The organism is Methanobrevibacter sp., assembly GCF_045646205.1.
Lineage (GTDB): Archaea > Methanobacteriota > Methanobacteria > Methanobacteriales > Methanobacteriaceae > Methanocatella.
In genome coordinates this window covers 1-57,671 of sequence record NZ_JAZRKF010000023.1, presented here as the reverse complement: position 1 = coordinate 57,671, position 57,671 = coordinate 1, and the positions used below count along the sequence as shown (strand labels likewise).

63 protein-coding genes, 1 tRNA gene and 1 other RNA gene (1 of these 65 running past the window's edge) are annotated in these 57,671 nt (G+C 32.3%); 42 read left to right on the top strand and 23 right to left on the bottom strand.

Going from position 1 to position 57,671, the window contains the following annotated elements:
* The 3 genes in view from ACKI44_RS04810 to ACKI44_RS04800 are tightly spaced (at most 54 nt apart) and all read left to right on the top strand, a layout consistent with a single transcriptional unit that may run on beyond the window.
* On the top strand, positions 1-710 hold the 3' portion of the coding sequence (locus ACKI44_RS04810; protein WP_407422074.1) for a flavodoxin family protein. It extends 19 nt beyond the left edge of the window; 710 of the gene's 729 nt are visible here — the last part of the coding sequence; its start codon lies beyond the left edge, outside the window; its stop codon occupies positions 708-710.
* Between the two features lie 52 nt (positions 711-762).
* Positions 763-1,395 (top strand): hypothetical protein, encoded by a 633-nt coding sequence (locus ACKI44_RS04805; protein ID WP_407422072.1) that lies wholly within the window; start codon positions 763-765, stop codon positions 1,393-1,395.
* A gap of 54 nt (positions 1,396-1,449) precedes the next feature.
* Positions 1,450-2,019 carry a flavin reductase family protein gene (locus ACKI44_RS04800; RefSeq protein WP_407422070.1) on the top strand — a complete coding sequence of 190 codons (570 nt, stop codon included), beginning with the start codon at positions 1,450-1,452 and terminating at the stop codon, positions 2,017-2,019.
* Positions 2,020-2,025: 6 nt separating this feature from the next.
* On the opposite strand, the gene ACKI44_RS04795 is transcribed toward ACKI44_RS04800, so the two are convergent.
* Positions 2,026-2,676, bottom strand: coding sequence for a hypothetical protein (locus tag ACKI44_RS04795; RefSeq protein ID WP_407422068.1), 651 nt, complete (start codon positions 2,674-2,676; stop codon positions 2,026-2,028).
* Positions 2,677-2,764: 88 nt separating this feature from the next.
* Here ACKI44_RS04795 and xseA point away from each other — a divergent pair, with 88 nt between their 5' ends.
* The 3 genes from xseA to ACKI44_RS04780 all read left to right on the top strand — a co-directional run bounded on the left by xseA (position 2,765) and on the right by ACKI44_RS04780 (position 5,342).
* Positions 2,765-4,018, top strand: coding sequence for an exodeoxyribonuclease VII large subunit (gene xseA / locus ACKI44_RS04790; RefSeq protein WP_407422066.1), 1,254 nt, complete (start codon positions 2,765-2,767; stop codon positions 4,016-4,018).
* Between the two features lies 1 nt (position 4,019).
* The gene (locus ACKI44_RS04785; RefSeq protein WP_407422064.1) at positions 4,020-4,241 is read left to right on the top strand and encodes an exodeoxyribonuclease VII small subunit; all 222 of its coding nucleotides are present in this window, start codon (positions 4,020-4,022) and stop codon (positions 4,239-4,241) included.
* A 111-nt stretch (positions 4,242-4,352) separates the two neighbouring features.
* Positions 4,353-5,342, top strand: a complete 990-nt coding sequence (locus ACKI44_RS04780; protein WP_407422062.1) for a beta-ribofuranosylaminobenzene 5'-phosphate synthase — start codon at positions 4,353-4,355, stop codon at positions 5,340-5,342.
* A 22-nt stretch (positions 5,343-5,364) separates the two neighbouring features.
* Here the strand turns inward: ACKI44_RS04780 and ACKI44_RS04775 are convergent, their stop codons facing one another.
* On the bottom strand, positions 5,365-6,078 hold the full coding sequence (locus ACKI44_RS04775) for a PD-(D/E)XK nuclease family protein (protein ID WP_407422060.1): 714 nt from the start codon (positions 6,076-6,078) through the stop codon (positions 5,365-5,367).
* A gap of 103 nt (positions 6,079-6,181) precedes the next feature.
* Between ACKI44_RS04775 and ACKI44_RS04770 the strand changes: the two genes are divergently transcribed.
* The 3 genes from ACKI44_RS04770 (at position 6,182) to mtnA (ending at position 8,776) form a co-directional block, all read left to right on the top strand.
* Complete coding sequence (locus ACKI44_RS04770; protein WP_407422058.1) at positions 6,182-6,961, top strand: hypothetical protein; 780 nt, start codon at positions 6,182-6,184, stop codon at positions 6,959-6,961.
* Positions 6,961-7,758: a hypothetical protein gene (locus ACKI44_RS04765; protein WP_407422056.1), complete on the top strand. Its 798-nt coding sequence runs from the start codon at positions 6,961-6,963 to the stop codon at positions 7,756-7,758. The genes ACKI44_RS04770 and ACKI44_RS04765 overlap by 1 nt, the downstream gene beginning before the upstream one ends.
* 88 nt (positions 7,759-7,846) lie before the next feature.
* Positions 7,847-8,776 (top strand): S-methyl-5-thioribose-1-phosphate isomerase, encoded by a 930-nt coding sequence (gene mtnA / locus ACKI44_RS04760; protein ID WP_407422054.1) that lies wholly within the window; start codon positions 7,847-7,849, stop codon positions 8,774-8,776.
* On the opposite strand, the gene ACKI44_RS04755 is transcribed toward mtnA, so the two are convergent.
* Positions 8,769-9,770 (bottom strand): class I SAM-dependent methyltransferase, encoded by a 1,002-nt coding sequence (locus ACKI44_RS04755; protein ID WP_407422052.1) that lies wholly within the window; start codon positions 9,768-9,770, stop codon positions 8,769-8,771. The two genes, mtnA and ACKI44_RS04755, sit on opposite strands and share 8 nt — an antisense overlap.
* Before the next feature lie 38 nt (positions 9,771-9,808).
* Between ACKI44_RS04755 and dph5 the strand changes: the two genes are divergently transcribed.
* Positions 9,809-10,600, top strand: coding sequence for a diphthine synthase (gene dph5 / locus ACKI44_RS04750; protein ID WP_407422050.1), 792 nt, complete (start codon positions 9,809-9,811; stop codon positions 10,598-10,600).
* 576 nt (positions 10,601-11,176) lie between these two features.
* Here dph5 and ACKI44_RS04745 read toward each other — a convergent pair.
* Entirely contained in the window at positions 11,177-13,039 is a 1,863-nt protein-coding gene (locus ACKI44_RS04745) for a PP2C family protein-serine/threonine phosphatase (protein ID WP_407422048.1), read from the bottom strand.
* Positions 13,036-14,964, bottom strand: coding sequence for a PP2C family protein-serine/threonine phosphatase (locus ACKI44_RS04740; protein WP_407422046.1), 1,929 nt, complete (start codon positions 14,962-14,964; stop codon positions 13,036-13,038). The genes ACKI44_RS04745 and ACKI44_RS04740 overlap by 4 nt, the downstream gene beginning before the upstream one ends.
* Before the next feature lie 103 nt (positions 14,965-15,067).
* Between ACKI44_RS04740 and ACKI44_RS04735 the strand changes: the two genes are divergently transcribed.
* The 7 genes from ACKI44_RS04735 to ACKI44_RS04705 all read left to right on the top strand — a co-directional run bounded on the left by ACKI44_RS04735 (position 15,068) and on the right by ACKI44_RS04705 (position 23,249).
* The gene (locus ACKI44_RS04735; protein WP_407422044.1) at positions 15,068-16,933 is read left to right on the top strand and encodes a histidine kinase dimerization/phosphoacceptor domain -containing protein; all 1,866 of its coding nucleotides are present in this window, start codon (positions 15,068-15,070) and stop codon (positions 16,931-16,933) included.
* 63 nt (positions 16,934-16,996) lie between these two features.
* Positions 16,997-18,751: an MATE family efflux transporter gene (locus ACKI44_RS04730; protein WP_407422042.1), complete on the top strand. Its 1,755-nt coding sequence runs from the start codon at positions 16,997-16,999 to the stop codon at positions 18,749-18,751.
* 11 nt (positions 18,752-18,762) lie between these two features.
* Positions 18,763-19,059 (top strand): STAS domain-containing protein, encoded by a 297-nt coding sequence (locus ACKI44_RS04725; protein ID WP_407422040.1) that lies wholly within the window; start codon positions 18,763-18,765, stop codon positions 19,057-19,059.
* Positions 19,060-19,074: 15 nt separating this feature from the next.
* Positions 19,075-21,210 carry a GH3 auxin-responsive promoter family protein gene (locus ACKI44_RS04720; protein ID WP_407422038.1) on the top strand — a complete coding sequence of 712 codons (2,136 nt, stop codon included), beginning with the start codon at positions 19,075-19,077 and terminating at the stop codon, positions 21,208-21,210.
* A 117-nt stretch (positions 21,211-21,327) separates the two neighbouring features.
* Entirely contained in the window at positions 21,328-21,498 is a 171-nt protein-coding gene (locus ACKI44_RS04715; protein WP_407422036.1) for a hypothetical protein, read from the top strand.
* Between the two features lie 395 nt (positions 21,499-21,893).
* A complete protein-coding gene (locus ACKI44_RS04710) occupies positions 21,894-22,823 on the top strand; it encodes a hypothetical protein (RefSeq protein ID WP_407422034.1) in 930 nt (309 codons plus the stop codon).
* Positions 22,824-23,249, top strand: coding sequence for a hypothetical protein (locus tag ACKI44_RS04705; protein WP_407422032.1), 426 nt, complete (start codon positions 22,824-22,826; stop codon positions 23,247-23,249).
* Here ACKI44_RS04705 and ACKI44_RS04700 read toward each other — a convergent pair.
* Positions 23,241-23,984, bottom strand: a complete 744-nt coding sequence (locus tag ACKI44_RS04700; protein WP_407422030.1) for an archaeosine tRNA-ribosyltransferase — start codon at positions 23,982-23,984, stop codon at positions 23,241-23,243. The genes ACKI44_RS04705 and ACKI44_RS04700 overlap by 9 nt on opposite strands.
* Positions 23,985-24,193: 209 nt before the next feature.
* Here ACKI44_RS04700 and hdrC point away from each other — a divergent pair, with 209 nt between their 5' ends.
* The 9 genes from hdrC to ACKI44_RS04655 all read left to right on the top strand — a co-directional run bounded on the left by hdrC (position 24,194) and on the right by ACKI44_RS04655 (position 29,955).
* Complete coding sequence (gene hdrC / locus ACKI44_RS04695; protein WP_407422028.1) at positions 24,194-25,204, top strand: CoB--CoM heterodisulfide reductase subunit C; 1,011 nt, start codon at positions 24,194-24,196, stop codon at positions 25,202-25,204.
* Positions 25,205-25,225: 21 nt separating this feature from the next.
* The gene (gene hdrB / locus ACKI44_RS04690; protein WP_407422026.1) at positions 25,226-26,122 is read left to right on the top strand and encodes a CoB--CoM heterodisulfide reductase subunit B; all 897 of its coding nucleotides are present in this window, start codon (positions 25,226-25,228) and stop codon (positions 26,120-26,122) included.
* 197 nt (positions 26,123-26,319) lie between these two features.
* Positions 26,320-26,586: a DUF749 domain-containing protein gene (locus ACKI44_RS04685; protein WP_303736746.1), complete on the top strand. Its 267-nt coding sequence runs from the start codon at positions 26,320-26,322 to the stop codon at positions 26,584-26,586.
* Entirely contained in the window at positions 26,583-27,110 is a 528-nt protein-coding gene (locus tag ACKI44_RS04680) for a DUF2096 domain-containing protein (RefSeq protein ID WP_407422024.1), read from the top strand. The genes ACKI44_RS04685 and ACKI44_RS04680 overlap by 4 nt, the downstream gene beginning before the upstream one ends.
* 16 nt (positions 27,111-27,126) lie before the next feature.
* The gene (locus ACKI44_RS04675; protein WP_407422022.1) at positions 27,127-27,816 is read left to right on the top strand and encodes a metallophosphoesterase; all 690 of its coding nucleotides are present in this window, start codon (positions 27,127-27,129) and stop codon (positions 27,814-27,816) included.
* Between the two features lie 96 nt (positions 27,817-27,912).
* Positions 27,913-28,839 carry a 2-phosphoglycerate kinase gene (locus tag ACKI44_RS04670; protein WP_407422020.1) on the top strand — a complete coding sequence of 309 codons (927 nt, stop codon included), beginning with the start codon at positions 27,913-27,915 and terminating at the stop codon, positions 28,837-28,839.
* The gene (locus ACKI44_RS04665) at positions 28,802-29,194 is read left to right on the top strand and encodes a CBS domain-containing protein (protein WP_407422018.1); all 393 of its coding nucleotides are present in this window, start codon (positions 28,802-28,804) and stop codon (positions 29,192-29,194) included. The genes ACKI44_RS04670 and ACKI44_RS04665 overlap by 38 nt, the downstream gene beginning before the upstream one ends.
* A gap of 300 nt (positions 29,195-29,494) precedes the next feature.
* An RNA gene (ffs, locus tag ACKI44_RS04660) (signal recognition particle sRNA) lies at positions 29,495-29,808 on the top strand.
* A 63-nt stretch (positions 29,809-29,871) separates the two neighbouring features.
* Positions 29,872-29,955: transfer RNA gene (locus tag ACKI44_RS04655), tRNA-Ser, on the top strand.
* A 1-nt stretch (position 29,956) separates the two neighbouring features.
* Here the strand turns inward: ACKI44_RS04655 and ACKI44_RS04650 are convergent.
* Genes ACKI44_RS04650 through ACKI44_RS04640 form a run of 3 tightly spaced genes read right to left on the bottom strand, consistent with a single transcriptional unit; the run spans position 29,957 to position 33,550 of the window.
* Complete coding sequence (locus tag ACKI44_RS04650) at positions 29,957-30,859, bottom strand: cation diffusion facilitator family transporter (protein WP_407422016.1); 903 nt, start codon at positions 30,857-30,859, stop codon at positions 29,957-29,959.
* Complete coding sequence (locus ACKI44_RS04645) at positions 30,860-31,969, bottom strand: pyridoxal phosphate-dependent aminotransferase (protein ID WP_407422014.1); 1,110 nt, start codon at positions 31,967-31,969, stop codon at positions 30,860-30,862.
* 33 nt (positions 31,970-32,002) lie between these two features.
* Positions 32,003-33,550: a radical SAM protein gene (locus ACKI44_RS04640; protein ID WP_407422012.1), complete on the bottom strand. Its 1,548-nt coding sequence runs from the start codon at positions 33,548-33,550 to the stop codon at positions 32,003-32,005.
* A 470-nt stretch (positions 33,551-34,020) separates the two neighbouring features.
* Between ACKI44_RS04640 and ACKI44_RS04635 the strand changes: the two genes are divergently transcribed.
* The 4 genes from ACKI44_RS04635 (at position 34,021) to fwdF (ending at position 39,165) form a co-directional block, all read left to right on the top strand.
* Positions 34,021-37,302: a transglutaminase domain-containing protein gene (locus ACKI44_RS04635; RefSeq protein ID WP_407422010.1), complete on the top strand. Its 3,282-nt coding sequence runs from the start codon at positions 34,021-34,023 to the stop codon at positions 37,300-37,302.
* Between the two features lie 91 nt (positions 37,303-37,393).
* Positions 37,394-37,858 carry a phosphopantetheine adenylyltransferase gene (locus ACKI44_RS04630; protein WP_407422008.1) on the top strand — a complete coding sequence of 155 codons (465 nt, stop codon included), beginning with the start codon at positions 37,394-37,396 and terminating at the stop codon, positions 37,856-37,858.
* 95 nt (positions 37,859-37,953) lie between these two features.
* Entirely contained in the window at positions 37,954-38,145 is a 192-nt protein-coding gene (locus tag ACKI44_RS04625) for a 4Fe-4S binding protein (protein WP_058739703.1), read from the top strand.
* A gap of 12 nt (positions 38,146-38,157) precedes the next feature.
* Complete coding sequence (gene fwdF / locus ACKI44_RS04620) at positions 38,158-39,165, top strand: tungsten-dependent formylmethanofuran dehydrogenase subunit FwdF (RefSeq protein ID WP_407422006.1); 1,008 nt, start codon at positions 38,158-38,160, stop codon at positions 39,163-39,165.
* A 16-nt stretch (positions 39,166-39,181) separates the two neighbouring features.
* Here the strand turns inward: fwdF and ACKI44_RS04615 are convergent, their stop codons facing one another.
* On the bottom strand, positions 39,182-39,358 hold the full coding sequence (locus ACKI44_RS04615) for a class III signal peptide-containing protein (RefSeq protein WP_407422004.1): 177 nt from the start codon (positions 39,356-39,358) through the stop codon (positions 39,182-39,184).
* A complete protein-coding gene (locus ACKI44_RS04610) occupies positions 39,351-39,557 on the bottom strand; it encodes a Flp family type IVb pilin (protein ID WP_407422002.1) in 207 nt (68 codons plus the stop codon). Before ACKI44_RS04610 ends, ACKI44_RS04615 begins: the two co-directional genes overlap by 8 nt.
* 198 nt (positions 39,558-39,755) lie before the next feature.
* On the opposite strand from ACKI44_RS04610, the gene ACKI44_RS04605 reads away from it, so the two are divergent.
* Positions 39,756-40,943 (top strand): hypothetical protein, encoded by a 1,188-nt coding sequence (locus ACKI44_RS04605; protein ID WP_407422000.1) that lies wholly within the window; start codon positions 39,756-39,758, stop codon positions 40,941-40,943.
* On the top strand, positions 40,943-41,662 hold the full coding sequence (locus tag ACKI44_RS04600) for a metal-dependent hydrolase (RefSeq protein WP_407421998.1): 720 nt from the start codon (positions 40,943-40,945) through the stop codon (positions 41,660-41,662). The genes ACKI44_RS04605 and ACKI44_RS04600 overlap by 1 nt, the downstream gene beginning before the upstream one ends.
* On the opposite strand, the gene rqcH is transcribed toward ACKI44_RS04600, so the two are convergent.
* A complete protein-coding gene (gene rqcH / locus ACKI44_RS04595; protein ID WP_407421996.1) occupies positions 41,659-43,665 on the bottom strand; it encodes a ribosome rescue protein RqcH in 2,007 nt (668 codons plus the stop codon). The two genes, ACKI44_RS04600 and rqcH, sit on opposite strands and share 4 nt — an antisense overlap.
* A 90-nt stretch (positions 43,666-43,755) precedes the next feature.
* On the opposite strand from rqcH, the gene ACKI44_RS04590 reads away from it, so the two are divergent.
* Entirely contained in the window at positions 43,756-44,025 is a 270-nt protein-coding gene (locus ACKI44_RS04590) for a hypothetical protein (RefSeq protein WP_407421994.1), read from the top strand.
* Here ACKI44_RS04590 and ACKI44_RS04585 read toward each other — a convergent pair.
* Together ACKI44_RS04585 and ACKI44_RS04580 are read right to left on the bottom strand one after the other, a co-directional pair.
* Positions 44,008-45,840, bottom strand: a complete 1,833-nt coding sequence (locus ACKI44_RS04585) for a DUF2070 family protein (RefSeq protein ID WP_407421992.1) — start codon at positions 45,838-45,840, stop codon at positions 44,008-44,010. The genes ACKI44_RS04590 and ACKI44_RS04585 overlap by 18 nt on opposite strands.
* Before the next feature lie 312 nt (positions 45,841-46,152).
* The gene (locus ACKI44_RS04580) at positions 46,153-47,373 is read right to left on the bottom strand and encodes a hypothetical protein (RefSeq protein WP_407421990.1); all 1,221 of its coding nucleotides are present in this window, start codon (positions 47,371-47,373) and stop codon (positions 46,153-46,155) included.
* A gap of 119 nt (positions 47,374-47,492) precedes the next feature.
* Between ACKI44_RS04580 and ACKI44_RS04575 the strand changes: the two genes are divergently transcribed.
* The 7 genes from ACKI44_RS04575 to ACKI44_RS04545 are packed head-to-tail and all read left to right on the top strand — an operon-like array spanning position 47,493 to position 51,963.
* Positions 47,493-47,741 (top strand): hypothetical protein, encoded by a 249-nt coding sequence (locus tag ACKI44_RS04575; protein WP_405309050.1) that lies wholly within the window; start codon positions 47,493-47,495, stop codon positions 47,739-47,741.
* A 9-nt stretch (positions 47,742-47,750) separates the two neighbouring features.
* Complete coding sequence (locus ACKI44_RS04570; RefSeq protein WP_407421988.1) at positions 47,751-48,563, top strand: hypothetical protein; 813 nt, start codon at positions 47,751-47,753, stop codon at positions 48,561-48,563.
* The gene (locus tag ACKI44_RS04565) at positions 48,553-49,962 is read left to right on the top strand and encodes a phage terminase large subunit (protein WP_407421986.1); all 1,410 of its coding nucleotides are present in this window, start codon (positions 48,553-48,555) and stop codon (positions 49,960-49,962) included. The genes ACKI44_RS04570 and ACKI44_RS04565 overlap by 11 nt, the downstream gene beginning before the upstream one ends.
* A gap of 60 nt (positions 49,963-50,022) precedes the next feature.
* Positions 50,023-50,364 (top strand): ArsR/SmtB family transcription factor, encoded by a 342-nt coding sequence (locus ACKI44_RS04560; RefSeq protein WP_407421984.1) that lies wholly within the window; start codon positions 50,023-50,025, stop codon positions 50,362-50,364.
* Positions 50,365-50,375: 11 nt separating this feature from the next.
* A complete protein-coding gene (locus ACKI44_RS04555) occupies positions 50,376-50,753 on the top strand; it encodes a putative zinc-binding protein (RefSeq protein WP_407381825.1) in 378 nt (125 codons plus the stop codon).
* 5 nt (positions 50,754-50,758) lie between these two features.
* Positions 50,759-51,154 carry a hypothetical protein gene (locus tag ACKI44_RS04550; RefSeq protein ID WP_407381827.1) on the top strand — a complete coding sequence of 132 codons (396 nt, stop codon included), beginning with the start codon at positions 50,759-50,761 and terminating at the stop codon, positions 51,152-51,154.
* A complete protein-coding gene (locus tag ACKI44_RS04545; RefSeq protein WP_407381829.1) occupies positions 51,154-51,963 on the top strand; it encodes a 4Fe-4S binding protein in 810 nt (269 codons plus the stop codon). The genes ACKI44_RS04550 and ACKI44_RS04545 overlap by 1 nt, the downstream gene beginning before the upstream one ends.
* Here the strand turns inward: ACKI44_RS04545 and ACKI44_RS04540 are convergent, their stop codons facing one another.
* The 8 genes from ACKI44_RS04540 to ACKI44_RS04505 all read right to left on the bottom strand — a co-directional run bounded on the left by ACKI44_RS04540 (position 51,964) and on the right by ACKI44_RS04505 (position 56,360).
* Positions 51,964-52,281 (bottom strand): hypothetical protein, encoded by a 318-nt coding sequence (locus ACKI44_RS04540; protein ID WP_407421982.1) that lies wholly within the window; start codon positions 52,279-52,281, stop codon positions 51,964-51,966.
* Positions 52,282-52,641: 360 nt separating this feature from the next.
* Positions 52,642-54,336 (bottom strand): hypothetical protein, encoded by a 1,695-nt coding sequence (locus ACKI44_RS04535; protein WP_407421980.1) that lies wholly within the window; start codon positions 54,334-54,336, stop codon positions 52,642-52,644.
* A gap of 12 nt (positions 54,337-54,348) precedes the next feature.
* Positions 54,349-54,846 (bottom strand): hypothetical protein, encoded by a 498-nt coding sequence (locus tag ACKI44_RS04530; protein WP_407421978.1) that lies wholly within the window; start codon positions 54,844-54,846, stop codon positions 54,349-54,351.
* Between the two features lie 24 nt (positions 54,847-54,870).
* Positions 54,871-55,437: a hypothetical protein gene (locus ACKI44_RS04525; protein WP_407421976.1), complete on the bottom strand. Its 567-nt coding sequence runs from the start codon at positions 55,435-55,437 to the stop codon at positions 54,871-54,873.
* A gap of 11 nt (positions 55,438-55,448) precedes the next feature.
* On the bottom strand, positions 55,449-55,586 hold the full coding sequence (locus tag ACKI44_RS04520) for a hypothetical protein (protein ID WP_407421974.1): 138 nt from the start codon (positions 55,584-55,586) through the stop codon (positions 55,449-55,451).
* The gene (locus ACKI44_RS04515; RefSeq protein ID WP_407421972.1) at positions 55,579-55,812 is read right to left on the bottom strand and encodes a hypothetical protein; all 234 of its coding nucleotides are present in this window, start codon (positions 55,810-55,812) and stop codon (positions 55,579-55,581) included. Before ACKI44_RS04515 ends, ACKI44_RS04520 begins: the two co-directional genes overlap by 8 nt.
* The gene (locus ACKI44_RS04510; protein WP_407421970.1) at positions 55,805-55,999 is read right to left on the bottom strand and encodes a hypothetical protein; all 195 of its coding nucleotides are present in this window, start codon (positions 55,997-55,999) and stop codon (positions 55,805-55,807) included. Before ACKI44_RS04510 ends, ACKI44_RS04515 begins: the two co-directional genes overlap by 8 nt.
* 202 nt (positions 56,000-56,201) lie before the next feature.
* Positions 56,202-56,360, bottom strand: a complete 159-nt coding sequence (locus ACKI44_RS04505; protein ID WP_407421968.1) for a hypothetical protein — start codon at positions 56,358-56,360, stop codon at positions 56,202-56,204.
* Between the two features lie 455 nt (positions 56,361-56,815).
* Between ACKI44_RS04505 and ACKI44_RS04500 the strand changes: the two genes are divergently transcribed.
* The gene (locus ACKI44_RS04500; protein WP_407421966.1) at positions 56,816-56,983 is read left to right on the top strand and encodes a hypothetical protein; all 168 of its coding nucleotides are present in this window, start codon (positions 56,816-56,818) and stop codon (positions 56,981-56,983) included.
* A 34-nt stretch (positions 56,984-57,017) separates the two neighbouring features.
* On the opposite strand, the gene ACKI44_RS04495 is transcribed toward ACKI44_RS04500, so the two are convergent.
* A complete protein-coding gene (locus ACKI44_RS04495; RefSeq protein WP_407421964.1) occupies positions 57,018-57,164 on the bottom strand; it encodes a hypothetical protein in 147 nt (48 codons plus the stop codon).
* Positions 57,165-57,260: 96 nt separating this feature from the next.
* Between ACKI44_RS04495 and ACKI44_RS04490 the strand changes: the two genes are divergently transcribed.
* Entirely contained in the window at positions 57,261-57,521 is a 261-nt protein-coding gene (locus ACKI44_RS04490) for a TfoX/Sxy family protein (RefSeq protein WP_407421962.1), read from the top strand.
* Positions 57,522-57,671 lie beyond the last annotated feature (150 nt).

Genomic DNA, 57,671 nt, shown 5'->3' with positions numbered 1-57,671 from the left:
ACGGATCTCCAAGAAAGAAAAACACGTGGGCTATTGTTGATCGGATAAAATATAATCTGGAAGGGAATTTTGAAGAGATAAATTTGTCAGAATGCAATATTCCAATTTGCAAGGGCTGTTTTTCCTGCTTTATGAAAGGTGAAGGGTACTGTCCGCATAATGGTTATATTGGGCCGATTGTAGAAAAGTTAAAAGATTGTGATGCAATAATATTGGCTTCACCGGTCTATGCGTTGAATGTTTCTGCTCTTTTGAAAAATTTCATTGACCATACTGCTTATTTTTATCACAGGCCGGAATTTTTCACTAAAAAAGCTATTGTTGTTGTTTCTACGGCAGGTGCGGGGCAGAAAAAAGTGGCAAATTATTTGGATGAAACATTAAGGCATTGGGGTGTAAATAAAGTTTATAAATTGCCTGTGGCCTGCGGGGCTAAAGAATCACTAGAAACCGATAAAATCGATAAAGTCGCTAAAAAGTTTAGAAGTGATGTTGAGTCCGGAAAAATGCATTCTCCAAAATGGGGAGATATCATATTTTTTGATGTTTGGAAAGCAATGGCTTTAGTTGATGATCCTATACCTGCTGATAAGGAATTCTGGTTTGATACGGGTCTGGTTAATCATGATTTTTCACCGGACGTTAATTTGGGATTTGTTAAAAAGATATTTTCAAAAGTGATGTTTACTTTTTTAAGAAGAGTCATATAATTTTTTTAATAATAAGTTACATATACTATTATAACAAAATTATGGTGATATAATGAGTAAAACTTGTCCCAATTGTGGAGTGAACTCTCCGGATAATGCAAAGTTTTGCATTGAGTGTGCTGAGAGTCTTGAAGGTGTGCCTATTAATAAGGAGGAAAAAGTTAAAAAAGCCCCATCCAATTCTTCTTCTGATGATGGAGGGTCACTTATTCCTTGCATAATTGGTATAATAATTGTTGTTATTATTGTTGTTGCGGCAGCTGCATTCATTTTTAATTCAGGTGGCAATCAAGATACACAAAAAAATGTCACATTAACCTTAACTGAAGCTTATGTTTACAGCAGTACTTATGATGGAGAAACAACCTTTTATTATTCCGTAAGTGGATATATAAATAACTTCCCTGATGATATGGATGGATATACTATAAAAACGATTTATTGTGATAAAGATGATAAGGAACTTGTTTCAACTACAGAAAAAATGTCTTACTATAAAAGTTATAAAGATAGTGACTATGCAATAGTGCTTTCATCATATTACACACCTAATTATTTGGATGTTGATCATGTTACTGTTCAGTTAATCAAGGATGGTGTCGTTTTAAATGAGTATAAATCTAATATGAATACAAATAAATTGACTCAAAGTCCAACTACTCCTACCAATAATTCTTCGAAGTAGCATTCTAAATTAAATTTAAATAGTTTTAATTAATATAATAATGAATGTGATATTATGAGTAAAAATATTGATAAAGCAATTGTACAGCCTTTACCTGTTTTCATGGTAGGCAGTTATGATGAAAATGGTGTTGTTGATGTAATGAATGCTGCATGGGCAGGCCAGTGTGGTCCTGAAAATGTAGCAATCACTTTTGCACTTTCCCGCCAAACCTTAAAAAATATTCAAAACAATAAGGAATTCACAGTAGCTTACGCAACAAAAGATACTCTTGATGTTGCTGATTTCTTCGGTTTGGTTTCCGCTTCAAAAGATACTGATAAGGTTAAAAGAACTGGTGTTACAGTTAAAAAATCAGAAAACATTAATGCGCCTATTGTAGAAGAGTTTCCAATTACTTTGGAATGTGAACTCATGGATATTCATGAAATAGTTCCGGACAGGTGCCTTGTTGTCGGTAAAGTCATCAATACCGTTGTCAGTGATGATTTGGTTGATGATGAAGGTAATGTTGATACTGAAAGTATCGAATTCATTTCATATGATGGAAATAATAGAACCTACAGGGTTCTTGGTGATGTTGTTGGAAAAGCATTCAATCCTGAAGTATTAAAGAAGTTTTAAAACTTCTTAATACAATTTTTCACCACTATACTCATTTTCTTCAGTGTATATTCTAATTAAGGTATCTAAAGTATCATCATACATTAATCTGTAGCCGATAGCCCCGCCATCTTTTGTAACCACATTATTCAGACTTAAATCACTGTATTCTCCACAATTGTTGATAATATACCACATTCCGTGGGGAGTGTAAATAAAGAGACTTCCTTCACCATTTTCAGCACCCTTTTTAAAGCTGTCTTCAGGATCATATATTTTTGTGGAATGGATTGCTAAACGGCTTAAATCTTGCTTTGGTCTTGTTCCGCCATTTTTAAAAAGAGTATTCAGCCATTCATATGATTTATCCTTGAGATTTACCTTTTGAATCGGATCTGCAAATGCCTTTTTGATTTTTTCCTGTCTTTTTTCCAGGGTATTTTCGATTCCTAAAATCTCCTCGACTTTAGGCACATCTTCTTCAAGGCATCTGTAACCTTCAGGCCTTCCGGTTACTTTAATTATCCCATCTAAAAAGTCTTTTCTTCTAAAGTTTCTCATATAAGGCTTTACCTTTTCAAATTCTTCATCAGGGATTCTTTTGTTGAGGCCGTATAGGTATCCATATTCGTTAGCGTCATAACATTTGGTTTCAAGTTTCAGGTCTTTGTCTGCCATGATATTATTTAATTTAGGCAAAATATTTAAAGTTTTCATGAAAAATTATTTACTTAATAGTAACAGATTATATCTAAGGAGATATTTTATGGAAGAGACGTATATCACTGTATCTGAAGTTACTGATTATATTGGTAATCTCATAGCAAGTGATTTGAATTTAAGACATATTTTCATTAAGGGTGAAATGTCCAATGTTAACCTGTATCGAAGCGGACATTTGTATTTCACTTTAAAGGATGATGAAAGCCAGATTAAGGGCGTCATGTTCGGAGCCCGTTATAAACTTAAGGAATTAAGGCCAAAAGATGGTATGAAAGTACTTATTGAAGGCAAAATCGATGTTTATAAAAAGAATGGTGTCTATCAGTTATATGTGGATAAAATCTCTAAAGACGGTGTCGGAGATTTGCATCAGCGTTACCTGGAGCTAAAAGAAAAGCTCAATAAGGAAGGATTGTTTGATGAGTCCCACAAAAAGAAAATCCCTAATTTTCCAAAAAGAATCGGTGTTGTAACTGCACAAAACGGTGCGGCCATCCGTGATATCATAACGACAATCAAAAGGCGCTGGCCATTGTGTGAAGTAATTTTATTCCCTTCACTGGTACAGGGAGATAAGGCCGCTGAAAATATCGTTTATCAGATTAAACGATCTGAAAATTTTGATTTGGACACGTTAATTGTTGGAAGAGGTGGGGGAAGCATTGAAGATTTGTGGTCATTTAATGAAGAGATTGTTGCAAGAGCCATTTATGACTGTAAAACTCCAGTAATCAGTGCTGTTGGCCACGAAATAGATTTCACTATAGCGGATTTTGTAGCTGATTTAAGAGCGGCAACCCCAACAGCTGCAGCAGAAATTGCAGTTCCTCCATACGGAGAAATTAAAAATGGTGTCGACCAGCTTAAGTTAAGGGCTAATATGGCCATCAATAAGCAATTTGGTGAAAACAAATCAAAATTCGATGCTATTGTTTCTAAAAAACTCTTTACCAATCCTTCAGAAATCTATGCGCCTAAGGAAATGATGCTAGATAATTTGGTAAATAAATTAGAACATTCTTCACAATCATTGATAATGAAAAATAAGTCTAGACTGGATTTGGTAAAACATTCCAGTATTTTTAAAAATCCGGATGAGATTATTAAGGATAAATGGGAAAATTATTTATTGCAAATTTCAAAATTGGAAATTTTAAACCCTCTAAATACTTTAAAAAGAGGTTATACTTTAGCGAAAAGTGAAGGTAAAGTCATTTCAAGTTCCAAGGACTTAAAATCTGGAGATGAGCTTGAAATAGAATTTGATGACGGTAATGTTAATACAAAGGTGATTTAATATGGTAGATGAAAATGCAAGTTTTGAAGATAATTTAAAAGAATTGGAAGAAATCGTTGCAAAATTGGAAAAAGGTGATGTTCCACTTGATAATGCAATAGAAGAGTTTAAAAAAGCTATGGATTTGGTTAAAGCTTGTGATGAAAAACTTAATAATGCGCAGGATACTATTGCAAAGATAGTTGAAGATAATGGTGAAATAGTTGACTTTAATGTGGAATAATATGGACAAAGGTGTTTTACAAAAATTTTTCAATAAAGTTAACAACTGTTTATTTATATATGAAGTTTAACAAAATATATTGTATAAATTAATAATAATGGGCGATATAAAATGATAATTAGAACACCTGCTAGAATCCATATAACATTACTAGATTTAAACGGTTCATATGGAAGAATTGATGGGGGAATCGGATTTTCTATTCAGAACCCGCAATTCATTTTAGAAAGTACTCAAACAGAAAGTGGAGTAAGCATAGAATTTGATGAAAGCATTACTGATGAAGAAGCAATTGAAGAATGTAATTTAAAAATAAAACAGGCTTATGAAGATATCTGCAATCATTTCGATTTGGATATCGGTTTTAATTTTAAAGTTCACAATGCATTTTCAGCACATTCCGGTTTTGGATCCGGAACACAGATTGCTCTTGCAACTGCAAAATTAATTTGTGAAACTGTTGGGATTGAAAAATCCTCTGTAGAGTTATCTACCATTGTTGGAAGAGGTGGAACTTCCGGTATTGGAACTTATGGTTTTGAAGACGGAGGATTCATTGCTGATGGGGGACACAGTCTAAAAGAAAAGGCAACATTTTTACCTTCTTCAGCTTCAAGTGCATGTCCACCGCCACTTATTGGAAGATATGAATTTCCTGAAGAATGGGATGTATTGATAGCAATACCTCCATATGGATTATCCATTCATGATGGTGAAGAAATTAATTTATTCCAAAGGTTCTGTCCGCTTCCACAAAGGGAAGTAGAACAATTATCCCACATTGTATTTATGAATATGATTCCGGCAATGCTTGAAAAGGATATTGAAGAGTTTGGAAAATGCATCGATGAAATCCATAAAAGAGGTTTCCAAAAAGCTGAATTGACATTGTATGATGAAAGAATGCATAATTTGATGCAGCATTTACGTGATAATGGGGCATATGGTGTCGGTATGAGTTCATTTGGACCTACAATTTATTCTGTAGTTGATGATAACAACAGAGAAAGCGTCTTAAATGCAACTCGTGAGTTTTTAGGTGAAGATGCACCTATATTTATAACTAAAGGTCAAAACAGTGGTTATGTAATTGAAAAATAATCACTTTTTTACTTTCTTTTTTTTAATCTGCATCTTTGTAGCAGATTTCTTCATAAGTGCAGAATCTGCAGACGTACTGTCTATTTTTAGGAAATTTTCCTGCATTAACTTTTTTTCTGACTTCGTATAACGTATCAAGGCCTTCTTCAATTTCATCAGGACACATATATTTTCTTTTATTGTCTTCATCTTCAAATTTTAAAAGCCTTAATTTATTGTTTTTGGTAAAAAATATTCCTGCACCAATAACATCTTTATCATAGGTATTTTCAACAAGCATTTTGTAATATCCCAATTCCAATCTGTATCTGCTGAAATTGGAAGATGATCCTGTTTTATAGTCAATAACGATTAAATCTCCATTTGGATTTTCAAGAATAATGTCTGTAATTCCAGTAAAATTATGGGTTTCATTAGTCAAATATTCTTCCTGGCTGAAGAGTTTATAGTCCTTTTCATTAAATATCTCTTCAAAAAAAGATGCCAAGCTATCCAGATGAATGTCTATCTCTTCAATATCAATATCGGATTCCCTAGCGATTAAATCAAGATAATATCTTGGATTTTCCTGAGGATTATCACCGTAAATCTTTGCATAATTTTCAGCTATTAGGTGAACGTCACTTCCAAGAGCCATATATTCGTTAGGTGGAACTTCAATTTCATCAATATATCGGTATTTGAATTCACGGGGGCATTTAAGATAGCTGTTAATCTTTGATTTTGATAATCGCATAGATTATTATTTGAATAATTTGCCTATTAAATAATTCTATTATTATCCAATTCCTAAAATGTTAATAATGATTAACTATAAAAACATGATATAGGTGGACATTGTGGATATATTGAACAATACATTATTTCAATTGGCTGTCGTAATTGTTACTTTTTTAATTTTAACCCTTTTGAGTGGGTTCATATATAAAAAATTAAAAAATAAGTTCGGAAAGACTGTTAATATCACTGAATTACTTCCTGAAGATGAAGTTCATTCTTTAAGACAGGCTTTTTATTTAATTATGATGGCATTGTGTATTGTAAATATTTTTTATTCTCTCACAAGTTTTGAAATGAATTTAATTTATTTTGTAATATTTGATCTTGCACTTTCGCTGTATTTTGCAATCACGTTGGATATGAGTTCCACAAAAAATAAGATTTTATGGCTGTTATTGGTTCCATATGGAGCATTATTCTACTCCTTATTCAATGTTAATGTTTTAGCATTTATTTTAGATCTAATACATGTTTTAATCTTTATTTACTTTGCAAAATTAAATTTCGACAAATTTATGGAATATACTCGGTCAAATGCTTTGGGTTTATCCATAGTGCTGCTCTTTGTAATAATTTTCGTTAGTTTTTTTATAACTCAATATGCAGAAAATGTAAATGCATTGGATTCGCTTGTAATGGTTTCTAACGAATTTACAGGTAATGGATTTGCTGTTTTCGGTAATTCAATTCCGGGCAAACTCAACAGTCTATTGCTGGTTTGGGGAGGATATGTCATTTCAGGAGTAGGTGCTGCAACGCTAACTGCAGCTATTTTGACAAAGCATTTCAATAAAAGATTTGAGGAATTGGAAAGATTGATTGAAGGGGATGATGAATAATGGATAATTGGGTCTTGTTGTTAATTATTCAATTATTAATTGCAGTTGGAATTTTTGCCGTTTTAGTATATGTTAGCAAATTTATTGTAAATAAGATTAAATCATCTTCAAGTCTTAAAAATTCAAGATTTTATAATCTTTTGGAGTATTTCCCTATTGAAAAGATATATTCATTAAAACAAATCTTTTACCTAGTGATGGTATGTGTCTTTATCGTGATTGTTTTATATTTATTTTTCGGATGGGATGATGGTGTAATTTTCATCTCTGTTCTTGATATTCTAATTTCAATATATCTTGCTTTTAAAACGAGTACGGACTCTTTAAAAGGGAAAGTTATGTTGTTTTTATTAATTCCATTTGCATCTATTGCAAGATTGACATTTGGGGAGGGTATGATTGTTTTCTTGGATATTTTCCATATATTCGCATATCTATACTTTATTCAGGTTTACTACCGCAAATTTGTCAACTTCACTCAAAATTATGGTTTGGGAATAACTATATTGCTTTTATTTGCAATCGTATTGGTCAGTTTCTTATTTACTATTCTGGTTGAAGGAGTTTCTCCTTTGGATTCAATGGTAATGGTTTCAAATGCATTTACAAGTAACAGTTTTGATGCTTCAGGAAATTCAATTGTCGGAAAACTTGATTCATTGGTCTTGGCATGGGGTGGATTTCTTTTATCTGCTGTTGGTACTGCTACTTTAGCCGTTTCAATTATACGAAGCCGTGTTGACCACAAATTTGATGAAATGGAAGATTTAATCAAAGCTAAGAAAAATGAGGAATGATTATGGTTAATTGAAACTATTTTCTTTTTAAATATTTTTAAAAATCCTTTGCTAAATTTTATATAATTTTTTAAATAAATTCTATTTTATGAGAACTATAGAATGGGAAGATAACAAATTAAAATTAATAGACCAAACAAAATTACCTGATGAATTAACTTACGTTTATTGTGAAAATTACCAAGAAGTCATTGTGGCAATTAAGGACATGATTGTTCGTGGAGCTCCGGCTATTGGAGTTGCAGCAGCATTCGGTATGGCACTTGCCTATTTGGCAGATGAAGATTTGGAAAAAGCTGCAGACGAAATAAAAGCTGCAAGACCGACTGCAATTAACCTGTTTTGGGCAGTGGACAGGGTCTTGAATAGTGACAATCCGTTGGAAGAAGCATTAAAGATGTATCAGGAAGATATCGATACCAATATGGCCATCGGTAAATACGGATCTGAAGTAATTGATGATGGAGATACTGTTTTAACGCACTGTAATGCTGGTGCATTGGCATGTGTTGATTATGGAACTGCCCTTGGAGTCTTTAGAGCAGCCCGTGATGCGGGAAAAAACATTAATGTAATCTGTGATGAAACAAGGCCTAGAGGTCAGGGAGCCAGTTTAAGCGTTTGGGAAATGCAGCAGGAAAAAATTCCGGTTAAATTAATCCCCGATGTTGCTTCAGGTTTTTTAATGTCACAGGGCAAAATTGACAAGGTTGTCATCGGTGCTGACAGGATTGCCAAAGGTGGTGTTGTAAATAAAATAGGTTCATTCATGGTTGCAATGGCTGCTAAACAGCATGATGTTCCATTTTATGTGGCCGCTCCATTGTCTACTTTTGATTTTGATGCATCCATCTTTGATACTGTTATTGAAGAGCGTGATGGTGATGAAGTCAGATATTATGGTGGGGCCAGAATTTGTCCTGAAGGTACCGAAGTAATAAATCCTGCTTTTGACATTACTCCTAGTGAGTTTATTACAGGAATTATTACTGAAAAAGGTATAATTGATCCTATTTAGATGTAATTTTAGCATCAATGGCTACATGCCATTCTCCAGGGGATGTGGATTTAACTTTTCGAGTATTGATTATTTCCACATTTTTATTTTCTTTTGAAGCGGCTTCAACTAATCTTTTTTTTCCCTGTTCATATCCATCAGAGAATTCATAATAATTAATTGTTCCACCATCTTCAATTAAATGCATTGCAACATCAAGGAAATCATAGGCAAGACCTGGAAGGTTCATAATTATTCTATCGAATTTTGTTTTAAATGATTTTGAAACTTCACCCACATCTCCACATATTGCATCCACATTTTTAAGTTTGTTCAGTCTGATGTTTTCCTCAAAATATTTGATTGCATTTTCGTTAATGTCTACACCCGTGATATTAACATCATTGTTTCTAGCTATTACAATAGGAAAAGGTCCAATTCCACAGAACATGTCTAAAATATTTTCACCGTCAGAAACACTGTCACTTACACGTTTTCTTTCGGTTGCAAGTCTCGGTGAAAAGTAGACTTCCTTCACATTCAACTTTAATCTGGCGCCATGTTCCTTATGGATGGTTACCGGATCATCTTTACCTGCAATCAGTTCCAAATCCCTGATTCTTATTGTTCCGTGAACGGCACTTTTTTTCATGTAAATTGCTTTTCTTTTAGTAAAGTCAAGGGTTGCCTTTCCGATAATGTTTTTCTTAGACTCCAGATTATCCGGAATTTCTAATATAATGATGTCTCCGATTGTATCAAATGATGTCTTTAAATCCTCAATTTCTTCATCTGTAAGTTCGCCTTCAAGCAATTCTGAGAAATTGTGCGGATGGGTATTCAGCTCTTCTAATTCAATATCGACTATTTCGTATCCCTCAACATCATCTTTTACTGGAATATAACCATAATCGGCTTCAGCTTTAATTCTATAATCCATTCTCATTAATTTTTTTTTCATTAGTTCTATTCTAACATCATTAAGCTTTTTTAATGGAACCTTGACTGATTTCATAATAACTTTTTTATGTTTTATTTCATATATAGTATATCATGTTTTATTTAGTAGGTTTAGGATTATTTGATGAAAAGGACATTTCCCTTAAAGGTTTGGAATGTCTTAAAAATGTTGATAAGATTTATGCTGAATTTTTCACTTCCCGTTTATTCGGCTCAAGTTTTGATAAAATTGAAGAGCTGATAGGTAAAGAAATTGAGGTCTTGGTCCGAGGAGAAGTTGAAGAGGAACATAAATTCATCGATGAGGCTAAAGATGCCGATGTTGCTTTAATCACCGGCGGAGACCCGTTAATTGCAACTACACATAGTGACTTTTTAGTTCAATGCGCTAAAAAAGGAATTGAATATGAAGTTATTCACGGATCTTCAATTTTATCTTCAGCACCTGCCATTTCAGGACTTCAGGGCTATAAATTTGGTAAGGTAACCACCATCCCATTTCCGGATTATAATTTTTATCCTAAATCTCCCTATGTTGCAATTGAAGAAAATTTAAAATCAAACATGCATACTCTTGTTCTGCTTGATATTCAGGCTCATAAAGACCGTTACATGACTGTCAATCAGGGTTTGGAATACCTGATGAATATTAAGGATTCAATTGATTATGATGGATTGATAACCGAAGACACTCTGGCCATAGGCATTGCCCGTGTCGGTTCAAAGGACGTTGTTGTTAAAGCAGGTGAAATTTCTGATTTAATTGACTATGATTTTGGTGAGCCGCTTCACTGCATCGTTATCCCTGCTGACCTACATATCGTTGAAGCCGAATACCTTGTAGAGATTGCCGGTGCAGATTCAAAGATATTGGATGATGTTTAATTTAAAAACAAGGGGGGTTGCGAAAGTAGGTGTGTTGACCTACTTTCTACGTAGTTGAAATAATTTTTTGGAGATTATAATAAATTATCAACATTTATTTTGAAATGAAGTTTTCTTCACATCGTTTATTATTATGTTTTTATAGTATATAAATGTTTTTAAAAATTCGGTCCTAAACTGTATTATATTGGATTATCTTTTGGTTAAAATATTATTTCTTTGCATTGTCAACTGAATTCAGATTATTTATTAAATTAATGCTATTTAATATATTTTTTATAATTTAAAATTAGGAAACTTTTTAGTTTTTTAATTTGAATGATTATAATAATTATTTATTAAATTTAGTAATGGATTTCGTGATGTTTAATATTTAGGGGAGGGGGTGAAGTAGAAATTTATGATCTACTTCGTGTTTTTTGTGCAATGAACTAATTTGGAGATTATAAAATGGTTGACTGATGTTCATTGTAGACATGAATTTTTTTTCATATCGTATAATACTTATGTTTTATTAATATATAAATCTTTTCATATTTTTTTCGTCAATCTAAAATATATTAAACAAAAAAATAACTAGTTCATTTTGATAATGAGCATTCCTATATCGTCAGGCAATTCTTTATTGTTACAGAACTTGTTGATATCATCTTCAACGGATTTTATGATAGTGCTTAGTTCATTATCCTTATTTTGATTTAATATTTTCTGTAGATTTCTTTCTCCATAGAATCTATCATTTCCAGTGTTTGCATATGTAACTCCATCTGTATATAAGAATAATGTATCATTAGGTTTTAAATGAATTGTATGCTTTTTATAGTGCATATTTTCCATCCCTGCTAAAAGTAATCCAGGTTTTTCATTTAAAAATTCAAAATCGCCACCATTTTTTCTAATTAGTGGTTTTCTGTGACCTGCATTAACATAACTTAATTCTCCAGTTTTTGTATTAAGTTTTCCAAGCAAACAACCAACAAACAATTCTTTAACGTTATCTTTACAAAGTTCGTTATTAACTTCATATAATACATCGGATAAATCTGAATAATATGTAGCATAATCTCTAATTAATGTCATAGCTTTTATTAGGATTAATGTGGTTGACACCCCTTTTCCGCTAACGTCACCTATTACAAATCCGACATGTTCCTCATCGATTTTGAAATAATCATAAAAGTCCCCACCAACAGTATGTGTAGCTTTCATAAAGCCCCAAAGGCTTAAATTATTATTCTCGTTGAATTCTTCAAAATCTGTCGGAATCATTGCATTTTGGATTTCATGAGCTAATTTAAGTTCTGTTTCATATTTTTCTTTTTCTTTAGTTACATCCAGTAAATTTGCACGGTAATCTACAAATTCTTTTTCCATATTAAGCATGGATTCGGATAATGATCTTATTTCATTATTTACGGTAATGCAATTTAAATTATTAACTAAATTATCTAAATCAACATCATCCTCTATTTCTTCATACAGGTATGCGGATAATTGGTTTATTGGGTTTATAACTTCTTTTTCCAAAAAGTACATGTAAATAGTTAATGGTATTAGAATTGCTAAAAAGAAACTTGATAAAAGAATCAAATAATTTAAGAATTCAGAGGTCATTCCATGTTCATATATTCCAAGTTCTGTTAATGAGAATAACAGAAATGTAGGAATCATTATTAAAATAATGAATATTGGAATAAATGTCTTATAGAATATTGTAATTTTTTGAGTATTTTTTATTTTTAAACTATCTTTATCAAGAGGTTTAATTAAAAATATTGCATAGAATATTAAAATAAAAAACAAACAAAGATTATCTGGATTATTTAATGTGACTAGGGAAAGAATTATTGCAATTACTAAAAAGATATCATATAATCTATCCGGCATGAATCTTTTGATTTCTTTTGGTGTATATACTGCAATATTTAATCTTCCAAATAGTCCCATACCTAACAATAGCAGGATTAATCCTAATATAAAAATCATATAAAAAGTTTCAAGGCTTAAGTGGAAAGATTGATTAAATATCAGATGAGAGAATATGTATGTTTGCAAAATCATAAATAATACAATAATTATTATTTTAGCAAAGTTGTAAAAACTGTTCATATTAGGCAATTCAAAACCGCTCTTAGGCTTTATTAGGTACCATAATTTCCAAGGCATTATCCCCAAAACAACTATGGATGATAAACTTAGTATGATTAGTACTGCATTACTCATGTCTAAGACTAAAATCCAATATAGAACTTCAACTATGGCAAATCCTAATATAGCATAGGGACCTAATAATAAACTTAATAAAAGTAAAGCGGATAATTCTAAATGAATATAATTATTATCAAACCAGAGGTATCCAATTAAAATAAGTATTATATTCATTGCCATGGAGAATAATACGATAAATTTTGGTGATTTGAAAAGTTCTTTAGTAATCATTCTACCCACCCGTTATATTTTATGATTAACATTGTTGTATCGTCGAATTGTTCGAGGGTATTGGAAAATTTATCAATGTCTTTGGTAACTTCATTTAGTATATCGTTTAATTTTTTAGTTTTATTTTTATTGATTGTTTCTTTTAAACGATTTTTACCATAAAATTCGTTATAATTATCATTTGCTTCAGTAACCCCGTCAGTATATAAAAATATCATATCTCCGGCATTTAAATTAATTTCATGTTCGTTATATTGAATTCCTTCAATTCCACCAATGACCAGATTTGCACGGGTTTTTAAATATTCAAAATCATCGGAATCATGTTTAATCAATGGTTGATTGTGCCCAGCATTTACATAGGATAATTTTCCAGTTTTTAAGTTTAATTTTCCAAGCCAGATTGTTACAAATAATTCTTTGTCATTTCTTTCATAAGCTAAATTATTTACTTTTTCAATCACTTGTGATAAATCCTCATTGAATTTCGCATGATCCTTAATTAAATACATGGTTTTAACCATGAATAATGTTGAGGGAATTCCTTTACCACTAACATCGCCGATGACAAAATATAAATTGTCTTCATCGATTTTGAAATAATCATAAAAGTCTCCTCCAACTTCTTTTGCAGGTTTCATATAGCCATAGATTTCAAAGGATTCATTTTCTGATATTTCATCAAAATTTTTTGGCAGCATATTTGATTGAATATTGCTTGCCACATCAAATTCTGTTTCAAATTTTTCTTTTTCAGAAGTTGTTATTTGAAGCTGATTTAAATTGCTTCTAATTTTATCATATAATGTTACAAAAGAGTTAACTAACAATCCAATACTATCATCATTTGTTATGTATTTCTTTAATTTATGGACTGATTCAACTTTATTTTTAGTTTTAAAGTAATTATCTGCAGTATTTATCATATCATAAAGTGGATTAGTTATTGTTTTTTCAACGAATCGGATATAAATTAATGAAACCACCAATATAAATATACTTGTGAATGAAAGAATGATTAAAAACTGATATGATGGATCTATTTTAGGAACATATGATAAAATTAACATATTGAAATAGTTAAAGTTTAATACTATCGTCAAAGTTATAATAATTAGGAAAATCACTATCATTGCTTCAATAATTGAATAATTGTGCTTTTTTGGTTTAACCGTTACATCGAAAGTATTAAGATATAACAGTATTGAAGTAACTATCATAACAGCGTAGAAAAAAAACCGCACCGACTTAATATTCATAATAAATTCCTTAAACAGGAAATAACCTACACATATTAAAAGCAAGGCTAAAAGATAATTTTGATTAATATTAATTTTTGTAATCTTCTTTTTTGGGGTTTGTAAAGGTATCTTTAGGATATTAAAAGAACTAATCAGTAATAATCCAAATATTATGGTAAATGTGATAATATTTAACATGTAAGGCACATTAAAGTCTACATCTGAAATAGAATATGAATAATTTAAATTATGGAAAAGTCCAAAAGACAGGACTAAAAATGAAAAGTATACGATTGAAATTAGTATTGTAATAGATAAAAATTTAATAATATTATAAGTTGAATTAAATCTAGGAGTATCTATTTCTTTTTTATTGAATGTAGTATACCATAATCTATATGTCAATATTGAAATAAAAAATGTGATTGTAAAATCGATTAAAGGAGCAGGTAGACCTATTCCTTCAACTACTTCTCCGGCCAATGTTCCAAATGCAAAACCTAAAGCACCTGCTGGACCAAACATTAAACCAAATATTGGACCAAGAGCAATATCTGCATATATGTAATAGCCACCAATATGTTGAACTTCAAAAAGATAATTGAATAGCAATTCCACAACAAATGTGAAAATGAAAATAAACAATTTATTATTAAATAATTTTCTAACTCTAGTGGCAACCATTAATAATATTTTTAATAAATCATTATATATATAGATAGTTATATATTATTTCATAGAAAAAGTTACAAGATATTGAAGTTATGAAATTGGAAGGCGGATTTGGATGAATATTGAAAAGGAATATCTGAATTTAGAAGATGTTTATGAAATTCGAATTTTTAATGCTACTGTAATGGATTTTTATAATCCAACACCACAAGAATTTGACATTGAAGACGATCCAATTCAGGAATTCATAAAGAATATTTCTGATGAGATCCATATATTGATTCCACATGATGATGGAAAAGATTTCATTATCCAGAGTTTAAGTGGTTATATTCTTAAGACATACAATAGGCCACAAGAAGATGCAAAAGGAAGACTATTAAGTAAGATTTCACCATTATTTTTTGATATTTTACACGATTATTTATTTGAGGTTTATACAAACCACATTACAAAAAAAGTGAGATTTGTATATTATGATGAAAATGAATTCATGAAGAAAAGTACTGCAAAAATAGTATTTTACATGGAAAAAGTATTTATAATAGTCGAAAATGATGACAGAACAGCAAGTAAACCTGAAGGCATGGTCGATAAAACTTTGGATGAAACCCAAAATAGCATAATGGAAAATCTTTCCCAAACGGGAAGTTATTATATAATAGATGGAAAATATACTTGGTCTCAAGGAATATATAATATCATCAATCGTCATAGTGAAGAATCTGATGAGCACCACAATATTGTTTTAGATTTGGCGATTCCTGAGGATAAATATAAAGTTGATAAGATTTTGAATATTTCAGACAAAGAAACTTCACAATCCGATGAAGTTATTAGGATTGTAGATGAAAAAGGTATTTTAAAACTTATTGAAGTTACTGCTTATTCTTATTTTGATGATAACGGAGTCTTTATTCGTCAAGGTTGGATTAATGTCCTTACACAGAAACATAATGAAAGTAGTAAGCCTATCGATTTTTTATTGGATGGTTCTAAAAGCAGCATGAAGTTAGCTTGGTTAATCGAACCTTTGAATAAAAAACTATATAGTTTCTCCAAAGGGTTTTATAATTTGATTGAAAAGGATCCTGGGGAATATATTCATTCCCGTGAAATTTTAAATAATATTGCCGAGAAAGAAGTTGTTGAACTAATTAAAAAACTGGCTGATGGTGACATAACTAAGGTTGATGAAACACTGACATATAAGGTTGATGGAAACCCTCAGAATGTAAAGATTGTTAATATGTATATTGAAAGATTTGAATATAATAATAATGTGCATAGTCTTGGATTTTTAACTGACGTTACTGAAGAGATGCAGAAAAAAGAACAATTGATTGAATCTAATGAACGTCAGCTAGTATTAATTAAGGAATTGCACCACAGAGTAAAGAATAATCTGCAAATTATTAATAGTTTTTTAAATCTTGAAAAAAGGGCTTATAAAAATAACCCTAATTTAATTATTGACCATATGCAAACACGTTTAACATCCCTTGCATTGCTCCATGAAAAAACATACAATTCTACAGATTTTAAAAATATTAATTTAAATGAATGTCTAAGAGATCAAGATATTAACACAAAAAAACTAATTAATTCACCAATGGGAATTGAATTTAAAACAGATGTGGATGAGAATATAAACTTATCAATTGAAGTCATAACTCCATTACTCTTAATCATTGATGAATTAACAATGATTGCTATAAGAAATTCAATTCCTGATGAAACAACACTAAACAAAAAGATAACTAAAAAAGTTGTAAAATTAGATGATGATACTGCTGTTTTGACAATTGAAGAAAGCGGTATGATACTTAGTGATACAATCAATGCTAATGATAGCATTGGATGTGAAATAGTTAAAAGCTTAGCAAAGCAGTTAGATGCTACTCTCAGTTCAGTTAAAGAGAAAAATGAAATTACATATAAATTAGTTTTCCCTATTGAAATTGAACATACAATAAACTAATCAAAATCAAAATATTAAATTTATTTAAAAATAATGTTTAATATTTTTTAAGTTGGTAAAAATATGAATTTATTAAGCAGTGATAATAAATTGTTAAATTCCTTTTTTAAAGAATATATCTTCGGAGCCGTAATTGCTGTTGTATGCACTATTTTAGTTGTTCTTCTAAATGGAATAATTGTTGGTAACTTTTTTGGTGAAATTGGTCTTGCAGCATTTTGTTTGGCATTGCCTATCATTTATGCTAATTTGGCAATAGGTTACATATTCGCATACGGAGGGTCTATTGTTGCGTCCAATAATATGGCGGATAAAAAAAGAATAAATAACAATTTCACAGTAGTATGCATTGTCGCAGCAATTGTTGGAATAGTTTTAACTATTCTATTATTAATCTTTACATCAGATGTTGCGCAAATATTGGGAGCTTCTGGTGAATCACTTAATGCAACAGTATCATTGATGAAGGGATTGTTTTTAGTAATTTTACCATTGATGTTTCTATATATTTTTATAAATTATTCAAGAATCGATGGATATCCATTGTTAGGTCTTTATGCGGGGTTATTATTATTTTTATCAAATCTGATTTTAAATTTAGTATTTATAATGATATTTAAAACAGATATTTTTGGTGTGGGACTGGCAACTGCATTAAGTACCATTATTACTGTACTATTCTTACTGACTCATTTTCTTTCAAGAAGAAGCACATTTAAATTCCAAAAAAATTTAGAATTTAAAATGGAATTGTCTCAAATTATCAAATCAGGACTTCCAAATGCTTTAAATCAAATTTATAATATGCTTCGTACTATAATTACAAATAATGTAGGGTTGATGGTTGGTGGATTAATATTATTGGGTGCTCTTTCTATACAGTCAAATGTTTATTTATTGCTGTGCAGTGTAGGTGTTGGATTTGGGTCAACTACTCTGGCATTAGGAGGATTATTTTATGGTGAAAAAGATAAAACCCAATTGGAACAATTATTGGAGATATCAATTAAATCTTCATTAGTTATCATTTCCATAATTGCTTTATTTTTGTTTATTTTCGCTCCTTATTTTGTTTATATGTTTGGAAAAAATCCTGAGGTATTTGATGCTGCAGTAAGAGGTCTTAGAATATTTTCGTGGTCCCTGCCGTTTTCGGGATTATGTTTCATTTTATTAAACTTTTACAATGCAACACAGCAGTTAAAAATAGCAAATTATATAAGTTTTGCCCATAGTTTCTTATTTTTATCAGCATTTGCAATCATATTTTCATTTCTAATGGGAAGTGATGGAATTTGGATAAGCTTTGTATTGTGTGAAATTGTTACTTTGCTTAGTTTACCTTTCTTAATTAAATTAAAAACTAAAAAATTCCCTAAATCCTTAAGTGATTTTGTAATAATGGATGAGAATCTATTTCCTTGTGAGGATACCTATGTGGCATATGTCGAATCTGAAGAGGAGTTGCTTGATGTTGTTGAAAATATTAATCAAAATTTGAGTGACAGTGATTTGGATGATGATACCATATTAAAAATACAGTTAATTCTTGAGGAAATGGGTACATCTATCTTTAACCATGCATATAAATCTAAAAAAGATAAATATATAAATATTAGGATTCTTTATAAGAATACTGAAGAGATTATTATTTATTTCCAAGATAACGGTATTCCTTTTGATATTGAAAAAGATTTTCAGAATAGAAAAGAAAATTTTGAGATTAAAATTATCAAAAACTTTTCAAAGGATATAGAACATAATTATAATTATAATGTTAAACTAAATAATAATAAGATTGTTATCCCAAAAAATTAACAGGTGAATTTATGGATATAGAAAAACAAAAAGACGGAAAGAAATTATACATTAAATTAACGGGTAGATTAGATACAAAATCTGCTCCTAAACTCAAAGAATCACTTGAAAATAGTTTAGATGGTGTTGAAGAGTTAACTTTTGATTTATCTGAATTAATTTATGTTTCAAGTGCAGGACTTCGAATAATTCTATCTACTCAAAAAACAATGAACAAACAGGGATCTATGAAATTAACTAATGTTCAGGATATTGTGATGGAGGTATTTGAATCAACCGGATTTGTAGATATATTGACTATTGAATAGTTATGAGGTTGAATTATGGATTTGGATGATATCGATATTTCTGAATTGTCCTTTTCAGAACAATTTTATTTAAAATGTATTTCACGGGGAAATAATGTTCGTAAATCATTAGAGGTCATGACACAGAATCCTATGGAGTATAATACCTCTTTGTTAATGAAAATTATAAATGATAACAAAGATACTGAGTATGGTCAAAAATATGATTTTGCAAACATTAAAAGCATTGAAGACTATCAAAGTAAGGTTCCTATAACTGACTATGATAGTTATGAGAATTACATTTATAGAATGTCTGAAAATGGAGAAAAGAATTTATTAACCTCCTATGAAGTAATTCATTATGCAAAATCTTCCGGCACAATGGGAAGCTCTAAAAGGATTCCTATTACAGATCTTAATCAAGAAATCAATCTGAAATATAATTATTATTATCTATTTAATTTGTTTGCTGAAAAGGTTGGTTTGGACTGGATTAAATATCCATTTTTAAATTTAACTGAACTTTCTATATCCAAATTGCCTTCTGGAGATACTTATGGTTCTATTTCCGGTAAATTGATGGAAGGTTTCGGGGATAATATATCTGAGTTCACAACATCACCCACTGAAACTTTAATTCCTAAGGTTGGAACTAATATCCGTTATATTCATGTACGTTTCGCATTAATCAATCCGGATATTTCATTTACAGTAACTAGTTTTGTCAGTTTGTTTTTAGAATCTCTACGTTACATTAAACGTAATTGGAAACTATTAGTCAATGATATTGAAAAGGGCACGATTGATGAATCCATAAAAATGCCCCGTGAAGTTCGTGAAAGTTTGCTTGGAAAAATCGAACCGATGCCGGAAAGGGCAGAGGAACTTAGAAAAATATTTGAAGAAGGTTTTGACGAACCTATTGTTCCAAAAATTTGGCCAAAAATGTTGCTTCTTATAGGATGTGGATCCGGAGGATTTAAGAATTATCTTAAGAAAATTAAAGAGTTCACAGGTCCGGACTTTAATTTTGCATTAATCGGATTAACTGCCTCTGAAGGTATATTTTCACTTTTCACAGAATTAAACAATCTTGATGCTGTTCTCATACCTGACAGCATGTTTTATGAATTTTTACCCTTGGATGCTGGGGGTGACTTCGGTAAAACAGTAACTCTGGATAAATTAGAAGAAGGAAAAGAATATGAGGTTATCACAACTAATCTGTCCGGATTTTATCGTTACAGGATGAAAGATGTTGTTCGTTGTATCGGAAGATATAATAACACTCCAATGATTGAATTTTTATACAGGCTGGATCAATGTTTATGTCTGGCTGGTGAGAAAGTTAACGAAGAAAACCTAAGGGCGGCAGCATATAAAACCGAAAAAGATTTTGGATTCGATTTAATAGATTTTTCAGTTTATGCTGATTCTAACTCATCGCCTATGAAATACGTTTATTTGATGGAAGTTGAGGATTTGCCTGAAGGTGTAACAAAAGAAAGCATTCAGGAAAAATTGAATGAGAATTTCTGTGCAACAGATTCTGTTTTACGTAATAAGATTGAAAAAAGTATAATTGGAAAAACAGAACTTCATTTCTTGCAACCGGAAACTTATTTGTTCTATAAAGAATTAATGGTTGCTAAAGGAAATTCTCCTGCTCAGGTTAAACCTCCTAGAATCTTAACTGATGAACAGGATATAAGTTTCTTTAATGTTTTAATAGAGGATGAATTAAATCAGACTGGGGGATTAGATATGGAAGAGATTATTTTAAATTCCAATATCGATAATTTAGACACACTTTTATTAAAAATTGAAGAATTCACCGAGGATAAAGGGATTACAACAAAATCTCAATTACAATTGGAGTTAATAATTGAGGAACTCTTTGTAAATATTTGTAATTATGCATATGAAATAGATGGTGAAATAAAAATACAATATGGACTTCTAGAAGATCCTTTAAGGATAATTATCAATTTTATAGATGAAGGAGTAGAGTTTAATCCATTAAATATGGAGGCTCCTGATTTAACCCTTAAATCAGATCAAAGGGAAATTGGAGGATTGGGTTTAACGATAGTTCGAAAAAATGCAGATAATATGAGTTATAAATACGTAAATAATCATAATTGTCTAACTATTGAAAAGATATTTTAGTTCCTCCATTAATTCATTTGTTTGGTTAAAAGGATTTTTTCTTATATGTATAATTCTTCTAAAAATACTTTTAAATAATTAATATTGTTTTATCCAATGTTTTGATGTGGTGTAATCATGACGAGAATATTATTTACATGTCCTCGATGCGGATCTGTCTGCGGAGCTAATCAGCTATGGTGTGAAGGGTGCGGATTCCAGCTGGACATTGAAGGGTATGACAGCTGGGAAGAGGCTGAAAAAGCAGGCAAAGATGACGATTTTGATGATTTTGATGATGATTGGTAATTATTATTTGATGTAAATATTATAATCAAAAGGTTCTAATTAATCTTAATTTTACCGTTTGAAGTCATTATTCTAATCAAAGTGTGAAATTAAGCTCAAAAAATACTGTATAATTTATTTACTAGAAGCATACTAATAATTATGTATGAGAAAAAATAAAAGAGTTACCATTAATGTCAATAATGACTTGGATATGTATTTTCGTAAATTGGCCTCTTCTAAGTTGTTGTTTACTACGGGATGGTATTCAAAAGCTATTGAGGAAGCTATGATGTTGTGGATTGAAAATGAGGAGAAGTGAATATATCTCCTCAATAATTATTTTTTTTAAAGCATTTTTAGATAAACTATTTAAATTAAAACGAATCTAGATATAATTAAGTAGGTGTTTGGAAATGGAAAATGAAGAATTCAGAACAGTACGGGTGTATACTAAAAAATACACCAGTAAAGATAAAGACGGTAACTCTATTGAAAAGGAATCTAAACAAAAACAGGTCAGTCTTAAAAAAGAAGACCCTTTTGAAGATAATGATTTGGTAAAGGTTATTCCTAAAGAGGAATACGAAAAATTAATGTTCGGCAATTCCACAGTGGATGAGGATGTTTTAGCCGAAAAAGATGCCCAAATCGTTGAATTGCAGGAACAGCTGGATACTTTAAAGGGTTCATTTTTTGATGATGTCGGTTCCCTTAAAGACCAATTGTCAGATAAGGAAGAATTAATTAAGGCAAAAGACGAAATTTATGAGTTAAACAAAAAACTTGTCAGCGTTGATGAGGAAAGAGTTGCTATTTTTAAAGAGCTGGATTATAAAAACAAGATGATTCTTGCATATAATGTTGAGTTAAACAAATCTATTTTGAATGCCATTAATGTTGTCATTGATGAAGCCAGAGACAATATCAATAGAAGAAATGCTGAGTTGGTTTCAGGCCTTGAAAAGTCCATCTCAAAAGCCAAACAAGAGGTAAATGAGAAGAATAAAGCTATAGCATATGATATAAATAGTACTATTGATGATATGAATGAGCAGATTAGAAACACAAGCACCATTAAAATGATTCTTAACAAACACAAGATTAATTTAAGAGTACCTACTGATGATTTGCTTAAACCTTTCGACTTTGACTTTGATGTTGAGCAGTTGCTTTCAGGCCAGGCATTGGAGTTGGATGCAGGAGAAATATTAAAAGAGGTCATGCCTAAACTTCCAGAACCATTTTCCAAATATATTGACACTTTAGAAGAGGCTCCAGAAACTATTGATATCAACTCATCAAAAGATGATGATGAGGATACTAACCCGGATGAGGCTGAATAAATGCAAAATAGACTATTTCAATCAGGAAATATATGTTTTGAGTATTTGGATACCTGGGAAGTTGAAAAGGCAGATACTTTTTCAAACCCTGATTGTATAGCTACATTGTCAAAAGGAGAAAACAATCTTTTAAATGTTGTCGCATTTCCAACACAGACTGATTTGGATAACTACAAAGAATTCATGGAAAAATGCATAGCCGATGATGGTGGAGTAATCTTAAATTCTGAGTTTACACAAGTCGCTTCAATGGATGCAATTAAACTTCACGCAAACATCAAAACTCCTGATATTACTTTCGATATTCATACCTATGTATTCATAGAGGATGGAAACATCTATATTTTTGAACTGCGAACGGCAGATTTTTCATCTAAAACAATAAATGAATATGATGAGTTGATTTCTTCTTTTAAATTAGAATAACTGATTGTATTCCAAAATGAAATCCATATATTTTTTATCCAATATTTTTAATGTGGAAATGTTTTGAGGAGATGTTGTTGAACGCTCTTCAACCAGATTTCTTAAAGAGCCGTTGTCCATATGTGTTTGAATTTCACTGATAACGAATTCCAGGCATTCAACATTCTTTTTTTCCAGTTCTTCTGGTGAAATCTCATCATATATTTTATATATGTTTAAGTCATAGGCCTTGGTTGGTGTTTGGAGTACATTCAAATGACTATAATAATTGCTTGCGTCTGTTAAAAATCCGTCAATTCCCATATAGGTTAATATTGGCATGAATGAACTTTCTGCAAAGGTAAAGATTAACATGCTTGATGGGTGAGCATTTTTTCTTAAATTAACAACGATATCAACTAGTTCTCGGGGGTTGGTTAAAAGTTCATCACCATTTGCAATTATAAATATATTATAGCCCATTTCTTCAAGCTGCTTTAAGCATTCGATTCTTAAATCGAGGTATTTGGATCCCTGAATAACTGCGGCATCACATTCATCGACATTTTCTAAAGCAAGTTTAAGTGTTTCTTTTAAGTTAAATCTGGCTATTTCTTTATCTATATTATATGCAGAACCTTGTGATGGAGCAATTTTTAAATCACCTTTATAAAATAATCTTGGGGTCTTTTCACCATCTAATTTTCCGATTCTTCCTGGCCCATCATGGGATTTAATTTCGAATTTTTTTATCATTTAATTCTTCCTTTTTTCTATTGTTAATCTATTTTGTATATTATTGTTTATTAATTTTTAAAAATTTAGGGTATCCTAAAAAAATAATTAAGTGTAACCTTTTTGATTACACCTTTCAAAAATTTAGTAAGCTTTATATATGATTTTTAGAAAAATTATAATTAAGGATTCGAGGAAATATTCCTATGAAAATCCGAGGTGTGTTTTCAATGTCTATTATAAATCGTCTTAAATCCTTATTCAAAGAAGAAAAGGAAATGATAGAAAAAGACATCGAAGAAAAAATTTCTAAAGATGTCGCTGATGGATCTTCTGATTTGAATGATACTATAGTTTCTGGTACTAAAACATCAGTACCAATTTCTGATGTTCTTAAAAAAGATGAAAAAAGTACTGACTCTATAGAATTGAAATTCAAAAAAGAAGTAACCATTACAAAGGAAGAACGTGTTGAAGAAACTCTTCCTATAATAGAAGAAGATGAACCTTCTAATAATGAAGAAATCCCTGATGAAGCAGAAGAAGTTTCTGCAGAAGAATCTTTAGATGTTGAAGAAAGTACTTCTTCAGAAGAGGAAGATGTTAACACTGATGATGAAGTCGAGTCAGCTGAGAAAGTTGATGACGATGAAGAAGAAAAAGAAGATAAAAAGAGAGATAATATGACTTTATTGACTGATAAAGAATTATTAACAGACGCAAATCGTGACCCAGAATTTACTGCTGAGTTTATTGATGCTGGAATTGAAACTGTTAAACATTGTTTCCAATGTGGTACTTGTGGTGGAGGATGTCCTTCAGGAAGAAGAACTCCTTATAAAGTAAGACAAATTGTCAGAAAATGTTTACTCGGATTAAAAGAAGAAGTAATCACTGATGACGCATTATGGATGTGTACTACCTGTTACACTTGCCAAGAAAGATGTCCTAGAAGCGTAAAAATTGTGGAAATTATTAAAAAAGCACGTAATGTTGCTGCTCACGCTGGATACATGGCAAAACCACACAAAATGACTGGTGTATTTGTAATTAACACAGGTCACGCTGTACCAATTAACGATGCTGCAAAAGCATTAAGAACCAAAATTGGTCTTTCCGAAGTACCTGCAACCACTCACGCAGATGCTGGTGCATTAGAAGAAGTTAAAAAATTATGTAAAATTACCGCATTCGATGAATTAATCGGTTACGATGAAGCAACCGGCGGATTAAAAGAATAATTTAATTAGGAGAGTTTTAGTATGGAAATCGCATATTTCTTAGGTTGTATCATGCCTAACCGTTATCCTGGTATTGAAAAAGCAACCCGTATATTATTTGACGCATTAGATATTGAATTAAAAGATATGGATGGAGCTTCCTGTTGTCCTGCTCCTGGTGTATTCGGATCTTTTGATGAAGAAACCTGGGCTACCATTGCTGCACGTAACTTAACTCTTGCAGAAGATATGGGTGCTGACATCATGACCGAATGTAACGGATGTTTTGGTTCATTATTTGAAGCTAACCACATGTTAAAAGAAGACGAAGATAAAAGAGCTAAAATTAACGCAAACTTAGCTGAAATCGGAAAAGAATTCAAAGGAACTACAAACGTTAAACACTTAGCACAAATCTTAAGAGACGACGTAGGATACGAAAAAATTTCATCCCTCATCGAAAAACCTTTAGATTTAAACGTTGCAGTTCACTACGGATGCCACTTCTTAAAACCTACTGAAGAAATCGGTATCGAAGATCAAGCTGAAAACCCATCTATCTTAGATGACCTCGTAGAACTCACCGGTGCTAAATCCATTGACTACAAAGACAAAATGATGTGCTGTGGTGCAGGTGGAGGTTTAAGAGCTAGAGATTTAGATGTTACTGCAAGTTACACTAAAGAAAAACTCGACCACATGTCTGAAGCTGGTGTAGACGCTATTGTTGACGTATGTCCTTTCTGTCACATGCAATTTGACCAAGGACAAACTGAAGTTAATGAAAAATACGGAACTGACTTCGCAATTCCTGTATTCCACTTAGCTCAATTATACGGATTAGCTATGGGATTATCTGCTGAAGAATTAACTTTAGACGCACAAAAAATTGATGCTGCCCCTGCTTTAGCTAAAGCTTTAGGTGAAAACGCTAAATAAGTTTAAGGATTAATTTCCTTATTCTTTTTTTTATTTTTAGGCATTGAAAACACATTTCGGATTTTATTGTTACTCGACTGTAACAATTTTTTTTTAAAAATTATTTTTGTTTGATTGAATACGAATAATTTTTAATTAATTTTATATATTATAAATTTAAAAAATTTAAATGTTATATAGATAAAGAGGTAATGAATATGTTTGTAGCAACCTTAGATGGTATATTTAAATATGAAGACCTTCCAGATGAATATGAACCTTATGTTCAATTCAAAGCGACTATTGATAAAAGAGAACTCAAAGCAGATGATGAAATAGCTATTTTAAATATTGCTGGAACCTCAACTCATCATGTTTTATTCTTGGATTCATATAAAAATACTAGAGAAATCGAAAAAGAATTGAAAGAAGCTGATGCTAAAATCAACCATACTACTTTAAAAATTATAGGTGGACACTTATGAGTTTACCTGCTGAACAGAATTGGTTAGTTCTTTTCAATCTAATCTCAGATTTAACTAAAAAAGGATATGATATTCCTAATGGAATTAACCCTGAGATGGGACTAATTAGATCATCTATCAGTTCATATAAAAGAGATCCTTCCCATCCAGATTTAATTAATGGTTTGGCAAAAGCAGAAATGTCTTTAAGTAATGTTCAAGGAACAATGTTAACAATTGCGGAACAAGAAGGAGAAGAATACGTCGATTTTTGGCTTGATTTATTTAAAAAAGCTATGATGGGTGAAGAAATCTTTGAATTTCCAGATTCCCGTTCCAAATTTTTAGTTAATGCTCCTCCGGGATTGACTACCGGAAGGATAAATTTAAAAGTTCCTTTGGCAGAAGAAAGAGTTCAGGAAATCGCTGAATGGTGTGGACTTATCATAGAATTTGATGATGATGTTACTGTATCATTGCACGGTGATAAACCGGATTTACAAAATGGTTTAAAAGAAATGGGTTCTTTCTTTTTAGAAGAATAAATTGAGGAGGGATAAAATGAAAATTTTAGCTATTAGTGATATTCATGGCGAAGAAAATGAAAATTTATATAAATATTTAGATAATAATGATATTGATTTAGTTATAATACTTGGTGATATTACTAATTTCGGGCCTTTGGAATTCGTTGGAGAATTCATAGGTAAAATATTTGATTATGACTGCGATGTAATTGCAATTCCGGGTAACTGTGACCCTACAGGAATTTGCAAAGCAATCGGTGAATCCGGTGCATTCTGTTTACACAATGAAATTATCGGTTATGGTGATGCTATTTTATTCGGATATGGTGGATCCAATCCAACCCCATTTGATACTCCTGGAGAAATTGATGACCTTAAAATCTACGGGGATGTCTTTGAATTAATGGCTAATTATGATTACGTTTACAATAAGGATGTTCCTAAAGTTAGGATTCTTGTAACTCATGCGCCACCATTCAATACCGATGCTGACTTAACCTCAGGCGGAGACCATGTGGGCAGTTCAGGAATTTTAAAATCAATACATGAATTTGAACCTGAAATAAACATTTGCGGCCACATTCATGAAGCAAAATCCATCAGTAAAATTGGTATAACTACTGACGTTGCAAATCCTGGTATGTTGAAGGATAACGGTGCAGTTTTAATCGACATTACTGACGGTTCAACTTATGATATTAGTATTATTCAATTAGATGAATAATATTCCTTTTTTCTCTTTTTTTGTAAAAATTAAATAACAAATTTTATTTATTATTATTTTAAAATATTTTTTTAGCGAATAATTTTTTGTGATATTATGATTTGGGTTGTTGGAAATGTAGATGGCAATGCTTATAAAGAACCCTTTTCAAAAGGGGTTTTGGCTCGTTCACTAAGAGTTTCAAATTTAGGTTTGGATGAAGCACATGAAATTGCAAATGAAATCGAAGAAAAACTTATTGATGATGATATCACTGAAATAACTGTCAATGATTTGGCTAATTATATTTCAAGATATTTAAACAAAATTGACCCGAGTATTTCCAGCAAATATATTAGGTGGAGAAGTGTTAGAAAATCAGATGAACCCTTAATCATATTGATTGGCGGTGCTTCAGGTGTCGGAACATCTTCCATGGCTTTTGAACTTGCAAACCGTTTAGGTTTAAAGAACATTATCGGTACGGACATGATTCGTGAGGTAATGCGTAAAATCGTTTCCAAAGAGTTAAATCCGGTTATTCATAAATCAAGTTTCGATGCATATGAAAGCATAAGAACTCCTGCAATTCGTGTAGATGCAGTAATTGAAGGTTTTATCAGTCATGTTGATGTTGTTAATGTTGGTGTTGAAGCTATTATTGAAAGGTCTATAAAGGAAGGAATCAGTACTATTATAGAAGGAGTTCATATAGTTCCGGGTTTTATTCGTGAAGATTTGCTCGAAAAAGGAAATGTTATAATGTTTACACTGACGGTTGATGATGAAGAAACCCATAAACAAAGATTTTACACCCGTTGTAGACAGCCTTGGGTAAAAAGGTCTCTTGAACATTATATGGAGAATTTTGGAACTATCAGAAAAACACAAAATTTCTTAGTAGACCAGGCGAATATACATAATGTTCATGTTATAAATAATGCAGATTTTAGAAATACGATAGATTTAATGGTTAATGATATTATTGAAAAGTTTGGAGGTGAGAATGATGATAACCAAAAAGGTGTCCGAAATAATGACTAGTGATGTTATTACAACCACTCCGGAAATTGATGTTGTATATGCATTTGAAAAATTAATGGAGTTTAAAATCAGTTCTCTTCCAGTTGTAGATGGGGATAAGTTAATCGGTATTATTACTGCAACTGATGTTGGTCATAATTTAATATTGGATAAATATGAATTAGGAACAAAAGTTGAAGAAATTATGATTAAAGACGTTGTTACAATATCTCCTGATGACACAATAGAAACTGCTATTAAAGTCATGAAAGATTCTAATCCTGGTTCTGGAATCTTAAATCAGTTACCTATTGTTGAAGATGGAAAATTGGTAGGTATTGTTTCTGACGGAGATATTATTCAAGAGGTATTTTAAACTACCTCTATCAATTTATTTTTTTTAAATTTAAAGTATTATTTTTGAGTTACTGTAATAATTATTTTTTTCCAGTAATGGATTTGATGCTATTTTTTCATTTTAATCCAATGTTTTCATTCTTTAGTTTTCATTAAATTTTTAAATTTTTTCTATCTTTGTTTCATCGAATTCATTTTTTTTAATTTTTCAATATAGTTCATGCTTCAATTTATATTTTTAAGGAGTTTAACTTAGTTACTCGAATAATTTTTTTTCTTGAAATTGTTAACATTTATATAATATTAATGATATAAAATAATAGTGGCTAGACTGGAGGGTTAGGGGTCCTCTGTAAGCACACACCCCCTTTGGTGCAGTCGAAGTTCAAGAGGCGGCTTTTTAAGGAAGTGTAAGCCTGGAAAAACAACATAGAAACTTCGTCCTACAGGATTAATGGTGATGGAGTCTTTACTGGAGGGTAAAGAAGAACTATCTTTAATATAGGAACGTGTCAGGCCCGGAAGGGAGCAGCTCTACTATTAACAATTGATGCTTGTAGTATCCCGGGGTGGAGTTGGGTTTTCAGATCACTTATATTTTTGAGATTAGTCCACTTTTGAACATGCCATTTATATAAAATGAATAACTTTATAAATAACTTTTAACAATATAATGATATATCTTGTTTTCTTTATGTCGGGATGGCCCAGCCTGGTACGGCGTCGGACTGCTAATCCGATGGTCATATGACCACCCGGGTTCAAATCCCGGTCCCGGCGTTTAATTTTTATCTATTTTTTGTTCATGTTCATACTCCAGTCCTAAAGGACATGCGTGTATAGAAACAGATTTAATTTCTGGAATTTTATTCATTATGTTTTCTTCGGTGATATGGACAATTTTGTGAGCTTCATCAACTGTAGTATTGCCATCAACTTTTATATGTAAACTTACAATGTAATATGGGCCATAATTATCAATTTTGATGTTATGTGCAACATATGCATCGGGGGTTCTGTCAACAACTCTTTTAATTTTTCTGACTAAATCTTTGTCCGGAACTTTTCCCATGATGTTGTCGATATTTTCCTTTCCGATTGAATATGCTGTTTTTAATATCAAAAGACCTATTGCCAATCCTACAATAGGGTCTAGAATTGGAAATCCCATATTTGATACAACAATACCTATCAAAATAGCTATTGATGAATAAACATCAGTCCTTTGGTGTTGTCCATCCGCTACAATTACTGGGCTTTTAATTTCTTTACCTGTTTTTATGAGGTATGAGCTTATTGAAAGGTTTATAATTATCCCAAAAACTGCCATAATTGCAGCATAAATTGTTGGTGTCTGTATTAGGCTTGGATTGAGGAGATGATCTATTGCCGTATCAATAATTTCATAACCTACTATGGCTAAAAATAATACAATGACAAGTCCGCTTATTGCTTCAGCACGACCATGTCCTCTTGGATGTTCATCATCAGCAGGCTTTTGGCCTATTTTAAATCCAACATATGCAATAACGGAAGTCATCACATCAGAAAATGTATGAATTCCTTCTGCAATTAATGCATAACTTCCGCACAAGAATCCAACTATAATGTTGAACACTGTTAAAAAGCAATTTGAAAATATTGCAACGCTAGTTGCTTTTGTACCTTTTTGTTTCCTATCCATTTATAGTTTCTCCTCTAAAATATCCATCGCTTTTTTGATATTTTCATAAGAGTTTGCATAAGACATTCTGACATGTCCTTTACCGTTTGATCCGAATGCTTCGCCCGGAACGGTTATGACACCAGCTTCAGCTGCTTTTGGAACGAATTCTTCATCTTCAATTTTTGGAAATACGTAAAATGCACCTTCGGCATTAACTGTTTCGTAACCCATCTCATTTAATCTTTTTACAATTAAATCTCTTCTTCTTTTAAATTCTGCAATCATCTTATTTGCTTCTTCCTGTGGGCCTCTCAATGCTTCAAGTGCGCCTCTTTGGGATGTGTTTGTGCTGCATGCAACATTGTTCTGGTGTATTTTAAAGAGTTCTTCGCAAATTTCATCATTTGCTGTGAGATAACCTATTCTCAAACCGGTCATTGCATAGGTTTTTGAAAATCCGTTTAGCGTAACGACATTATCACTCCATTTACCTGGAGAGTAGTGTTTTTTATCATAAATAATTTTTTCATAAATCTCATCAGAAATAATGAGGAAATTTTTATCCATTGACAAATCGGCAATTGCTTTAATGTCTTCTTTTTCCATAACTGCGCCGGTTGGATTTGATGGGGAATTCAATATGATGGCTTTTGTATTTTCATTGATTTTTTCTTCCACATCCTCAGCCTTCAGTTTGAATTCGTTTTCCATTTTGCAGTCAACGGGAGTAATTGTTCCTCCGGCCAATTTAATACATGCTTCATATAAAAGAAAACTTGGATTCGGCAACAGCACTTCATCGCCTTTTTCCACAAATGCCTGTGTACTTGCATAAAGCCCTTCACTGGCACCTATTGTTACTATAATATTTTCAGGGTCTGTTTCAATCCCATTATCGATTTTGAATTTTTTAGCAATTTCTTCTCTCAATTCTAAAATACCCTTATTTGGTGTGTAGTGGGTATCATCTTCTTTTATTGATTCTATCATTGCGTTTTTTATGTTTTCCGGGACATTGAAATCAGGTTCTCCGATTCCTAAGTTTATTGCATCGGGATTTGTCACTTCAAACATTTTTCTAATCAAGGACAGTTCAATTTCTTCAGTTCTTTTTGCAGGTTTAATCATATTAATTCCTCTATATAATATTATATATAATACTTAATTTTTGCATGCACCGCAATTGTAGCATGGTGATTTTTCACACCAAGGTGTTTGCTTTTTTGACTCGAGTCTTTTGTATTCTATTTTTAAAAATTCCTTTTTTACACCGATGTCGATATTGTCCCAGGGAAGTTCATCATCAATGTCATATTCAGGCAGGTATTCCATCCATTCATGAAGAGTTACATTTTTTGTCAGTGATTTTTCAATAATTGTAGAAATATCCCTATTTCCACAGGACAATATATATTGGATTAGTGCTTTTTTAGGACTTTCTATCTTGACATTATATTTTCTTAAATTCTTTTTAATATATTTGCTTTTACGTTTCATGTCTTTGAAATTATAGCCCACCCATTGCAGTGGAGTATGGGGTTTTGGAACAACCGGATTTATGCTGAATTTTATCTTGTATGTTGATGTATGCATCTTTGCAATTTTTTCAATATATTCACACAGACTTCTGATGTCATCCATTGTCTCATGTGGAAGTCCTATCAGGAAATATAATTTTATATTGAAGTCAAGTCCTACTGCATCTTCAATCACTTGGAATATTTTTTCATCAGGAATATCCTTATTAATTCTTTTTCTAAGTGTATCAATTGACTCCGGCGCCAGCGTAATTGTTTTAAGACCGCTTTCTTTTAGAAGCTTTAAACTTTCATGAGTAATTGATTCTATTCTAAGTGATGGTGTGGAAATTTGGAAGTTTTCCTCTTCCAGTCTTTTGATTAATGATTCGATTTGTGAATAGTCACTGACTGCAGCACCGATTAATGTGATTTTATTCAATCCGGTATTTTTCCTGGTTTCAATAGCTATTTCAACCAGTTTATCGATGTTTGTTTCACGTATTGGCCTATAAAGATAACTGGACATGCAAAATCTGCAGCCTCTTGTACAGCCTCTTGACACATTAAGCATTATGGAGTCGCTGAAAACTGTCCTGTACTCATCATTGTCTGTTCTGGTAATAATCGGATCAGTAATGTGATATGCATCATCCATATTTTCAACTAAGGCTATTTTAACGTTATTGTCAAATTCAGGGATATAAATTCCGTCAATATCTAAAAAATTATTCAAATCCCTATTTTCCCTAAATTTGTCCAGAAATTCATTCAGGATGACCTCTCCTTCTCCTACGATAAATACGTCAATATAATCGGATAATGGCATGGGATTGGCAGTAGCGCAGGGGCCTCCAGCTATAATTAAGGGATCATTTTCAGACCTTTCGCCACGTTTCAATGGAATATCTGCTTTTTTAAGTATTTCCAAGACATTGAAGTAGTCCTCTTCAAATTGTAGGGAAAAACTGATAATATCAAAGTTTTTCAGAGGAGTATTGGATTCGATTGAATGAACGTTTGGATATGTTACCCTTTCACACCATGTGTCATCTCTTTCATTGATGAAATTGTACAAAATGTTATAACCTAGTGATGACATTGCTGTTTTGTATATGTTGGGGTAAGTTAAAGCAAATCGAATGTTAATTTTTTTATAATCTTTCTTGAAAATATTGTCTTCAAATATCATTTTTTCTATTTTTTTTAATTTTTTAAAATTTTATTTATATTCCATATTTTTCTAATTTCTAATTTATATTTTTATTATTTTTTGATTAATAAGTACAATCTTAGTGCTTTTAGGTTTGATGAATTCATATATTATTATTTTTTATTTAAGTAATCGATTAATAGCATTCTTATCTTTTATAAGGTCGCTTAATCATGAATTTAAATTCAAGATATATAATCTTGTAATAGCCTATTTCAATATAAATGTTATTTTAAAAGTTATTTATGGTTATTTTTAAGTTATTTTTATTAATTTACCTTATTTTAAGCAGTTTTTTTAATAATAAAGTTGTAAAAACATTTATATATTATTAAATTATAATCTTTATTTACTCATTATGAATACTAATCTTAGTATATATCATATTTTTATTAAAATTTTCGTAATGAGAACCAAGAGGTGGAAAAATTTCTAATAAAAATTATGTAATGTTTTTTTCTATTGTCTGTGCAATCTTTTTAATGATTGGTTCAGTTTCAGCAATGGATACAAACGTTACTGCAGATGATTCAAATTTATTAAACGCAAATAATAAAATTGATGTTTCTTCAAATTTAGAAGTTTCTAGTAATGATTCTATCTCAGAGACAATTTCTCATGATGATAATGGTTTATTAACATCTCAATATATCTCTGATGATGTCATTCAAGCTAATGATGTGATTTCAACTTCATTAACTGGAAATGATACGGAATTATACTTTAAAAATGGAACTGCATATAAAGTCGTTTTATCCGATAGTGAAGGTAAATTGCTGGCAGATCAAAAGGTAATATTAAATGTCAATGGTAATAATTACACTAGAACCACAAATGCTGATGGTGTTGCTTCAATTACAATCAATCTAAATCCTGGAAATTATGATATAACTTCTTATTATGTAGGTACAGGTAGCTATGGATCTTCTTCTACTACAAATCTTGTTAAAGTATTGTCTACAATTTCTGGAGAAGATATTGAGAAATATTACAGAAATGCTACTCAGTATTATGCTACATTTGTTGATGGTCAAGGAAATCTTTTAAATAATACTACAGTTATTTTCAATATTAACGGTGTATTTTATGAAAGAAAAACAAATGCAAATGGAACTGCAAAGTTAAATATCAATCTTCATGCAGGTGAATACATAATAACTGCAATCAATCCTGTCAACGGTGAAATGGAGGCTAATAATATTACTGTACTGACTTCCGTTTTCGGGTCTGATATAGTAAAATATTATAAGAATGATACTCAGTATTATGCTACATTTGTTAATGAAGTAGGTAGTCCATTAGCTAATACCAATGTAACATTCAATATTAATGGTGTTCTTTATACCCGTAGTACTAACGATAAGGGTACTGCTAAATTAAATATTAACCTTAATCCGGATAATTATATTATTACTGCCATCAATCCTATTAATGATGAAATGCATGCTAATAATATAGAGGTGCTTCCTACCATAACTGCTGATGATTTGGCAATGATTTATAGAAGTGATAAATTCACTGCTCATGTTGTTGACGGTCAGGGTAATGCACTTGCGGGTAGTAATGTAACATTCAATATCAATGGTGTTTTTTATACCCGTACTAGTAATAGTGATGGTGATGCAAGGTTAAATATTAATCTTGATGTCGGTAATTATACTATTACTTCTACTGATGAAAAAGGATTGTCCATAGCAAACACTATTACCATTAATAAAGCCAATACTACCATCACTGGTGAAAATACGTACATGATTGTTGATACCGAAAGGAATTATACAGTATCATTAAAATCTGAAAATAATCAGACAATGGAAAATGTTGTAGTATACTTCAGATACGGAGATATTTATCAGACAGCACTTACAAATGGAACTGGTCAAGCAACCATTACTCTTTCAAACGTTTCCATAGGCACATATTCAATGGAATATGGATTTGAAGGTAACGGTAATTATATGGGTTGTAATGGACACAGCAAATTGGTTGTAGCTAATTCCACTGTAATTTTAATTGCTGAAGATTTAGTTATGGATTACAAAGACGGTTCAAAATTCAATGTTACCGTAACTGATTTGGAATTAAACCCATTGGCTAATGAAACAATTACTTTCACTATAAATGGTGTGCAGTATAACCGTACAACCAATAGTGAAGGAGTTGCAGGCTTAGCCATTAACTTGCTTCCGGACACATATGTGATTTCATACACTCACTCTACACCTGGTTCTCCGGATTATAATGAAGGTTCAGACACCATTGTGGTAAATAAATTGCCTGCTAAACTGGTGGCAGAAGATCTTTTCATTGAACCTGGTGAGGACGGTTATTTCACAGTTACTTTATTGGATTCAAATAATAAAGCTCTCAATAACAGTATTGTTAATTTAACTATTAATGGTGTTTCATATATCAGAACTACAAATGAGTCAGGTGTTGTCAGGTTACATATTGCTCTTAATGTCGGTTATTATGAAATAACTACTTCATTGAACGATTTCATATATTCTGCAGATAATATTACTAATCATGTTTTAGTTAACGGTTCCATATTGGAGGCACATGATTTGGATATGGTTGCAGGCACTACTGCTTACTTCTTGGCAGGATTGTATAATGCTTATCATGATCCTATTTCAAATGCTACCATAGGATTTGAGTATGAAGGCATAACAACTTCTGCTGTTACAAATTCAGAAGGTATTGCATCCATCCCTATCAGCGGTTTAGCTAAAGGTGTTTATCCTATTGTCTACAGTTATGAGCCGGCTTCCCTTAGATGCATGGCTTACATTAATGTGATTGGAACCATACCTATCGCTGATTTGGTTAAAGTTGCAAATAGTGTCAATACTTATATTGAAGCTAATGCAGCATTACCTGCAAGCGTTGTAATTGATGGTGAAACATACACCACTGCCCAATATTTATATCTGCTCGCAGAAGCCATAGTTGATATTAGCAATGGTGACTATTCAGATTTAGTTGTATTGTCTGTAAATGATCCTACAAATCCTGGTGCAGCAGCAAATATGGGTAGCTTACAACAGTATATTCCTGTTGCAAGCGCATTATTGGCCAGTATGGATGCTGGTGTAACACCTAACACTGTTGATACCAGTATCGGTACAGTTGGGTATGATGCTATCGTTTATGCATTTACTCGTGTAATTGTCTATTACGGTTTAACCAGTCAGTTACCTGCTTCAGTCAGCATCAAATCTCTTAAGGTATATGAACCAAAAAGTGTATTGGATACCAAGAATACAATTACCGATTTAGGCCCATATTTATCCAGTTCAACAAACTGTCAGGTTACTAATGCGGCTATTGTTGCTCTGGCAAATAAATTGACTTATGGATTAACAACTTCCTATGACAAAGCTCTAGCTATCTATAATTACGTTAGGGATGAAATATCCTATACTTTCTATTATGATACTAGATATGGTGCTGTAGGTACATTGAATGCCGGAACAGGTAATTGTGTAGACCAGGCTCACTTATCAATTGCTTTATACAGAGCAGCTGGTCTTCCTGCCAGATATGCTCACGGAACTTGTGTATTCAGTAGCGGTAGTACATACGGTCACGTATGGGCTCAAGTTTTAATTGGTGATACTTGGATTGTCAGTGATACAACAAGTACTAGAAACTCATTTGATAATGTTGTTAATTGGAATAACTATAATTATTCTTTAAAAGGATATTATTCTAGCATTTCATTCTAATTAACTTCATATTTTTTCTTTTTTTTAAATAGCTAATAATTTATAATAGTTCTAATAAAAATATAATCACTAAACTAATTAGGACAATATTATGAAAAAATATAATAAGGTGGCTGTCGGAGGTACTTTTGATAAGTTCCATGACGGGCATAAAAAATTATTATCCACTGCTTTTGAATTGGGCAACCAAATTGAAATTGGAGTTACTTCTGATGAATTTGGTGGTTTAAAAGGAGATATTGATTCATGTAAAGAAAGAATGGACAATTTAAAGTTGTTTTTTAAAGATAAATCTAATTTTAATGTTGTGCCATTGGAAGATCCTTTTGGAACAACAATATATGAAGCTGATTTTGATGCAATAGTTGTCAGTGAAGAGACAGAACCTAATGCAGTTAAAATCAATGAAATTAGAGCATCTAAAGACATGAATCCTCTTGATATTGTTATTGTTAGTTTTGTGTTGGCAGAAGATGGAAATCCTATTTCGTCTACAAGAATTAGGCGTGGCGAAATCAATAAAAATGGATTAATCATCAAAAATATGAAAATCTAATCGATATGTTTATATGTACATTTCGACAAATTATTAAATGTCATACTATATTAATTAATATTAATTATTATATGTATGTGATAAGAGGTGGTTATATGGCAGTTAAAATCGATTCTGATGTTTGCGGACATATTGAAAATTGTCCAGTTCAAGGTTTATGCATTAAACTTTGTGAACAAGGAGCAATCATTGAAGAAGACGGTGACGTAAAAATTGTCCCTGAAAATTGTGATGATTGTGATTTATGCATCCAGAATTGTCCTAACCAAGCTATATCAAAAGCATGAGAGGGATAATGTATGTTTAATGTAGAAAGAACTGGATCTGAAGTTCGTAAATTAAAATACAATGACACTAAATGTTTAGGTTGTGGAATTTGTAGTGAAGTTTGTCCTACAACTTCTTTAAGATTAGGACCAACAGTTCCTATAGCACGTGGTTTAATAGAAATGGATTTATTGTCTGTTAATGCTGATTCATGTGTATTATGTGGTTTATGTTCTGTTGCTTGTCCTTTCGACGCATTATCATTAACTATAGATGGAACTCCAATTAAAGAAATGGATAATTATCCAACCTGGGAAGTCGAATCTGAAGTATGTGAGGATGACTGTGTTTATTGTGGAAGATGTTCCATTGCATGTCCTAGAGATGCAATATTGTTTGAAAGAAAACTTCCTGCTAGAGAAGAGTTAGTTAGAGGAGAAATCAGCATAGATGATGAAAAATGTATTTTCTGTGGTTTCTGTGCAGACTTATGTCCTCCTGGAGCCATTACAATAGGCAATGTTCCTTCATCTAGTGTGGATTTACTTAACAACAGTATTGAAGTGGACGCATCACAATGTGTTTACTGTGGTATCTGTAAAAGGGTATGTCCTCAGGATGCAATTACGGAAATCTGTTCAACATGTATGTTGCAAGACCAAATTGAAGTTCCTGAAATTTCTGGAACAACGGCAATTATTAAAGATTCATGTGTAAACTGTTCTTGGTGTGCCGAAATTTGTCCTGTGGATGCTATAAATGTTACAAAGCCATTTGACGGCAAATTAGAAGTAGTTGAAACAGAAGAAAAAATCTGTAAAGGCGATTCTTGCCATGCATGTCAGGATGTCTGTCCATGTAATGCAGTTGAAATCGTTGACGGAAAAGCTAATACCAATTTAACGTTCTGTAATTTATGTGGTGCATGTGTTAGTGCATGTCCTCAAAACATTCGTGAATTAACAAGAACTTCAATGAAATTAACCAATATTAATTCTGAATCTTGGGACGAATGTCTAAACAAAATTTTAGATGAATAAGGAGAGTTTACTCCCCTTATATCTTATTTATTAAAAAATCTCTTTCTTGTGTAATTAATGTTTTAAAAGACTTTTGTGTAGTGTTTGTTATATCTGTGATGTATGATGCTACAAATAATATTATAACCAATAGCCCACCAACTATTAAGATCATTTCCGCACTACCCTGTCCTTTATTGTCTATTCTAAACATGTGTTCTGTTGTGCAAAATCGTGTTTCGCACGTCAATTATATCGTCTTTTGCTTTTAAACTTCTATCACTAGTTTCCATATATGATCGGTATATGGTTAATGCTAAAAGAGCAATTACAATAACTCCTCCGAATAATAATATGTATTCGGCTGCGCCTTGACCTGATTCTTCATTGATAAATTTTCTTATAGTGTTCATTTTCATCACCATATTAATGTAGTATTTTGATTAATATTAATATTACTTAAAATAAAAAAAGTATTACATTTATATATTATGGTTTTTTCAAAGCAATTTTTTGTTAACATGTAAATTGTTTAACCATTAGGTTTATAAAGGGTGTAATTAATAAATATTAGTATTAGAGTGAATATTAATTGATGAAGGGTGAACAAATTGGGAAATACATTAAAATTTGTATCAGGAATTATTTTATTTGTAATTGGTGTGGTTATATCCTATGAAGTGGTAGCATATAACCTTATAGACATTTTATTGATGGTCGGTTTTTTAATAGCTATTGTTGGTATAATATTGATTATTAGCTATTTCGTCGATGCTAATGCTGAAAAAACAAGCGGGCTCATTAAAGAATTCTTAAATTCAAAAGATTTCGATACATCATCTATTAATTTACCAAAAAGGAATTCTAAATCAAAAAATAATTTTGATAATAATGGTCCATTAATCATGAGACCTGAAAATGATGATTATGATTATGGTGAAAATATAGATGACAGCGGATTATGGGAATACTATGAATCTGAAGATAATGCTGCTCAAACTCCAAGAGAGTACTTCGCTGAGCCAGATATTGACGAATCTAAAGCAGTTTTACGTGTTGTAAATAGGGAAGAAAGAGATTTGGATTTGGATAAAGAATTGGAATTCACTCCTTCCTATGAAAAACCAATTAAGGTTACTAGAAAACCTAAAAGACGTTCAGCAAATCATATTTATGAAGATGTTCCTGTTGTTAAAGAAAGTGTTGATAAAACAGAAGAAATTAAAAAAGCTTTATCTCAAGATTTAGAACCGGAAATCCCATTAACTGACGTTTCTAATGCAAGAGATATTGAAATTGATATTAATCATCCTGAAAGATTGCCTGTTCCGGATTCCCTAAAAGGCAATGTTTTATTGGGCAATGGCTTAGTTTCTTCCAATGATGCTTTTGAACAGTTGGCAGTTGGCGTAAATAAGGAAATAATGTTGGAAATTCCTTCTTTGAATAAGTTATCTGACAGATTCCTGTCACAGGTGCCTACAATTTACTCAAGAGTTATCATTGACGAATTTGACTTATCAGATATTTCATATACTGTATTAATTGCTTCTCTTTTAAAACAAGGAGTTCATATTAAAACTGTACCTAAAGTACATACCGTTAATTTAATCACTGACGATTCTCATGCTATGATTATTTCAGACGGTTATACTACAGGCAGTTCTGAATATGGTGCAATTTACGACGATAGAGCATCTATTTCAAACATCAGATCTGATTTCGAGAGAACTTGGAATATTGCTTCCAATTTAGATGAAAATGTAATTTTAAACAGTATTGCCGGGGGAGCTGCTTAATGGAAATTAGATGGTTAGGACATTCCGCTTTTGAAATCATAAGCGATGATGATGTCCATATTCTAATTGATCCATTTATTAGCAATAATCCTTCATGTCCGGTTCCTGTTGAAGAATTAAACCCTGATATCATTTTAGTTACTCATGGACATTCTGATCATTTGGGCGATGCATTGGACATTTCCAATTCAACAAATGCCCCTATTGCAGCTATTCATGAAGTATATTTATTTTTATCCAAACAGGGAATCGAAACTATTGGTGTAAATATTGGTGGTTCATTCATATTCAGAGGAATTAAGTTCACCATGCTTGATGCTAAACATTCCTCAGATATTGATATGGTTGAAGAAACCGTTCCTGGCGGTGTTGCTGCCAGCTTTTTAATTACTTTTGAAGATGGTACTTCAATATTCCATGCAGGAGATACTGGTTTATTTGGTGATATGAAAACCATTATTGGTGATATTTACAAGCCGGATATTGCGATGGTACCTATCGGTGATAAATTTACTATGGGTCCTTTCGAAGCGGCTCTTGCTTCTATGTGGTTAAATCCTAAAGTCACTATTCCTATGCATTATAATACTTTCCCGCCAATAGAACAAGACCCTACAATATTTGCAAACTTTGTTATGCAGTTCAATCCGAAAATCAGTACTGTTATTTTAAATCCTAACGAATATTTTGAATATAATCCTGAAGATTATCAGGATTAATTCTTTTCATATTTTTTTCTCTGATGATATTCTTCATCAATGTCGCATTTTCCTGAAGGCAATACTCTAATAATATCATCTAGAGTGATTAATTCATCTTCATCAATTTTATGTAGAATTTTTTTAGCTATTGCTTCTTTTTTGGTGTATCCAGGTTTCAATACCACATAGTTTTCACAGTGTGCTTCAAGGGCTTCCACCGGTCCGGCCATTATTCTTTTTCCTTCGTAATCAACAATTCCGATAGCTATTTTTACTCTTGCACTTCTTATAAAGTTACGGTTTCCTCTGATTACAAAAGATCCTTTTGCTAAAAATTCCCCTGCTTCGGGAGTTTTTGAAACCTGGTCCGGATGAACCCAAAATACATCCTGCGTATTGAAACCCTTTGTCCAGGCAGATGAAAATGAAGCGGCAAACTCTCCTGATTCTTTAAGGATTGTGTCATTTAATGACTTGCCTTCCAACTTTATGACAGTTGATGAAGCACCATGTATATCCGCATGCAAATAAATGTCATTGTTTTCCAGATATTTTTTAACGACAGCTTCGTTTGTTCCCGCATCACGTCCTGCAACCACTAAAGTGTTGTCTGATGTGATAAACCATCTTAATTTCTCATACCACTTGAGATTTTTCTTTTCCCGTTTTTTAGGAATGGAAATGTTTTCCATTGCAAGCTCTTTTTTGGATTTAATATCTTCAAGTTGCTTTTTGGTGTTTTCAATAGCTATGATTGCACCTTTTGTTTTCTTTTTGGCTTTTTTAGATTTCTCATAATAGCTTTCGGCATTTTCAGGTATTGATAACTTTGGATCTATGGTTATTGATGTGTCCTCGATTTTAAGTGTTAAAACACCCATCTTGTCAATTGATTCAAAGATTTCGGCCTCTTTCATGCCGTCTTCTTTGGCTTTTTTAAGAATTTTGCCAATTTCTTTAAAAGAATAATCTTTACTTATAGCTGAGTTGACAACATTAATTAAATTTTCAATGGTGGTGTAATTAGAATAAATTAACTCCCCTTTATATTGACTTGTCTCAATAGTTTTGTTAAAATTATCGAGTGTCTCTTCTTGTAAACGTAATCTTTTTTCGAACTTATTTACTTTCTTATTCCAGGCTTTTTCCTTGACGTCTTTGATGTCGGTGTTGACCTTTTTTGAGTAGAACTCATCACAGGCCTCATTGAAGTTTTCATAATATGTTTTTTCAAAACCGTCATATTTTACTAAATCCAGTGGAAGAACGTCTTCCCTTCTGCCGTCCTTTACAATTTGCGGTTTGTATTCTTCGTTTTTAAGAATGTCAAACAAATCATTAAGTGATTTGTATAGTGCAGATAACTGTTCGGATGTTAAATCCTTATTTGAAGTATGTTTATCTACCGGTGTAATTTCATTTGCCCTTTCAATAATCTCTTCTGCATACAGACTTCCAAAACCGTTAATGGCAAGAGTTCTTACAACATCGCTGTCATTTTCTGTGAAAACCTTTTTAAATTCATCTTCACTAACGCTTATTGGATTAATTCCTCTCTCTTCCGGAAAAATATATTCTTTTTTGGAACTGATATCTCTTGTTGACCAATGTTTTCTTTTAAGCGGTAATATGATATTGTTTTCTTCATCTAAAAGGATTATATTTCCTTTATCGAATAATTCAACAACGATTGTATAATATTTGTCCTTTTTAACTTTTATTTCAACAACCCTGTCAAAATTGTGTTGTGTGACACTTACAACATGGGCTCCTTTAACTCTTTTTCTTAAAAGCATTGGAAATGTTGGTGGGTTGGTAGGATTTTCCAGCGGATATTTGCTTGTATGTATTCTTGAACCGCACTGCATTACCAAATCAACTCTTCCTGTACCTGCGACATGGAATCTCATTACAACAATGTCTTTAGTTGGCTGGAATGATTTATCTACCCTTGCACCTGTTAATAAATTATTAAGTTCATCACTGATTGTAAAAATGTCTACATTTGACATTGCTTTCATTTAAAACACCTTTAAATATCAATACTTTAATATACTATTAATTATTAAATTATATTTATTCTATTTAATTTATTTTGTGGAGGAAATATCTTGGACGATACAGTTAAACTCACTTCAATTAATGTTGTTTTAGGTATAATTGCTGGTGTATTATCTGGTATTTTTACTATTGGTATGCTTGGAATCAAAAATGATATGATTGGATTATTAATTGCAATTATTTTTGTTTATGCATCATTAAAAATAGCAGATATGATTTCAACTGAAGACCTTGACAGATCTCAAAAAATATGGGATTGTGTTTTGCCTTTCTTCTTTACTTGGGTAATTGTATGGATTTTATTAGCCAATTATTTGTAGATTTCCATAAAATATCCATATAAATACTATAATTAATGCAGTAATTAATAAAACTGGAGCTATTATTTTACTAACAGCAACAATTGAGCTTATTGTTGAAATAAGTTCTGTTGAATTTTTTGGACCGAATGTGTTAAGGTTTTTGATTTTTTTAGTTCCAGTTCCAACTTCAACATCTTCCAAATCATCAATAGCTATTTTTATACATTTTATTATATATTCAATGATTTCAGGCCTTTTTTCTATTCCAACAGGATTATATCCTCTTGATAATGTATTGACGCTGTGTGTGTCAGTGGTCATCACTTCAATTTCATCAATATCCAAATCTTTTGTAGCATCCATTATTTCCTGTCTGAATCCAATTTCCATGTTGTTGGAATCAAAGAGCACATATGCAGTTCTCTGACCTGATACTTCAATAATCATTACTTTGATACCGCTTTCTCCGATACCTTCATGTTTATCGAGAGTTTCCATCACGTCATGGCAGCAGCCTACTTTAATTGAATCAAACTCTTCATTTTCACTTTCAATTTTATCAATGACATCTATCAAATCAAATACTTCTGGATTTCCAGGCAATACTTCACCACTTTCCGGAGTGAATGAATTGTGACAATCCACAATCACGGAATCTTTCACGCCGCATTTGCTGATACTTTGAGTCATCATTGTAAGGCCTACACCAAATTCGATGTCGTCACTGCCGTTCGGTGCAAAAGTGGACAGAATTACCATTCCCTTGTTAAAGAATTGCACTCCTATATTGGCTGCATTCATGGAATATCTTTTAAATTTACTTGCTTTTTTGCTGAATTCTATTTCAGACAATCCATTTTTCACAGCATCTTCTATTTTATCTATTTCTGAAACGGAAATCGGATTAAAATCGTGTGTGGATGGACCGTGAGCAACCATTGTGAAATAATCAAATTTATTTGCAAGGATTGTTGGCATATTGGACCCCCCAATATTTCCTAAAGGTCCAGGATGGACAGATGGTGAGATAAACAGTGATTTAATGCCATTAGCACCTTTAAAACATATGAAAGTAACTACAGTATCGATTGATTCTCCCATGTTTTCAAAGGTGGATTCCAATAAATTGGAACCTTCATTCATGTGCATGATAAACAAACTCAATAAGTCGAGCATTCCAATACCTAAATTCTTCTTTAAAGGTGAAGCAGCTATTGAAATAAATGCATAAATTGCTAAAATAAATATAAGGCAAGCTATCACTGTTTTTATGATGACATTGATTATAATAGGAGTTGAAAATACTGACGGGTCACTCCATAAAAACAACATTAGCACTAACATTGTTAATACAAATATTGGTTGGATTAATCCGATAATTGCGGATTTTGAAAAACCAATTTGTGTTGTACTCCACAATACAAGTGTATTTATACCATAAATAACTACACAAGCGAAAAGCAGTGAATTAACAAATAAGTATTCATGGGATATTCTTGCAAGTATTGCCCCACCAATCAAGATTAAAGATATTAAAAACATTGAAAGCAGTGATAAAAACATTGAATGCTTTATTTTTAGATTAATGCCATGAAGAACCTTAACTCCGTACTGGTTAAGGCTGCCGCTCAATATGGAACTGACTCCCAATACCATAAAGCTGCAAAGTCCCTCAATAATAGGATTGTAGGTTAAACTGTCCTGCGGATTAATAAAATAGTGAACTACTCCAGTTAAAAAACTTAAAATACAAATTGCAATTATAGACCTTCTGGTTATAGGGAGTGTTTTTATATATTTTGATAATCCCGCAACACTGCTCATACTTGACATGTAATTTTATCCTACACTTTTTTAATTCTGTCCGACACTTTTCGTATCAAATGCTCATATAAAAGTTGGTCATAACAAATATATTAAATTTGTCAAAATGGGACAATGACCCGGTTGAGCAAAGGACATTTTATGTAAAATTTGGTCATGAAAGTATATTAAATTAACATTAATTTTTTTTATTTATTTGGTTCTGTCTTATCTGAAAATTAATTATTTTTTCTGGTGATTTTCCGTATCATTAAATTTATTACTTATTTTATATAAAAAATATAATAAATAATATAATAAAAAAATATGAAATGGACTCTTTCAAAAACTTTGTTGATTTTCAAAATCGGTTTTTCGATTTTGATTCCAAATTAAATCTCTGAGATATATTCGTTTTAAAACGCCTCGTTTAGTCTTAAATGTTCGTTTTCTGGATTTTGGCATTGTTTTTTGAAAGGCATTTTCAATTTTGTTACTTGTTTTTTCAATTTTCTTATCTTTTAAGTGATGAATGAAGCTTTTATATCTTGGAAAGATTGATTTTCTAATTATTTTATAAATAACTGGATGAAAATCATTTTTACTATTAATTAATAAGTGTACTTCCTTTTTGAATTCATCATAATCATTTAAATCGAATAAATCTTTGATCATTTTCAGTTGTTTGTGACATTCTTGATATTCTTCGTCAGAAATATGATTTCTGTCTTTAAAAGTTTTTAATTGTTTATTTAAACTTTTTTTAGTATGAAAAATACATAATTGATGTTTAAAACCCAATTTAGGAATAATTGAGGAATATTTTTTATCTAAATCTGTTGTGATTGCAATTTTATTTTTATTTGCGGTTGATTCTCTTAAAAACTTTTCAACAGTGTTTTCATCTTCAGTATCGTAAATTGCATCGGCTACGATGCAATTTGAAATAGAATCGAGTAATGTATGGCGATATTTCCATTCTCCATTGATTTTTATCCATTCTACATCAAAGACATAATAATCCGAGCATCTGCCTAAATCAAATTCTAAAATGTTTTCATTAACAAAAAGCCAATTTTCAATTGTTTGATGTGAAACACTTATTCCAAAGAATTTTTTAAATGATTTACAAACATTTTTTAAACTTCCCAAATAATCTGAAATCAAATGTTCTGATTCACTTTTCAATTCATTTGTAAAATTACTGTTTTTATCAACAAGGCTCGACAAATCAGTTTGAAAGGTTTTACCACAACGTTTACAAATATAACGCTGAACTTTAACCATAGTTTTACCTATTTCTTTAAATACTAACGTTCTTTTTGTAAAACCATATTTTACCACATGACGAGTTCCACAATGAGGACATCTGGCTAAACTCATTTTAAAATAAGGAACATCCTTTTTAAAACTCAAATCAAAAGATTTAATAGCCTTTTGACAAGATTTAAAAATTTTCACAAAACGAGGGTCTGAAAGGATTAATCCATCATTAAAATCGCAAAATATATATTGATTAACATCTAAAATACTATTTGGAGTAAATGTTTTTTGATTGGGCATGATAAAAACTTTACTCCAACTATTTATTAAATTTAACTATTTTTAAACAGAATTAAAAATGCACAACTAATTCTCATCAAAAAATTTCAAATCAACAAAGTTTTTGAAAGAGTCGTATTATGTTACCAGAAAAAACCAACATCAGCGCAAGAGTTGAAATTACACTCAAAAAAATAGTAGAAGAATCTAGTTTTACACACAAGGATGCATACGAACTTGGAGCTATGCTAATAGCTATCGGCGATGCTGAAGATACAATAACTCTAATACACAACAATCCCAATTATCAAAAGGTCATGAAACAAACTGAGTACAGACTAATCGAAACTAGAAAACAAGAGCTTGAAAAAGAATTGAAAGATTTATAGGAGGATACAATGAATCGAGTAAATTCAGACATACACTATTTTCTAGAACAGCACGAACAGGAAATAATAAACTGCTGCAAGAAGGCAATGTGCAACAAGGAAATCATAGAATTGTTAAAAACAAAATATGGTCGTGAAGTTTCACTTACAACATTTAAAGAATTCAAGGCAGGATTGAAAATAACCAAAGGAGATTTCCTGGAAACACTTTTAGATGAAATCCAAGTAATGAAAACTCAAGGAGCAACAGATGAAAGCGTCAGAAGATGGCTGGATGAGGAACACAAATTTGAAGTAAGTAGAGCAACATTTTCAAGATTCAAAAAGAAATATAATCTAACAGACAATGACAAAGACCCAAGAGCCAGACAAAAAGAGGCATTGACAAACAGGGCAATCACACAAAAACAGATAACCGACAATAACGTTCACGAGGACAATATAGATTTGGCTATTGATTCCATTCTCCAGCAGCAGGTCACAGATATTAAAACAGGTTTGGAAAATTTAGATAAGATAACAAAAAATGCAGTTGGCCTTGAAATTGATTTTGAAAAACTGGATCAGGAAGTAAGATACAATGCCAATGAAAAAAGTCTGGCCAGATATTTAATCGACATTACCGAACTGAAAATCAGATATCTGGAATTGTCCGTTAAAGCATTTGAAGCCAAAAATAGATTATTCAAAGATGAAATGGACAGACTATTCAAAAACCGTGTGTTAGAGTTAGAGGACAAGAAAATTGAAATATCACAAAAGGATATCATGAATGAAATAGAAATCCTTGCAAAACAAATAGACGATAACAATGTACAATGAAAAAGATGAATTCTATCTCAGTGCTAAAGATAAAGCTATTTTACAGAAGTGCGTATATGAGAATCCATATATACCATTCTCTCCATTTCCAAAGCAGGCTGAAATGATTTTAGCCACTGAAAAGGAAGTTCTGATTGGTGGTGCAGCTGGAGGAAGTAAATCAACAAGTTTACTCATGAGGGCATTGTTCTATGTTCAGGATGATGCCAATGAATACCACGCCCTCATCTTGAGACGTACATTATCTGACTTGAAGCGTAAAGGAGCTTTAATTCACAAGGCAAGTCAGTGGTTAAATCGAAAGGAAATTCAAAATAATCAAAGCATCAAACCAAAGTGGGATGGAACCGAACACTCATGGACATTTCCCAATGGAAATTCACTGACTTTTGGATATTTGAGAAACATCAATGACCTTGACACATATCATGGTTCGGAATATCAGTTCATAGGCATTGATGAGCTGACACAATTGGAGAGATTCAAATATATCTACATGAGGTCAAGGGTTCGTAAGACAAAGGACAATAAGCTTCCAACACAATTAATGGCATCAAGTAATCCAGGTAAACGTGGAAACAAATGGGTACGTGAAAGATTCATAGAAAAAATAGATACTGACATTCAGGACAAATCTCAAATAAGATTCATCAGTTCCAGCTATTTGGATAACATTTATCTAGACCGTAATGATTATGAAGAATACCTGATGGGTCTTGACAGAGTAACAAGGGAACAGTTAATGAACGGTAACTGGTATGCCAGTGTTAAAGGTCAGCTGTTTGATGAATCAGACTTCCACATAATCTCACATGATGAATACATGAAAATACCAATCGTTAGAGTCATAAGATATTGGGATCTTGCAGCTACAGAAGTATTGAATGATGACAAATTAAGAGGCAGTGACCCGGATTATACTGCAGGTGTTTTATTAGCTAAGGATCTAAACGGCAATATCTACATCCTCGATTCATATGAATTCCAGTTGGAATCAAGAAACCTGATTAATGAGATATTAAATACTGCAGCACGTGACAAGTCCGATGTGCAATATATTGAACTCGACGGGAGCACAGGCAGGAACTTCGGGTTATTGATTATCGATGAGCTGAACCGAAGGGGATTCGCTACAGGTACGGGTAACTCAAGAGAAAACAAAATCGATAGGACAAGAAGGGTCTCAGCAGACATTCAAAAGAACGGAATATTCCTTGTTGGAAAGGATAGAACAGGGTTCACAAAAAAATGGGCTATGGAATTTCTGGAAAAAATAACTGCATATCCAAATGAAGCTATTCACGATGATTGTGTAGTTGCATTCACAGGAGCCTACGAAAAAATAGTTTCTGAAGTTCAAACTCAAAGGGTTGATGTGGATAAGTGGTATTCCACTTGATAATTTTTATAAATAAAACATATCGATACATTTAAATATATCGAAATAATATTATAGTATATGACTATTAAAAATACTGATGAAAGCTGTGAGGTATGCTGTTCAGTCGAAAATTTAACCAAGACATTACCTTCAGATGAAACCCTTGAAGATAATGCAGCAGTGTTAAAATCATTGGCAGATCCAACAAGACTTAAGATAATCTATCTCTTGAAAAACGGTGAATTATGCGTCTGTCAAATACTTGAAGCTATTGACAAATCCCAGTCAACAATATCCCATCATCTCAACATGATGAAAAAGGAGGGCGTGCTGTCAGCTCGAAAACAGGGAAAATGGATCTACTACAAACTTGCCAATGAAAACATCATTGACAGTCTTGAAGAAATATTTGAAAAATAGTGGTGATAACAATGGATGAAAAGATAGCTTTGGCTTCATGCAACGGAATGAGTGCCAACGGACTGGTGTCACGCGTTGCAGTAGGCGACTGTAAAAAGGAAAACCCTAACATAATATCAATCTGCATGGGATCAACCTCAGCAGACACTGAAGGACAAAACGATGAGATGCTTAGGAAATTTCCGATTATAGCAATCAACGGATGCGACAATGGATGCGTGAACAAGATTTTAAACAACAGAGGAATCAAAGTTTTTAAAACAATCGGTGTTGGTGATGTCCTGAATGAACACAAAGCCTTTGCCACAGACCCGTTTAGACTTGACAGCGAAGGGGAAAGATGTGTCGAAATAATTAAAGATAAAATCAATGAAGAAATAAATGGGTGAATAAAATGGATTATTTTAATAATGAAATTTGGAAAAAATGGGCAAACAAAAACTATGATGAATTCAAGTCACTGAAAGACGGTGCCAGAATGGCAATGCTGTTGCCCAATACTGACAACCTCATAGTCCTCACTAAAGGCGAAGAAATAACTGTGAAAATAGATGATCGGAACAATTTCGATTTTCCATTTGCCCAAATTGCATTCAAATTCGGTGAAAATACTGTTGAGGATGTATTAAGAGATTCAACATTCTCCACATTCAAGAATCTCACACTTGATGATGAAATAGGTATTTTATCATTTGTCGATGAGGCCACACTGAACAGGTTCGATTACAGATACTTCCTTAAAAAGTTCGGCTTTGAGATAGGTTCCGGATGCAGCTGCGGGTGTTGCTGATGGCTGACAACTGGAACTTCGATGGCTTGATACAGGATGTTCTGGTCAAATCCAATTCCAGTTCCTGCTGCGACGGCGTATCATTTCCTGACACTTCAAGAATAGAAAACCCCATAAATCCCATAGATTCTGTTACAAAAGAATTTCTCAAGGATTTTGAAATATACTTAAAGCAATTGGGTGTTGTGGAAATAGCTTATGTTGATGGCATCAAGGAATATTTCATGCACGGTCTTGATTTTGATTTTAACTCAGCTGTCGTATTTTCATATGAAATCAGCCAATGCATACATGATGTCGGTGCAGGAGCCAAAGCCCAGGAGTACAACAATGACCTCTACAGAGACTTTGGAAATATGACATATAAGATTTCAGATTATCTGAGGCTTCGTGGATTTGAAACAAGTGTTGCACATCCCCGTGAAGAGACAATAGACTTTTCACATCTTGCCCAAAAGGCGGGAATGGGTGCAATCGGAAAAAGCGGTCTGCTGATAAGTCCTGAAATCGGACCCAACCAGAAAATAGCTGCAATACTGGTAAACATAAAAAACCTTCCCAAAGCTGAAAGCGATTCTTATGACTGGATTCCGGACTACTGTAACTACTGTAACTCATGCGTTAGAGCATGTCCTCATGACGCTTTAATCCTTGATAAAAAAACAAAAACAGTAAGTTTCACAGAAGAGCTATGTATCGGTTGCAGCGAAGGATGCACTGAATGCATCAAGGCATGTCCCTTTTATAAAAAAGGGTATGAGGCTGTTTTTGAAAAATACAAAAGGATTAAAATGAAATCTGAAAAATAGCTATTTGTCTCTCAAGAATTTTCTTCTGCCTTGCCATATTAACTGGCGCTGTCTTTTTCTTAATTCTTTATAATCCCAATACATTTGTGATGTGACATGTCCATGCAGCCTTCTAAACTCGTCAATCCGGACAATGGCAGCCTGTACAATAGCTGATTCACCTTCATGCCAGCAGTACCATGGATGATGGCAGGCAACATCACACTGCGAAGCCAAACCGGTCTTGCAGTTATTGCAGTAATCCACAAACCACAATTCTTCCTCCCTTTCTCGCTTTTCCTTTTTGGCTTTGATTATTTGTTGTTTTATAGATGTCATACCAATCGGTTTTATAAAAACCATAAAAACCATGAAAACTCTTGTAAACTTTTTTGATGGTTTTTTTAAAATCTTCTTAAAATCCTTTAAATCAAAAAATAAGAATTTAGTGAATGTTTCTCGGAAATGATTTTTTAAAAAACCAATTTTTTCCAGGATAAGCGGGGCCACTTTTAAACATTGCCCCACATATTTCCCAAACCTCAGTTTTTTTGTAAAAACCACACCACCAAAACCAATGCATAATCCTTTAATTAACCTGAAAACAATTGTAAGCTATTTTTTAAAAAAACTTTTACAAAAGTTTTTATAAGTTTACATGGTTTTTTTAGTTTTTTGGTTTTCATGGTTTTTTGGTTTTTATGGTTTTTTGCCAATCCATATCGGCTTTCTTATATCTGAATCAAAGTTCATTATACTTAACCCCTCAATAAATTTATCTTCCTTCATAATGTCTACAACCCATTGGCCTATCTCATAGCAGATATCAGCATATACTGAATCGTCCATGTGCTTCAAGTCATAGCTGATTGATTCCACTTCACTTTTTGCAAGGTCATATATGTTTGATCTTCCTGACTGGTCGGTTACCTGCAGGAATCCCTTGTCTGCCAGTTCGTACATGTATTTCCTGGATGATGCCTTGCTCAATCCAAGGTTTTGAAGTGTGAAGTAATCGTTGGTTGTAATTCCCATGTTCAGCACTTCTCTGTCCTTGGACAGTTTCCAGTCTTCGATATTGTTTCTGATATCGTTTAGAACTTCAACAGCTTTTGGTGCAAGGTTGGCTGATATGCTTTCCTTGTACGGTCTTAAAAGACTCATAAATAGCTGCACGTCAGCGATATTTGTGAGCACTACCTTTTTGCCGTCAACATCATAGACTTCATGGTTATAGTAGTTCAGGGCAGTTATTGTTTTGAGTAACCCATTGAACTTGTCAAAATCCCTTTTGTAAAAAGAGGAGTTTTTCAAAAAGTCTATGACAAAATGAACATAGGGATTTATCACTACAGTATTTTCAAATATCTCCTTTAGGTGCAATAGCATGTATGGTATGAGTTCTGCTTCCTTTTCGTATTGCTTTAAGATTTTGTAGCTTTTGCCGTGCTTGAATTCAAGTGCGCTTTTTCTTCTGTTGAAGATTTTCTGGTTGTCCATTCTTGGTGTGATGAAAATGCTTCTGCTCATTTCCTGATCATCAAAATAATGATTAGGTACGGTAGTATATGTCAGGCATGGCTTGCCTTCAAGCTCCAGGTCTTTTACATCCCATCCGCCTTCGCCGTCCGGAATGTTTAAAGGCTTGTTTAGAAAACCGTCTGACTGGAGTTCCTTCATGAGGTTTTTAGACTCCTCCATGAATTCATGGTCATTGCTTCCGCCCATATCCCCGTAGTTGACAATCATTCCGTCATAGAAATATCTGTCCTTTTTGGCACGGTTGAAGAGTGCCGCTTCGGTAATCTTTTTTTCGTTGACAACAAACCTTTTGGGAATCAGTCTTAAAGCTGTTTCCTGTATATGGGATTTGCCGCTGCTTGCCTCACCAAGACATATGACTGAAACAGGATTTTTGAGTATAACTTGACCTGCATATACGGTAAATGCATACATTATGTTGTTGCGCTCACCTGCAGTAAACCATTCAACAAGACTGCCAATATAAATTAAAGGACAGCTTAGAGATTGAAGTTTTCTGATAGCTTCCTTCAATTTATTGGAATCCTTTTCCTGCTCTGCCTGTTTCTTGTCAGCTATTTCCTGCTCAATAACAGATAGCTCATTTTCATAGTTGAGCTGGAGTAATTGTTTTAGTTCGCCAAACTGGTTGTTGACCTGTCTTGGTTTGAGGTCTCCTTTAGGATTTACAATCTGTTTGAACTGTCTTGCGACATTACTTTGGGAAGATAATGTAGCGGGAGATTTATTCAAGTATTCTCCAATCTTATTACCATACCTGTTTTTAAATACATATGTGACCTTATCAACATTATCCCTGTTGATAATAAGTGTTATTGTATCTTTTGTCGGTAATTCAGCTACATTACTCATTCATACACCTGCTTATTTTACCTGAACGTCACGTACAAGGAAACTGAAATAGATGTAGGTTCCGGACTTTTCTTTGACCTGTATTGTCATTTCACCTAAGTTGTTTACGAATTCACGGTATTCAGCGAGGTTGACGTTTCTTAGGATGTTTGATCTACCTACTGAACCAGCATTTTCCAATTCTAAGATGGAAGTTATGAAGTCAAAGAGTACGCTTCCTTTTCTGATGTTTTTGTGAAGGTCTCCGTCGTTTTTGAGGTTGACGTTTATTTCAACGTATATTTTTTCATCGTCTTTGAAGATGAATAATTTGAAACGGTTTACGGTTTTTTCCTCACCGTCATCATCAAAAGTGTATGATGTCACTGAAGACATTTCTGGTCTTCCGGTGATGAGTGTTCCATCTTCAAAGTCTCTTAGTTCTGCTTTTTCATATCCTTCTGGGATTTCAACAATTTCTTCAAAGTCCAATTCTGTACCTGTGAATATTGTTTGTCTTGAATTGTTCATTTTATCTGCTCCTTAAAAAAATATTTAAGAGGAGTTATCCTCTTTTAGAAATTTTGATTTGTTTTCAACAACTGTTCTTTCAGCTGACATTTCCTCTGCAGACACTTCTCCTGCTCCAATGAGTTCAGCTATTGCACGGTTGGTTGCACGGGTCTTTGCAGTGGACATTATAGTGTGGTCTGAAACTTTGTCCTTTCCTTTTTCAGAACGGGAGCATAGTGCATCTGATTCAACGCTTCTGCCGTTAGGTAGTGTTGCTCTCACGCAGTAGTATGCTTCACGTACTCTGCCCATTTTTGTCCTTTCAAGGTCACGGTCAACTATTTCAGTATCGACATTGAATGCTCTTGAAAGCTTCTGCCATGCTGATTTTTTCTTGAAGTGTCTTTTCACTTTAACGTAGTTTCCGTCTTCATCTTTTTCTTTAACAATTATTTCCTGATAGTCTGTGTCATTCAACAATCCTTTGCATAGTTTTTGATAAGCGTCCCATTGTTCAATAGCTACATCAACGTCCGGGAAATTATCAACTTTAACTATTTCAGTTTCGTTTGAAACCTGTGGTTCTTCTATTAATTCTGCTTTTACCATTGTTATCACCTTTATAATACTCCGTAGCTGGCGGTTGCGATTCCAATCCAGCCGATAGTTACGGCAAATGCCATGCTTCCGATGAAAATCATTTTTGGATTTGGATCCATCGGTTCTTCTTTTGGATATAATCTTGCCGGTTTAGGCATACTGACCAAACCTCCTTGTGCAAATTTCAATAATTAAATTCAGGTTAATTATTGTAGTTTTTCCTCCTTTTTTGCGGATAACAACTGTTTTATTGTCAGGGAAATTCAATTCATCTGATTTAATTACCGCACAATACGGATCTTCATTTTCAGATACTAGTGCAATGAAATATCCTTCTTCAAGGTTCTGTTGCATTTCAAGAATTGCATTTTCCATATCACTCACTCCTGTTTTTCCTGAATCCTACAATGTAGGCTTCTCCTCTTATGAATTTGACAAAACCTATATCTCCAGCTGCTGCATATTGGATTAATGACAATAGCTTGGAGTGTATTAGTGTTTGGTATGCTTTTTTGCCGCCATCCACCAATACGATACCGTCATCGTCAATGTAGATGATTTCCTGTTCCATATCTCCTTTGGCAATTTTGACCTCGCCGCTGTGGGTGAGGATGCCGTGGTAGTTGTCTTCAAACTGGTTCATCTCATTTCACTCCAGTTGTAGTTTTCATTAATCACAACCATTATGTGTTCCCAGATGTCCTTGGGGACCATGACATATGGTTTTCCGTTAACGTTTTTCTCCATCATTTCTAGACCTCTCCTGTGCTGTGTTAATCCAGTTTCATTATCTTTATTCTGTATGACTCGAAGAATTCCCTTTCGTTGCGGATGTTTTCTGTTTCCTGAATCTCTGCAATTGTCTCTTCAAGTGCCCTGAAGTTATTGAAAATAATTATTTCTCTCATCCGGGTTTTTATTGCTTCACACATTTTGTGCATCTCCTTTTGCCTTATGTGGCGTATGATCAACAGTCAAAAACACAATATGGGTCGGAAGTATTTGAAAATAAAAATAGCATGTTTGTAACATTAATTTTTCCGATATTTACCGAATATTTAGAATAGAATAAGTTTTTTGATTAAAATGTATAAATCTTTATATATTCCTTAAAATATACTAGATATTGGGTTAAGTTTTGGAAAAGTATTAATTTTTAACAAAGTTTGTCGGCTCTGTTTAATTATTTTTATTTTTCTTACTTGCCCACTTGTGTTATACTTCTTTTTTTATGATCTTTTGTTTATCACTGCTTTTTTGATATTTTTACCTCCATATATTGAGTTTCATGCATCACCAAGAAAAAGTTGTACGAGTGGGAAAAATTGTTCCCACTTCGTAAAATTGACCTCACTCGGTAATGGCTGTTTTTAAGGTATATCATTTTATGTATTTAAACATTGCTATTGGGGTTTCGATAGTCGTTTGTTCAGGATTTTTGAAAATTATTGTGTCCTTAAGCATTGTATTTTTGGAAAATTTAGTAAACAATTCAACATCAAAATATGCTGAAAAACCTAGAATGTATAATATGAAAATTTGTGATTTGGCATAATTTCGGGGTCATGAAAATATTCATTAGGTTGAACTTAAGGGATGTTATTATTCAGATAAAAAATAGCTATTGAATCTGCTGGGACGGATTTGACATTAACAGTAACGTTTCCTGAACTGGAATTGGATTTTATGCTGAAGTATATATGAATCAGTTTGTAAAAGAAGTTTTGAATAGCCAAACCCAATCGTTAATGTCACTATTAATTTTGCAAACCATTAACTATAAATCTTAAAAATGCTAAATTTCTTAAAGAGATAATTTGGAGGTATTGAAAATGGGTGAACTTTCTAAACTTCCCAACATTGGCAAAGTGGTTGAAGAACAATTGAATGAAGTTGGAATAAACACTGTTGATGAGCTGATTGATATTGGCAGTAAAGAAGCATGGCTGAAAATTAAAGAAGTAGATGACAGTGCATGCATAAATAGATTGATGGCACTGGAAGGAGCTATACAGAATATTCGATGGCATGACTTATCCACAGATGATAAAAATAATTTAAAAAATTTTTATAATGACTTTAATAAGGACTAACGTTAGATGTTATGTTTCCATTAACATTTTATGGATTTTTCCATTATTTTGAATATAATTATGGTGATGGTTAATGTGTTTTTTCATTGTTTTTGATTTTTAAAATATTCTTCAATTTCTTCAGGTGCTGCACCTAACTGTCCGAAGAGT

Bases quoted from the DNA above. Each gene is read 5' to 3' on its own strand.
- ACKI44_RS04805 (WP_407422072.1), top strand. From the start codon at position 763: ATGAGTAAAACTTGTCCCAATTGTGGAGTGAACTCTCCGGATAATGCA.
- ACKI44_RS04800 (WP_407422070.1), top strand. From the start codon at position 1,450: ATGAGTAAAAATATTGATAAAGCAATTGTACAGCCTTTACCTGTTTTC.
- ACKI44_RS04795 (WP_407422068.1), bottom strand. From the start codon at position 2,676: ATGGCAGACAAAGACCTGAAACTTGAAACCAAATGTTATGACGCTAAC.
- xseA (WP_407422066.1), top strand. From the start codon at position 2,765: ATGGAAGAGACGTATATCACTGTATCTGAAGTTACTGATTATATTGGT.
- ACKI44_RS04785 (WP_407422064.1), top strand. From the start codon at position 4,020: ATGGTAGATGAAAATGCAAGTTTTGAAGATAATTTAAAAGAATTGGAA.
- ACKI44_RS04780 (WP_407422062.1), top strand. From the start codon at position 4,353: ATGATAATTAGAACACCTGCTAGAATCCATATAACATTACTAGATTTA.
- ACKI44_RS04775 (WP_407422060.1), bottom strand. From the start codon at position 6,078: ATGCGATTATCAAAATCAAAGATTAACAGCTATCTTAAATGCCCCCGT.
- ACKI44_RS04765 (WP_407422056.1), top strand. From the start codon at position 6,961: ATGGATAATTGGGTCTTGTTGTTAATTATTCAATTATTAATTGCAGTT.
- mtnA (WP_407422054.1), top strand. From the start codon at position 7,847: ATGAGAACTATAGAATGGGAAGATAACAAATTAAAATTAATAGACCAA.
- ACKI44_RS04755 (WP_407422052.1), bottom strand. From the start codon at position 9,770: ATGAAATCAGTCAAGGTTCCATTAAAAAAGCTTAATGATGTTAGAATA.
- dph5 (WP_407422050.1), top strand. From the start codon at position 9,809: ATGTTTTATTTAGTAGGTTTAGGATTATTTGATGAAAAGGACATTTCC.
- ACKI44_RS04745 (WP_407422048.1), bottom strand. From the start codon at position 13,039: ATGATTACTAAAGAACTTTTCAAATCACCAAAATTTATCGTATTATTC.
- ACKI44_RS04740 (WP_407422046.1), bottom strand. From the start codon at position 14,964: ATGGTTGCCACTAGAGTTAGAAAATTATTTAATAATAAATTGTTTATT.
- ACKI44_RS04735 (WP_407422044.1), top strand. From the start codon at position 15,068: ATGAATATTGAAAAGGAATATCTGAATTTAGAAGATGTTTATGAAATT.
- ACKI44_RS04730 (WP_407422042.1), top strand. From the start codon at position 16,997: ATGAATTTATTAAGCAGTGATAATAAATTGTTAAATTCCTTTTTTAAA.
- ACKI44_RS04725 (WP_407422040.1), top strand. From the start codon at position 18,763: ATGGATATAGAAAAACAAAAAGACGGAAAGAAATTATACATTAAATTA.
- ACKI44_RS04720 (WP_407422038.1), top strand. From the start codon at position 19,075: ATGGATTTGGATGATATCGATATTTCTGAATTGTCCTTTTCAGAACAA.
- ACKI44_RS04715 (WP_407422036.1), top strand. From the start codon at position 21,328: ATGACGAGAATATTATTTACATGTCCTCGATGCGGATCTGTCTGCGGA.
- ACKI44_RS04710 (WP_407422034.1), top strand. From the start codon at position 21,894: ATGGAAAATGAAGAATTCAGAACAGTACGGGTGTATACTAAAAAATAC.
- ACKI44_RS04705 (WP_407422032.1), top strand. From the start codon at position 22,824: ATGCAAAATAGACTATTTCAATCAGGAAATATATGTTTTGAGTATTTG.
- ACKI44_RS04700 (WP_407422030.1), bottom strand. From the start codon at position 23,984: ATGATAAAAAAATTCGAAATTAAATCCCATGATGGGCCAGGAAGAATC.
- hdrC (WP_407422028.1), top strand. From the start codon at position 24,194: ATGTCTATTATAAATCGTCTTAAATCCTTATTCAAAGAAGAAAAGGAA.
- hdrB (WP_407422026.1), top strand. From the start codon at position 25,226: ATGGAAATCGCATATTTCTTAGGTTGTATCATGCCTAACCGTTATCCT.
- ACKI44_RS04685 (WP_303736746.1), top strand. From the start codon at position 26,320: ATGTTTGTAGCAACCTTAGATGGTATATTTAAATATGAAGACCTTCCA.
- ACKI44_RS04680 (WP_407422024.1), top strand. From the start codon at position 26,583: ATGAGTTTACCTGCTGAACAGAATTGGTTAGTTCTTTTCAATCTAATC.
- ACKI44_RS04675 (WP_407422022.1), top strand. From the start codon at position 27,127: ATGAAAATTTTAGCTATTAGTGATATTCATGGCGAAGAAAATGAAAAT.
- ACKI44_RS04670 (WP_407422020.1), top strand. From the start codon at position 27,913: ATGATTTGGGTTGTTGGAAATGTAGATGGCAATGCTTATAAAGAACCC.
- ACKI44_RS04665 (WP_407422018.1), top strand. From the start codon at position 28,802: ATGATGATAACCAAAAAGGTGTCCGAAATAATGACTAGTGATGTTATT.
- ACKI44_RS04650 (WP_407422016.1), bottom strand. From the start codon at position 30,859: ATGGATAGGAAACAAAAAGGTACAAAAGCAACTAGCGTTGCAATATTT.
- ACKI44_RS04645 (WP_407422014.1), bottom strand. From the start codon at position 31,969: ATGATTAAACCTGCAAAAAGAACTGAAGAAATTGAACTGTCCTTGATT.
- ACKI44_RS04640 (WP_407422012.1), bottom strand. From the start codon at position 33,550: ATGATATTTGAAGACAATATTTTCAAGAAAGATTATAAAAAAATTAAC.
- ACKI44_RS04635 (WP_407422010.1), top strand. From the start codon at position 34,021: ATGTTTTTTTCTATTGTCTGTGCAATCTTTTTAATGATTGGTTCAGTT.
- ACKI44_RS04630 (WP_407422008.1), top strand. From the start codon at position 37,394: ATGAAAAAATATAATAAGGTGGCTGTCGGAGGTACTTTTGATAAGTTC.
- ACKI44_RS04625 (WP_058739703.1), top strand. From the start codon at position 37,954: ATGGCAGTTAAAATCGATTCTGATGTTTGCGGACATATTGAAAATTGT.
- fwdF (WP_407422006.1), top strand. From the start codon at position 38,158: ATGTTTAATGTAGAAAGAACTGGATCTGAAGTTCGTAAATTAAAATAC.
- ACKI44_RS04615 (WP_407422004.1), bottom strand. From the start codon at position 39,358: ATGTTTAGAATAGACAATAAAGGACAGGGTAGTGCGGAAATGATCTTA.
- ACKI44_RS04610 (WP_407422002.1), bottom strand. From the start codon at position 39,557: ATGAACACTATAAGAAAATTTATCAATGAAGAATCAGGTCAAGGCGCA.
- ACKI44_RS04600 (WP_407421998.1), top strand. From the start codon at position 40,943: ATGGAAATTAGATGGTTAGGACATTCCGCTTTTGAAATCATAAGCGAT.
- rqcH (WP_407421996.1), bottom strand. From the start codon at position 43,665: ATGAAAGCAATGTCAAATGTAGACATTTTTACAATCAGTGATGAACTT.
- ACKI44_RS04585 (WP_407421992.1), bottom strand. From the start codon at position 45,840: ATGTCAAGTATGAGCAGTGTTGCGGGATTATCAAAATATATAAAAACA.
- ACKI44_RS04580 (WP_407421990.1), bottom strand. From the start codon at position 47,373: ATGCCCAATCAAAAAACATTTACTCCAAATAGTATTTTAGATGTTAAT.
- ACKI44_RS04575 (WP_405309050.1), top strand. From the start codon at position 47,493: ATGTTACCAGAAAAAACCAACATCAGCGCAAGAGTTGAAATTACACTC.
- ACKI44_RS04570 (WP_407421988.1), top strand. From the start codon at position 47,751: ATGAATCGAGTAAATTCAGACATACACTATTTTCTAGAACAGCACGAA.
- ACKI44_RS04565 (WP_407421986.1), top strand. From the start codon at position 48,553: ATGTACAATGAAAAAGATGAATTCTATCTCAGTGCTAAAGATAAAGCT.
- ACKI44_RS04560 (WP_407421984.1), top strand. From the start codon at position 50,023: ATGACTATTAAAAATACTGATGAAAGCTGTGAGGTATGCTGTTCAGTC.
- ACKI44_RS04555 (WP_407381825.1), top strand. From the start codon at position 50,376: ATGGATGAAAAGATAGCTTTGGCTTCATGCAACGGAATGAGTGCCAAC.
- ACKI44_RS04550 (WP_407381827.1), top strand. From the start codon at position 50,759: ATGGATTATTTTAATAATGAAATTTGGAAAAAATGGGCAAACAAAAAC.
- ACKI44_RS04545 (WP_407381829.1), top strand. From the start codon at position 51,154: ATGGCTGACAACTGGAACTTCGATGGCTTGATACAGGATGTTCTGGTC.
- ACKI44_RS04540 (WP_407421982.1), bottom strand. From the start codon at position 52,281: ATGACATCTATAAAACAACAAATAATCAAAGCCAAAAAGGAAAAGCGA.
- ACKI44_RS04535 (WP_407421980.1), bottom strand. From the start codon at position 54,336: ATGAGTAATGTAGCTGAATTACCGACAAAAGATACAATAACACTTATT.
- ACKI44_RS04530 (WP_407421978.1), bottom strand. From the start codon at position 54,846: ATGAACAATTCAAGACAAACAATATTCACAGGTACAGAATTGGACTTT.
- ACKI44_RS04525 (WP_407421976.1), bottom strand. From the start codon at position 55,437: ATGGTAAAAGCAGAATTAATAGAAGAACCACAGGTTTCAAACGAAACT.
- ACKI44_RS04520 (WP_407421974.1), bottom strand. From the start codon at position 55,586: ATGCCTAAACCGGCAAGATTATATCCAAAAGAAGAACCGATGGATCCA.
- ACKI44_RS04510 (WP_407421970.1), bottom strand. From the start codon at position 55,999: ATGGAACAGGAAATCATCTACATTGACGATGACGGTATCGTATTGGTG.
- ACKI44_RS04505 (WP_407421968.1), bottom strand. From the start codon at position 56,360: ATGTGTGAAGCAATAAAAACCCGGATGAGAGAAATAATTATTTTCAAT.
- ACKI44_RS04500 (WP_407421966.1), top strand. From the start codon at position 56,816: ATGTATTTAAACATTGCTATTGGGGTTTCGATAGTCGTTTGTTCAGGA.
- ACKI44_RS04490 (WP_407421962.1), top strand. From the start codon at position 57,261: ATGGGTGAACTTTCTAAACTTCCCAACATTGGCAAAGTGGTTGAAGAA.